54 protein-coding genes (2 of these 54 running past the window's edge) are annotated in these 57671 nt (G+C 62.3%); 48 read left to right on the forward strand and 6 right to left on the reverse strand.

The window, feature by feature from the left end; translation table 11 throughout:
• Positions 1-1152, forward strand: the 3' portion of a protein-coding gene (locus tag BM235_RS15925) for an endonuclease MutS2 (protein ID WP_090114976.1). The gene continues 849 nt to the left of window position 1, outside the view; 1152 of the gene's 2001 nt are visible here — the last part of the coding sequence; its start codon lies beyond the left edge, outside the window; the stop codon is at positions 1150-1152.
• Positions 1153-1508: 356 nt separating this feature from the next.
• On the opposite strand, the gene BM235_RS15930 is transcribed toward BM235_RS15925, so the two are convergent.
• Positions 1509-2570 carry a DUF6786 family protein gene (locus BM235_RS15930; RefSeq protein ID WP_090114979.1) on the reverse strand — a complete coding sequence of 354 codons (1062 nt, stop codon included), beginning with the start codon at positions 2568-2570 and terminating at the stop codon, positions 1509-1511.
• A 12-nt stretch (positions 2571-2582) separates the two neighbouring features.
• Positions 2583-3254 carry a GntR family transcriptional regulator gene (locus BM235_RS15935; protein ID WP_158543937.1) on the reverse strand — a complete coding sequence of 224 codons (672 nt, stop codon included), beginning with the start codon at positions 3252-3254 and terminating at the stop codon, positions 2583-2585.
• Positions 3255-3437: 183 nt separating this feature from the next.
• On the opposite strand from BM235_RS15935, the gene BM235_RS15940 reads away from it, so the two are divergent.
• From BM235_RS15940 to BM235_RS15980, 9 genes are all read left to right on the forward strand, one after another.
• Entirely contained in the window at positions 3438-4145 is a 708-nt protein-coding gene (locus BM235_RS15940; RefSeq protein ID WP_090114983.1) for a PIG-L deacetylase family protein, read from the forward strand.
• A gap of 40 nt (positions 4146-4185) precedes the next feature.
• Entirely contained in the window at positions 4186-4959 is a 774-nt protein-coding gene (locus tag BM235_RS15945) for an SDR family NAD(P)-dependent oxidoreductase (RefSeq protein WP_090114985.1), read from the forward strand.
• 15 nt (positions 4960-4974) lie between these two features.
• Positions 4975-5289 (forward strand): cupin domain-containing protein, encoded by a 315-nt coding sequence (locus BM235_RS15950; protein WP_090114987.1) that lies wholly within the window; start codon positions 4975-4977, stop codon positions 5287-5289.
• 22 nt (positions 5290-5311) lie between these two features.
• On the forward strand, positions 5312-6433 hold the full coding sequence (locus BM235_RS15955) for a mandelate racemase/muconate lactonizing enzyme family protein (protein WP_090114989.1): 1122 nt from the start codon (positions 5312-5314) through the stop codon (positions 6431-6433).
• A 13-nt stretch (positions 6434-6446) separates the two neighbouring features.
• Entirely contained in the window at positions 6447-7457 is a 1011-nt protein-coding gene (locus tag BM235_RS15960) for a zinc-dependent alcohol dehydrogenase (protein ID WP_255374410.1), read from the forward strand.
• A 23-nt stretch (positions 7458-7480) separates the two neighbouring features.
• Positions 7481-8389 carry a fumarylacetoacetate hydrolase family protein gene (locus BM235_RS15965; RefSeq protein WP_090114992.1) on the forward strand — a complete coding sequence of 303 codons (909 nt, stop codon included), beginning with the start codon at positions 7481-7483 and terminating at the stop codon, positions 8387-8389.
• Positions 8390-8576: 187 nt separating this feature from the next.
• Positions 8577-10391: a translation elongation factor 4 gene (gene lepA, locus BM235_RS15970; protein ID WP_090114994.1), complete on the forward strand. Its 1815-nt coding sequence runs from the start codon at positions 8577-8579 to the stop codon at positions 10389-10391.
• 194 nt (positions 10392-10585) lie between these two features.
• Positions 10586-11764 carry a radical SAM family heme chaperone HemW gene (hemW, locus tag BM235_RS15975; protein WP_090114997.1) on the forward strand — a complete coding sequence of 393 codons (1179 nt, stop codon included), beginning with the start codon at positions 10586-10588 and terminating at the stop codon, positions 11762-11764.
• 104 nt (positions 11765-11868) lie between these two features.
• The gene (locus BM235_RS15980) at positions 11869-12123 is read left to right on the forward strand and encodes a YkgJ family cysteine cluster protein (protein WP_199408955.1); all 255 of its coding nucleotides are present in this window, start codon (positions 11869-11871) and stop codon (positions 12121-12123) included.
• A 62-nt stretch (positions 12124-12185) separates the two neighbouring features.
• On the opposite strand, the gene BM235_RS32355 is transcribed toward BM235_RS15980, so the two are convergent.
• The 3 genes from BM235_RS32355 to BM235_RS15995 all read right to left on the reverse strand — a co-directional run bounded on the left by BM235_RS32355 (position 12186) and on the right by BM235_RS15995 (position 15384).
• Entirely contained in the window at positions 12186-13205 is a 1020-nt protein-coding gene (locus tag BM235_RS32355) for an HD-GYP domain-containing protein (protein ID WP_090115001.1), read from the reverse strand.
• Between the two features lie 156 nt (positions 13206-13361).
• On the reverse strand, positions 13362-14573 hold the full coding sequence (locus BM235_RS15990) for an MFS transporter (protein ID WP_090115003.1): 1212 nt from the start codon (positions 14571-14573) through the stop codon (positions 13362-13364).
• A 25-nt stretch (positions 14574-14598) separates the two neighbouring features.
• Entirely contained in the window at positions 14599-15384 is a 786-nt protein-coding gene (locus tag BM235_RS15995) for a TrmB family transcriptional regulator (RefSeq protein ID WP_090115005.1), read from the reverse strand.
• Between the two features lie 219 nt (positions 15385-15603).
• Between BM235_RS15995 and BM235_RS16000 the strand changes: the two genes are divergently transcribed.
• The 13 genes from BM235_RS16000 (at position 15604) to deoC (ending at position 28547) form a co-directional block, all read left to right on the forward strand.
• A complete protein-coding gene (locus BM235_RS16000) occupies positions 15604-16071 on the forward strand; it encodes an N-acetyltransferase (RefSeq protein WP_090115007.1) in 468 nt (155 codons plus the stop codon).
• A gap of 147 nt (positions 16072-16218) precedes the next feature.
• The gene (gene hrcA, locus BM235_RS16005; protein WP_090115011.1) at positions 16219-17244 is read left to right on the forward strand and encodes a heat-inducible transcriptional repressor HrcA; all 1026 of its coding nucleotides are present in this window, start codon (positions 16219-16221) and stop codon (positions 17242-17244) included.
• A gap of 45 nt (positions 17245-17289) precedes the next feature.
• Complete coding sequence (gene grpE / locus BM235_RS16010; RefSeq protein ID WP_090115013.1) at positions 17290-17850, forward strand: nucleotide exchange factor GrpE; 561 nt, start codon at positions 17290-17292, stop codon at positions 17848-17850.
• A gap of 71 nt (positions 17851-17921) precedes the next feature.
• The gene (dnaK, locus tag BM235_RS16015) at positions 17922-19772 is read left to right on the forward strand and encodes a molecular chaperone DnaK (RefSeq protein ID WP_090115015.1); all 1851 of its coding nucleotides are present in this window, start codon (positions 17922-17924) and stop codon (positions 19770-19772) included.
• A gap of 117 nt (positions 19773-19889) precedes the next feature.
• On the forward strand, positions 19890-21008 hold the full coding sequence (dnaJ, locus tag BM235_RS16020; protein WP_090115017.1) for a molecular chaperone DnaJ: 1119 nt from the start codon (positions 19890-19892) through the stop codon (positions 21006-21008).
• A gap of 176 nt (positions 21009-21184) precedes the next feature.
• Positions 21185-21337, forward strand: a complete 153-nt coding sequence (locus BM235_RS16025) for a YfhD family protein (RefSeq protein WP_090115019.1) — start codon at positions 21185-21187, stop codon at positions 21335-21337.
• 5 nt (positions 21338-21342) lie between these two features.
• The gene (locus BM235_RS16030) at positions 21343-21693 is read left to right on the forward strand and encodes a hypothetical protein (RefSeq protein WP_143106687.1); all 351 of its coding nucleotides are present in this window, start codon (positions 21343-21345) and stop codon (positions 21691-21693) included.
• 341 nt (positions 21694-22034) lie between these two features.
• On the forward strand, positions 22035-23300 hold the full coding sequence (gene tyrS / locus BM235_RS16035; protein ID WP_090115449.1) for a tyrosine--tRNA ligase: 1266 nt from the start codon (positions 22035-22037) through the stop codon (positions 23298-23300).
• Positions 23301-23387: 87 nt separating this feature from the next.
• Positions 23388-24383: a 50S ribosomal protein L11 methyltransferase gene (gene prmA, locus BM235_RS16040; protein WP_090115023.1), complete on the forward strand. Its 996-nt coding sequence runs from the start codon at positions 23388-23390 to the stop codon at positions 24381-24383.
• Positions 24380-25063, forward strand: coding sequence for a site-2 protease family protein (locus tag BM235_RS16045; protein WP_090115025.1), 684 nt, complete (start codon positions 24380-24382; stop codon positions 25061-25063). The genes prmA and BM235_RS16045 overlap by 4 nt, the downstream gene beginning before the upstream one ends.
• Positions 25064-25252: 189 nt before the next feature.
• Positions 25253-26044 (forward strand): RsmE family RNA methyltransferase, encoded by a 792-nt coding sequence (locus BM235_RS16050; RefSeq protein ID WP_090115027.1) that lies wholly within the window; start codon positions 25253-25255, stop codon positions 26042-26044.
• On the forward strand, positions 26037-27386 hold the full coding sequence (mtaB, locus tag BM235_RS16055) for a tRNA (N(6)-L-threonylcarbamoyladenosine(37)-C(2))-methylthiotransferase MtaB (RefSeq protein WP_090115029.1): 1350 nt from the start codon (positions 26037-26039) through the stop codon (positions 27384-27386). Before BM235_RS16050 ends, mtaB begins: the two co-directional genes overlap by 8 nt.
• A gap of 18 nt (positions 27387-27404) precedes the next feature.
• Positions 27405-28547 (forward strand): deoxyribose-phosphate aldolase, encoded by a 1143-nt coding sequence (gene deoC, locus BM235_RS32985; protein ID WP_090115030.1) that lies wholly within the window; start codon positions 27405-27407, stop codon positions 28545-28547.
• A gap of 45 nt (positions 28548-28592) precedes the next feature.
• Here the strand turns inward: deoC and BM235_RS16065 are convergent, their stop codons facing one another.
• Positions 28593-29576, reverse strand: a complete 984-nt coding sequence (locus BM235_RS16065; protein WP_090115042.1) for a Na/Pi symporter — start codon at positions 29574-29576, stop codon at positions 28593-28595.
• A 122-nt stretch (positions 29577-29698) separates the two neighbouring features.
• On the opposite strand from BM235_RS16065, the gene BM235_RS16070 reads away from it, so the two are divergent.
• From BM235_RS16070 to glyS, 25 genes are all read left to right on the forward strand, one after another.
• Complete coding sequence (locus BM235_RS16070; RefSeq protein ID WP_090115044.1) at positions 29699-31117, forward strand: class I SAM-dependent rRNA methyltransferase; 1419 nt, start codon at positions 29699-29701, stop codon at positions 31115-31117.
• 179 nt (positions 31118-31296) lie between these two features.
• A complete protein-coding gene (gene addB, locus BM235_RS16075) occupies positions 31297-34896 on the forward strand; it encodes a helicase-exonuclease AddAB subunit AddB (RefSeq protein WP_090115046.1) in 3600 nt (1199 codons plus the stop codon).
• Positions 34893-39218, forward strand: coding sequence for a UvrD-helicase domain-containing protein (locus tag BM235_RS16080; RefSeq protein ID WP_369803518.1), 4326 nt, complete (start codon positions 34893-34895; stop codon positions 39216-39218). The genes addB and BM235_RS16080 overlap by 4 nt, the downstream gene beginning before the upstream one ends.
• 74 nt (positions 39219-39292) lie before the next feature.
• The gene (locus BM235_RS16085) at positions 39293-39889 is read left to right on the forward strand and encodes a hypothetical protein (RefSeq protein ID WP_090115048.1); all 597 of its coding nucleotides are present in this window, start codon (positions 39293-39295) and stop codon (positions 39887-39889) included.
• A gap of 93 nt (positions 39890-39982) precedes the next feature.
• Positions 39983-40339, forward strand: coding sequence for a histidine triad nucleotide-binding protein (locus BM235_RS16090; protein WP_090115050.1), 357 nt, complete (start codon positions 39983-39985; stop codon positions 40337-40339).
• Positions 40340-40446: 107 nt separating this feature from the next.
• The gene (rpsU, locus tag BM235_RS16095; protein ID WP_080840534.1) at positions 40447-40620 is read left to right on the forward strand and encodes a 30S ribosomal protein S21; all 174 of its coding nucleotides are present in this window, start codon (positions 40447-40449) and stop codon (positions 40618-40620) included.
• A gap of 15 nt (positions 40621-40635) precedes the next feature.
• Positions 40636-41079, forward strand: coding sequence for a GatB/YqeY domain-containing protein (locus BM235_RS16100; RefSeq protein WP_090115052.1), 444 nt, complete (start codon positions 40636-40638; stop codon positions 41077-41079).
• A 275-nt stretch (positions 41080-41354) separates the two neighbouring features.
• Positions 41355-42689 carry an NfeD family protein gene (locus BM235_RS16105; protein WP_090115451.1) on the forward strand — a complete coding sequence of 445 codons (1335 nt, stop codon included), beginning with the start codon at positions 41355-41357 and terminating at the stop codon, positions 42687-42689.
• 31 nt (positions 42690-42720) lie between these two features.
• Positions 42721-43710, forward strand: coding sequence for a flotillin-like protein FloA (gene floA, locus BM235_RS16110; protein WP_090115067.1), 990 nt, complete (start codon positions 42721-42723; stop codon positions 43708-43710).
• Positions 43711-43715: 5 nt separating this feature from the next.
• On the forward strand, positions 43716-44351 hold the full coding sequence (locus BM235_RS16115) for a hypothetical protein (protein WP_090115069.1): 636 nt from the start codon (positions 43716-43718) through the stop codon (positions 44349-44351).
• Between the two features lie 158 nt (positions 44352-44509).
• On the forward strand, positions 44510-45334 hold the full coding sequence (locus BM235_RS16120) for a sugar phosphate isomerase/epimerase family protein (protein WP_090115071.1): 825 nt from the start codon (positions 44510-44512) through the stop codon (positions 45332-45334).
• A 213-nt stretch (positions 45335-45547) separates the two neighbouring features.
• Positions 45548-45832, forward strand: coding sequence for a sporulation protein YqfC (yqfC, locus tag BM235_RS16125; protein ID WP_090115073.1), 285 nt, complete (start codon positions 45548-45550; stop codon positions 45830-45832).
• A 144-nt stretch (positions 45833-45976) separates the two neighbouring features.
• Complete coding sequence (gene yqfD / locus BM235_RS16130) at positions 45977-47179, forward strand: sporulation protein YqfD (protein ID WP_090115075.1); 1203 nt, start codon at positions 45977-45979, stop codon at positions 47177-47179.
• 6 nt (positions 47180-47185) lie between these two features.
• Positions 47186-48157, forward strand: a complete 972-nt coding sequence (locus BM235_RS16135) for a PhoH family protein (protein ID WP_090115077.1) — start codon at positions 47186-47188, stop codon at positions 48155-48157.
• 15 nt (positions 48158-48172) lie between these two features.
• Positions 48173-50437, forward strand: a complete 2265-nt coding sequence (locus tag BM235_RS16140; RefSeq protein WP_090115079.1) for an HD family phosphohydrolase — start codon at positions 48173-48175, stop codon at positions 50435-50437.
• Positions 50434-51003 carry an rRNA maturation RNase YbeY gene (gene ybeY, locus BM235_RS16145; protein WP_090115081.1) on the forward strand — a complete coding sequence of 190 codons (570 nt, stop codon included), beginning with the start codon at positions 50434-50436 and terminating at the stop codon, positions 51001-51003. The genes BM235_RS16140 and ybeY overlap by 4 nt, the downstream gene beginning before the upstream one ends.
• Entirely contained in the window at positions 51000-51371 is a 372-nt protein-coding gene (locus BM235_RS16150) for a diacylglycerol kinase family protein (protein WP_090115083.1), read from the forward strand. The genes ybeY and BM235_RS16150 overlap by 4 nt, the downstream gene beginning before the upstream one ends.
• A 40-nt stretch (positions 51372-51411) precedes the next feature.
• Complete coding sequence (gene cdd, locus BM235_RS16155) at positions 51412-51861, forward strand: cytidine deaminase (protein ID WP_090115085.1); 450 nt, start codon at positions 51412-51414, stop codon at positions 51859-51861.
• Entirely contained in the window at positions 51858-52763 is a 906-nt protein-coding gene (gene era / locus BM235_RS16160; RefSeq protein ID WP_090115087.1) for a GTPase Era, read from the forward strand. The genes cdd and era overlap by 4 nt, the downstream gene beginning before the upstream one ends.
• A 136-nt stretch (positions 52764-52899) precedes the next feature.
• Positions 52900-53052 (forward strand): YqzL family protein, encoded by a 153-nt coding sequence (locus BM235_RS16165; RefSeq protein WP_090115089.1) that lies wholly within the window; start codon positions 52900-52902, stop codon positions 53050-53052.
• A 94-nt stretch (positions 53053-53146) separates the two neighbouring features.
• Positions 53147-53911 carry a DNA repair protein RecO gene (gene recO, locus BM235_RS16170; RefSeq protein WP_090115452.1) on the forward strand — a complete coding sequence of 255 codons (765 nt, stop codon included), beginning with the start codon at positions 53147-53149 and terminating at the stop codon, positions 53909-53911.
• Between the two features lie 138 nt (positions 53912-54049).
• Positions 54050-54970 carry a prenyltransferase gene (locus BM235_RS16175; protein WP_090115091.1) on the forward strand — a complete coding sequence of 307 codons (921 nt, stop codon included), beginning with the start codon at positions 54050-54052 and terminating at the stop codon, positions 54968-54970.
• Between the two features lie 23 nt (positions 54971-54993).
• Entirely contained in the window at positions 54994-55722 is a 729-nt protein-coding gene (locus tag BM235_RS16180) for a DUF6081 family protein (protein WP_090115093.1), read from the forward strand.
• 386 nt (positions 55723-56108) lie between these two features.
• Positions 56109-56996 (forward strand): glycine--tRNA ligase subunit alpha, encoded by an 888-nt coding sequence (glyQ, locus tag BM235_RS16185; protein WP_090115095.1) that lies wholly within the window; start codon positions 56109-56111, stop codon positions 56994-56996.
• Positions 56989-57671, forward strand: partial view of a glycine--tRNA ligase subunit beta gene (gene glyS, locus BM235_RS16190; protein WP_090115096.1) — the start only. Its footprint extends 1405 nt past the window's final position; the window shows 683 of its 2088 coding nt (coding positions 1-683); the start codon lies at positions 56989-56991; its stop codon lies off the right edge, out of view. Before glyQ ends, glyS begins: the two co-directional genes overlap by 8 nt.

Consider the following 57671-nt stretch of genomic DNA (forward strand, 5'->3'; position numbering starts at 1 on the left):
GGCGCGCTCCCGCCGTCGCTTACGGACGACGGCACGTTCGAGCTGCGGGGCGCCAGGCATCCTTTTCTAAGCGCCAAGCCGGTGCCGCTCGACATCGCCATGGACGGCAGCTACCGGTCGCTGCTCATCACCGGGCCGAACACGGGCGGCAAGACCGTCGCGCTCAAGACCGTCGGCCTGCTCACCCTGATGGCCCAGACCGGCCTGCTGATCCCGGCCGCCGCGGGCAGCCGCGTAGGCGTGTTCCGCGCGATCGAAGCGGATATCGGCGACGGACAGAGCTTGGACCGTTCGCTCAGCACCTTCTCCTCGCATATCCGCAACGTCACCGACATCTTGGCCTTCTCGGACGGCGCGACGCTCGTGCTGCTCGACGAGCTGGCGACGGGGACCGATCCCGGCGAAGGCGTGGGCCTGTCGATCGCCGTGCTCGAGGAGCTGTACCGGCGCGGGGCCGCGGTGCTTGCGACGACGCACTTCAACGAGATCAAGGAATACGCGCGGGTCGCGCCCGGATTCCGTAACGCCCGCATGGCGTTCGACGAAGAGACGCTGCAGCCGCTTTACCGGCTGGACATGGGCGAGGCGGGCGACAGTTACGCGTTCGTCATCGCGCGCAAGTTCGGCATCGGCGAGGGCATCATCGCCCGGGCCAAGGAGATCGCCCAGGGGCTGAAGGGCGGAGGCGGACAGCGCGGCCGGCAGGACGGCGACGCGCTGCGGGAAGGCGTGCAGGGGATACTGCCGCCGGCAGCGATGGTCGCAGGGTTCGCGGAGGCGGGCGCGAGACCCGCTACGCATGCGGGGAAGGCGGCCGGCGCAGGCGAGGCCAAGGGCGAACCCCCGGAGACCGCGGCTGCGCAGCCGCCGAAGCTCGGCGTCGGCGACGTCGTCTGGATCCCGTCGATCGGCCAGCGGGGCGTCGTCTACCGGCTCGCCGACGAGCGGGGGAACCTCATCGTTCAGGTTCGCGGCGTCAAGCAACTCATCAACCGCAAGCGGGTGCAGCTTCAGATCGAGAGCAAGCATCTGTACCCGGACGATTACGATATGGATATCGTCTTCGACTCGGTCGAGAACCGCAAAAAACGGAGTCAGATGGCCAAGCGGCACGTGGAAGGGCTGAAGATCGAGCGGGAGGAGCTTGAATAAAATAAAGGCAGCCGCATCTGAGAGAGCGGCTGCGCCTATATGCCATGATTTCGTAAACCGCATCTCTAAGGGATGCGGTTTTTTTTTAAAGCGCTGGGTTATCGCATCTCCTAGAGAAGGCGATAGCCCGGGCGCGCGTCAAAAACCGCCCATCGCCTCCCCTAGAGAAGGCGATAGCCCGGGCGCGCGTCAAAAACCGCCCATCGCCTCCCCTAGAGAAGGCGATAGCCCGAGTGCGCGTCAAAAACCGCCTATCGCCTCTCCAAGAGGAAGCGATAGCCCAGGTGCGCGGCACTAACTGTTGTGCGCCGTCGAAAAGCGGTAGGCCGGCGGTTCGCGCCGCGTTGGCCTGCTAACTAAAGCTCAGCCGTCGACAAGTCGTCCATCCCAAGAAGGAGCGCGGCAATTTCCCTGATCTTGTCCGTCGGTCCGGTAAAATGGAACACTTGCGATTCATCCGTCGCCCGCCCGTGCATGTCGATCGACAGGGCGGGCGATTGATATTCGAGTTCGGCGAATCCGCCGAGATGGCCGCCGTCATTGTAAATCTGCATGCAGGACCCGAGATAATCGCGCCGGTCCGGCGGATAGTCGGGATAGACGCCGGCGGGATTGACGTTGAATTGCCGGACCACGAGGCTGCTCTCGGAGGCGCCCAGCCGGCGGATATAGCCGTAGCGGCCGGTCGAGGCGACGGCGTCGAACGACAGCTTGTAGCTGTAGCTGCCTCCGCATGGGATGCGGACGCCGCCGGCCGTCCCCTCGATGTCCGTCGGCTCTCGCTGGGCGAACATCGTAAGCGGCGGCACGCGTCCGCGCGTCGGCACCAGCGCGATGCCGCCGGCCGGTAACTGCATGATGCTCCATAGGCTGCAGTAGCCCGACGGAGAGGCCGCCGCGCCGTCGTCCGGCGCGACGGGCTCCAATTCAAGCGTCGTGCGAACTTCGTACCCGACATAGCGAACGCCGGCCAAGTCGCGCGCAGCCAAGGAGGTATTCATGAGGAGCGGATTCGGCAGCGTCGCGAACCTTTTTTCCAGGTTCAATCGGAGCTGCGCGTCCGAGGCGCGATGGCGCAGTTCGCAGGTCATCCGCAGCGTGGCTTCCCTCCCGGTGGACGAGTCGAGCGTCCAGCGCCCGGGATCGAGCTGCTGCGGAATCCCGTAGTTGCCCGAGCCGTCCGTGAAGAATTCGATCTCGGGGCTGACCCAGGTGCGGTCCCCGCCCGTATTCCAGCCGCCGGTTTCCAGCGCAGCCGGGTTCGTCCATAAGGACGTGCCCGCTTGACCTCCAGGGACGGTCATATCGTGCAGCCGTCCGCCCCGCACGAGCACGAGCAGCGTTCCGCCGTCTTCACCGATCAATTTGACGTAGGGCGCGCCCATTTGCTTCAGATGCGCTTCCGGTGTCTCGGACATCCATATCTCTCCTCAATCCATCGTCTCGTCGAAGCAGAGCAGGCAGTCTTCATCCCGGATATGCCGGGTCCACAGTTCCACGATCCGCTCGTCGTTCTCATTCCGCAGCGCCGACAACAGCGCGGCATGCTCCGCAGGCACGCGTCCGAGGTCGCCGAACGCGCCGGTATTTTTGATAAAGTGCAGGCGAAGCCGATTCACGATGCCGAGCCAGATCTGCTGCGTATGGGCCGAATCGTCGAGCGACAGCACCTGCTCGTGAAAGCGAATATCGGCCTCCACCAGCGCGAACAAGTCGTTCTCGGAAGCGGCGCGTTTCATATCCTCCACGATCTCCTCAAGCTTCGCAAAGAACGCTTCGTCCCGTTTGCCCCGGCTTTGCTCCAGCACGAACAGCTCCAGCTGCAGCCGTACCGGAATCAGCAGCCCGACGACCTCTTCCTTGCGCACGTCGGCGACCGCGGTCTCCCGATAGGGGGAGCTCACGACGAGGCCGAGCGCCTCGAGATCCCGCAGCGCCTCGCGAAGCGGACCGCGGCTGACGTTCATCTGCTTGGAAATGTCGAGCTCCCGAAGCTTGTCGCCCGGTTTCAAATGGCCGCGCACGATCGCGTCGCGGATGTCCGCGAAAACGCGCTGACGCAGCGACAGGTTTTCCTGGCTTTTAAACTGATAGGGTTTCATATCTAAAACTCCCAGCGTGATTAAGGTTCGAACGTTCGGCAAGCGAATGCCCCCAGTATAGATCACTATCCGCTTTAATTCAACGGTCGTTTGAAGATAATCGATTGTTGACAATCTACCAAAATCGCCATTATGATGGGCTGAGAAGCCAAAGTTCAGCGATAACGAGGAGGAGGAACAAAGATGAACGTATTGGCCATTTGCGCGCATCCGGACGACGCCGAGATTTTATGCGGCGGTACGCTGGCGAAGTATGCGGCGCGCGGGGACAAGATCACGATCGCGATCTCGACCAACGGCGAAGTCGGATCGCCGACGCTATCCAAGCCCGAGATCGCGGAGATTCGCCGGCAGGAAGCGGAAGCTGCGGCGGATCTGATCGGGGCGGACCTCATCTGGATGGGATACCCGGACGAATTTTTGTTCGATACCGAGGGGACGCGCCTGGCGTTCATCGAGGCGATGCGCGCGAGCGGGGCCGAGGTCGTGCTGACGCACTGGCCGGACGATCTATACAATCCGGACCATACGCTCACCGGCCAGATTGCCAACGATGTGGCCATCATGACGACCGTGCCGAACATCGTGACCGCGAGTGCCGTGCTGAAAAAAATTCCGATCGTCTATTTTGTCGACAGCATGGCCGGCATCGGCTTCCAGCCCGACGAATACGTAGACATCACGGACTTTATCGATACGAAAAAACGAATGTTGGCCGCGCACGAGAGCCAGGTCGGCGATTGGCTGCAGGATCAGTATGGTTCCAATGCGATGGAGATGGTCGAGGTGACCTCACGCTATCGGGGCATACAGTGCGGGGTCCGGTACGCGGAAGGATTCATCCGTGCCAAGGCTTATCCGCGCAATATCGCAGGCACGCTGCTGCCTTGATCTTGGCGCGAACGCGGAGCTGACGAGAGGAGAGGTGAAAATGAGTCGATTCGAAGGGAAGACGGCGATCGTCACCGGAGGTGCGACCGGCATCGGGCTCGCGACGGCCAAGCTGCTGGCTTCCGAAGGGGCGGACGTCGTCATCGCGGGCCGGGACGAGGGACGCGGGGCGGCAGCCCTGGCGGAGCTCGCGGCAATCGGCGGGAAGCCGCTGTTCGTGCGGACCGACATCAGCGGCGAAGACGCCGTTCGGCATTTGATCGGTCGCACGAAGGCGCATACGGGACGCATCGACGTGTTGATCAACAACGCGGCGATGTTTTACGAAAGCGATTTCCTCCAAGAGACGACGGATCGCTGGCGCGCGGTGTTCGACACGATCGTGAACGGCACGTACTGGTGCACGCGCGAAGCCGCGCTCGCGATGAAGGAACAAGGCGGCGGCGTCATCGTCAACGTCTCTTCGATCAACGGAATCCGCGCCTTGAACCGGTCCAGCCATTACAATTCGGCCAAAGGCGCGCTCGACCAGTTGACGCGATGCACGGCGGCCGAGCTGTCGCCCTACGGCATTCGCGTAAACGGCGTGGCGCCGGGCTTTATCGATACGGGCTTGTCCGTCGTCGGCGGCGAGAACGAATTGGAGACCGAGTGGTTCAAGCGTTATTACGTAGGGGAGCGCAAGATTCCGCTGGCGCGCCCCGGCCAGTCCGAGGAAGTGGCGGCGGTCATCGCCTTCCTTGCCTCGGAGGCGGCCTCGTACGTACAGGGCGCGATCGTGCCCGTGGACGGGGGATTATCGATTACGTTTTAGAAAGGTAGGGTCAGGATGCCGATCGACGAGTGGCAGCAGATCAATCCGCTGATTCGCCGCAAAGTATTTCCCCCGGGAGAGCGGCTGATGAGCATGGCGATCGAATTCAAAAAAGGCGGCATCGGCCCGGAGCACGCGCATCCGCACGAGCAGCTGGGTTACGTCGTGTCAGGGAAAATCCGGATGGTGCTGGACGGCGCCGAGATCGTCGCTTCGGCTGGAGAGCAGGTCGTCGTTCCAGGCGGCGTCTCTCATTCGGTCGAGGCGTTGGAAGATTCGCTGGTGCTGGAAGCGTTCACCCCTCTCCGCGAGGATCTGCTGGGAAGCTAACGATAGAAGAGGAGCTGGCCTTATGAAAATTACCGAAGTCGAAGCGATTTATTTGAGCATACCCGACCTGGATGCCGAGCAGTGCGACGGCACGCAGGATACGCTCGTCATCCGCATTCATACGGACGAAGGCATCGTGGGCGTCGGCGAGGTCGATTCTTCGCCGCTGGTCGCCAAGGCCGTCGTGGAAGCGCCTGCCTCGCATTCGATCGCGACGGGCCTTCGCACCTTGCTGATCGGGGAAAATCCGATCGAGATCGAGCGGCTGTGGGACAAGATGTACCGCGGCACGATCTACTTCGGCCGCACCGGTCCCGCGCTGCACGCGATCAGCGGCGTTGACATCGCGCTGTGGGACATCCTGGGCAAGACGATGAACCGTCCGGTGTGCGAGATGATGGGCGGCGTGTTCAACCGCAAGCTCAAGGCCTACGCCAGCGCCCTGATGCCCGAGACGATCGCCGAAGCGGCGGCCATGGCCGAACAGTACGCCAAACTGGGCTACAAGGCGATGAAGTTCGGCTGGGGGCCGATCGGCCGGGACGCCAAGTTCGACGAAGCGCAGATCAAGGCGATCCGCGAAGCCGTCGGGGACGACGTCGACGTCATGATCGACGCGGGGCTCGCCTGGGACCTGAAGGGCGCGCTGCGCATGGCGGAGGTGTACGAGCGGTACGGCGTCTACTGGCTGGAGGAGCCCGTGCACTCCAACGATATCGCCGGTTATCGCGCGCTCGCGGACCGCAGCCGCATCTCCATCGCGGGCGGGGAGCAGGAGAGCGGACGAATGGCCTTTCAGCGGCTGCTGGACGAAGGACATCTCGACATCATCCAGCCTGATCTTGCCCGCGTCGGCGGCCTGACCGAAGGCAAGCGCATTGCGTACCTGGCTTACGACCGGCACAAGAAGGTCGTGCCGCATGCCTTCAAGACGGGGATCCTCGTCGCGGCGAGCACGCACTTCGCGGCGGCCATTCCGAACGGTTTCATGATTGAATACACCGTATCCAACTCGCCGCTCGCGCGCGATCTGGTAAGCCGGGAGATCGAATTCAAGGACGGTTACGTCACCGTGCCGACGGATCGGCCGGGACTGGGCATCGAGATCGACGAGCAGGTGCTGAACCGCTACAGAGTCCGATAGGAGGAGAACGCGCATGACGCAGACGATGCGGGCGCTGGTCTACGAAGGACCGCGGCTGATGAACATAAGGATGCTCCCGGTGCCGGAGCCGGCGGCGGGAGAAGTGCTGGTCAAGATCGAGCGGGTCGGCATCTGCGGCTCCGAGCTGAGCGGCTACCTGGGACATAACTCGCTTCGCAAGCCGCCGCTCGTGATGGGGCATGAATTCGCGGGCACGGTCGCGGTGACGGGTGAGAGCGCGTCGCGCTTCAAGCCGGGCGACCGGGTGGCGGTCAATCCGCTGCAAACGTGCGGCCGGTGCAGAGATTGCCTGAGCGGCGAAGCGCAGCTGTGCCCGGACCGCAAGCTGCTCGGCGCGCACCTGCCCGGTGCGTTCGCCGAATACGCCGTCGTGGCGGAATCCAACGTGTATGGCATCCCCGACGATTTGTCCTTTGACCTGGCAGCCATGGCCGAGCCGCTGGCTTGCGCCGTTCATCTGTGCCGGCTGATCGCACTGCAGCCCGATGACCGGCTCTTAGTAATGGGCGCCGGACCGATCGGCTTGTTCGCGGTCGCGGCCGCGAGGCTGCTCGGCGCGCGCGAAGTCGTCGTCGCCGATCTGAACGCCGATCGGCTGCGGATCGCCGCGGAGCTAGGCGGCATCCCTGCCAATGGCGATGCCGAGATCGAGCGCCTGAAGCCGGCCGAAGGCTTCGAGGCGGCGGTCGACGCCGTCGGCCTTCAGGCGACGCGACTGCGCTGCATCGCCTCGGTACGCAGAGGCGCGCGGATCGGCCTTACCGGGCTGCACGAGGCGGACAGCACGCTGCCCGTCAACACGATCATCCGCGAGGAACTGAAGCTGCTGGGCGCCTTCGCTTACGATCCGCAGGACTTCGAGCAGGCGCTGCGCTGGATCGCGGAGGGCAAAGTGGATCTGCTGCCTTGGACGATACACCGGCCGCTCGAGCAAGGCGGCGAATGCTTCGAGACGCTGATCGGCGGTCCCGGTTCGATTGCGAAAATTTTGCTGCAGCCTTAATTTGAAGAAAGAAGGAATAGACTTTGAAGCTGGTAAACTATTGGGACGATGACGGAGCGTTGAAGCTTGGCGTAGTCGAAAAGGATCGCTTGCTGGATGTCGAGCGGTTGACGGCGCGATCGGAGGCGGCTTGGTCCGCCCGGTCGACCGACGATCTGATCGCGTTGGGCGACGCAGGACTTGCAACGCTCTCTAATCGAATCGAAGAAGCGCTTGGCGACGAGACGTTGGTTCAGGCATCCACGCTGGATCCAGAAGCAACGAGATGGGCGCCTTGCGTCGCAAAGCCGGGGAAAATCATCTGCGTCGGCTTGAACTACAGAAAGCACGCGGAAGAAACCGGGGCGCAGATCCCGGCCTACCCGATCCTTTTCAACAAATTTTCCAACGCTCTGGCCGCCCACGAAGCGCCTATCCGCGTCCCGGAAGTCACGTCCAAGATGGACTACGAAGCGGAACTGGGCATCGTCATCGGGAAAACCGCCTTTAACGTGAGCGAGGACGACGCGCTAGACTACGTATACGGATACTGCGCCGCTAATGACCTGTCTGCTCGGGATTTGCAGCTTCGTACTTCTCAATGGCTGCTCGGCAAAAGCCTCGACGGCTTTTGCCCGCTGGGACCCTGGCTCGTCACCGCGGACGAAGTCGGCGATCCGAACCGGCTGGAGATCCAGAGCTTCGTGAACGGGGAGCGGCGGCAGAATTCCAACACGAGCGACATGATCTTCGATTGTAAAACGATCGTAAGCTACATCAGCCGCCATATGACGCTGCAGCCTGGCGATGTCATTCTGACGGGAACGCCCGAAGGCGTAGTCATGGGGTATCCGGAGGAACGCAAAATTTACTTGAAGGCCGGCGACAAGGTGGAGATCCGGATCGAGAAGCTAGGTACGCTTAGCAACGTTCTGATCGGATCTGGAGATTAGATCCGCATCCAGTGGAAGAAGCTTTATGTTCGCGGCGCGTGTCGGCCTTAGTTGGCTAGGGGCATGCGCCGTTTTTTGTGCGTTCAATCATCGCCATACGCCGCGATTGCCGCTCCAAGGCGCTGCTGATATAATAGATGGGATAGCCGGACAACGGCATGTATCGGTGGAGGTAAGGACAAAGAAGATGGCAGACATCCAACACAAGCAAAGCCATATTCGCAATTTTTGCATCATTGCGCATATCGACCACGGCAAGTCTACGCTGGCCGACCGCATTTTGGAATATACGGGCACGCTGACCGCGCGCGAAATGCAGGATCAGGTGCTCGACTCGATGGACCTCGAGCGCGAGCGCGGCATCACGATCAAGCTGCAGGCCGTCCGTCTCAAGTACAAGGCCGACGACGGCGAGATCTATACGCTGCACCTGATCGATACGCCGGGACACGTCGACTTCACGTACGAGGTGTCGCGGAGCCTTGCCGCCTGCGAAGGCGCGCTGCTCATCGTCGACGCGGCGCAAGGGATCGAAGCCCAGACGCTGGCGAACGTGTATCTCGCGCTGGACAACAACCTTGAAATCTTGCCCGTCATCAACAAGATCGACCTGCCTAGCGCGGAGCCCGAGCGCGTCAAGCAGGAAGTCGAGGACGTCATCGGCCTCGACGCCAGCGAAGCGGTGCTCGCCTCCGCGAAGAACGGCATCGGCATCAAGGAGATTCTCGAGCAGGTCGTGCACAAGGTGCCGGCGCCGCAGGGCGATCCCGAAGCGCCGCTCAAGGCGCTCATTTTCGACTCCTATTACGATGCTTACAAGGGCGTCATCTGCTACATTCGCGTCATCGACGGCAAGCTTCGCGCGGGGACGCCGATCAAGTTCATGGCGACGGGCGCGACGTTCGACGTCGTCGAAGTCGGCACGTTCATGCCGCGCTCGACGATCGTGGACGAGCTCGGACCGGGCGACGTCGGCTTCGTGACGGCGTCGATCAAAAACGTGAAGGACACGCGCGTAGGCGACACGATCACGAATGCCAAGCGGCCGACGGCGGAAGCGCTCGCGGGCTACCGCGGCATCAATCCGATGGTGTTCTGCGGCCTGTACCCGATCGAATCGTCGGACTACAACGACCTGCGCGACGCGCTCGAGAAGCTCGAGTTGAACGACGCCTCGCTGCGCTTCGAGCCGGAGACGTCGCAGGCGCTCGGCTTCGGTTTTCGCTGCGGCTTCCTCGGCATGCTCCATATGGAGATCATCCAGGAGCGGATCGAACGCGAGTTCAACATTCCGCTCATTACGACGGCGCCGAGCGTCGTATACAAGGTCACGCTCACGAACGGCACGCAGCAGGACATCTCCAACCCTTCGGAGTACCCGGAGGCGGGCAAGCTCGACTTCGTCGAAGAGCCGTACGTCAAAGCTTCGATCATCGTGCCGAAGGATTACGTCGGCGCGATCATGGAGCTCTGCCAGGGCAAGCGCGGAGAGTTCATCGACATGCAGTATCTCGACGCGAACCGCGTTACGCTGAAGTACGATATTCCGCTCGCGGAGATCGTGTACGACTTTTTCGACCAACTGAAATCCAGCACCAAGGGGTACGCTTCGTTCGACTACGAGCTGACGGGCTACCGCCAGTCCAGCCTCGTGAAGATGGACATTCTGCTGAACGGCGAACAGGTCGACGCCCTCTCCTTCATCGTGCACAGGGATCGCGCCTATCAGCGCGGACGGGTCATTTGCGAGAAGCTGAAGGACCTGATCCCGCGTCAAATGTTCGAGGTGCCGATCCAGGCGGCCGTCGGACAGAAGATCGTCTCGCGCGAGACGATCAAGGCCATGCGCAAAAACGTCCTCGCCAAGTGTTACGGCGGCGACATCTCGCGGAAGCGCAAGCTGCTCGAGAAGCAAAAGGAAGGCAAGAAGCGCATGAAGCAGGTCGGCAACGTCGAGGTGCCGCAGGAAGCGTTCATGGCGGTATTGAAGCTGGACGACTAGCGTTAGAAACGGAGGCGCGGCGTTATGGCGATCGTGCGAACTATGCAGGGAACAATGCTGATCATCGACGCCCTCGACCGCGCCAAACAACACCTTACAGACTAACCATTGCGGCAAGCTCTCCGTAGGACAAGGTCCCGGGGAGCTTTTGCTTCCTTTGAGCACGTATCGCCGCATCCGAGAGGAGCTTGACTATGAACGCAACCGCGACGGTGCCGCCGCTTCACGCGTGGACGCCCCGGGCGCTCTATATACACATTCCGTTTTGCACGAACAAATGCTACTACTGCGACTTCAACTCTTATGTGGCCGCCGGCCAGCCGATCGACGCCTATCTGGACGCGTTGGAGCGGGAAATGGAAAATACGGTCCAGGCGCTTCCGCCCGAGACGATCGGCAAAGTATTCGTCGGCGGCGGCACGCCCACCGTGCTGAATCCCGGTCAGATGACGCGTTTTCTCGAATCGGTAAATCGCCATTTTCCGATCGCTGCGGGCGCCGAGTTCACGATGGAAGCGAACCCGGGCACGACCGATCCGGACAAGCTCGCGGCGATGCGCGCGAGCGGCGTCAACCGGATCAGCTTCGGCGCGCAGACGTTCGACAATACGCTGCTCGCCGCGATCGGCCGCATCCACGAGGCGGACGACGTCGTGAACAGCATCGCGAACGCCAAGGCGGCCGGCTTCACGAACCTGTCGATCGACCTTATGTTCGGACTGCCGCGCCAGACGCTGCAGCAGCTGGCCGACAGCGTGGAGCGGGCGCTCGAGCTGGATCTGCCGCATTACTCGCTGTACAGCCTGAAGGTGGAGGAAAACACGCTTTTCCATCGCTTGTACGAACGCGGCGAGCTGCCGCTGCCGGAGGAGGACGTCGAGGTCGAGATGTTCGCGCATTTGCGCCGCCGGCTGACCGAGGCCGGTTACGGACATTACGAGATCAGCAACTTCGCCCGGCCAGGCTTCGAGAGCCGGCATAACTCCGCCTATTGGCACAACGAGCCTTATTACGGGCTCGGAGCAGGCGCTCATGGATATGCGCTGGGCGAGCGGCATCTCAATATTAAAGGCGTGCAGCCGTACATTGATGCGGCGCTGTCGGGACTGCCTCGCCTTGAGCGCAATGCCGTCCCTGCGAAGGAAGCGATGGAAGACTTCATGATGGTCGGGCTGCGGCTGCGGGCTGGCGTGCGGGATGCCGACTTCGCGCTTCAATTCGGCGGAGCTCGATTGACCGACGTGTTCGGTCCCGTGCTGGACAAGCTGTTGGCGCAGGGGCTGCTCGAACGGACGCCCGAGGATGACGGATACCGTCTGAGCGAAGCTGGCGTGCCGCTGGGCAACGAGGTATTCGGCGCGTTCCTGGCATAGGTGAAGGCGGGCACGCAGTGAAAGGACGAGTTAGCAAGAAAAACCGTTTAACTCGGTGTGAACGGTGGCGCGGGGAACGAATGATTACGGAGGAGGGGATCGATGTGGACTGCAGACCGGGATGCGGCGCGTGCTGTATCGTCGTCTCCATTTCTTCTCCGATTCCGGGGATGCCGGACGGCAAGCCTGCGGGCGTACGCTGCGTGCAGCTCGCGCCGGACAATCGCTGCTCGCTCTTCGGCCGACCTGAGCGGCCGGCGATCTGCGGGCAGCTTCGACCGTCTGCCGAGATGTGCGGCGCCCGCAACGAAGACGCATTCGCATATTTAGCGGAGCTGGAACGGATCACCGCTCCATAAATGCTAAACGAAACATCCCTGGCATACGTAGTATGCAGGGATGTTTTTTTGCAGACCGTGGGCTAGGACGACACTTTTAGGTCCGAGTTTGCAGCTTTCTCTTCATTCGAAGGTTGTCCGACGGATGGCTTGGCGGCGTGCTTGGACAATATTTGAGGTCCTTCGCGCTGCCAGATGTTCAGAAAGGCTTTGACGACGTCGGGATCGAATTGCGTTCCTGCATGTTTCCGAATTTCCTCTATCGCAAACGAAATGTCCAGTTCTCCTCTATACACTCTCCTGGAGGTCATCGCATCGAAAGTATCGGCCACGGCCATAATTCTAGCTGCAATCGGAATGTTAGAATGCCCGATCCGGCTCGGATAGCCGCGTCCGTCAAATCTCTCATGATGATGAAGAATCATATCCAAAATGCCGGAGCGTTTAAGATGGGAGATGTGGTTTAACATTGCATAGCCTGTAAGGGGATGCTGCTTAATGATTTCAAACTCCTCGTCGGTTAGTCTGGATGGTTTGAGCAAAATATGCTCGGGCACGCCAATCTTCCCGATGTCATGAAGAATTCCTCCAATATAAATGCGCTCGCACGCCAGCTTGGACATATTCATTTCTTCAGCGATTTTCTTCGAATAATAAGCCACGCTATCCGAGTGATCAGCCGTATAATGATCTCTTGAATCCAGGGCCTTAGCTAATGTAAATGTGAGCTGAAGCATATTTTGCTTCTGCCTATTGTAATACAAGATCATAAACGAAATAGAAGAAGAGGTTAAGAAATACGTAACGACTAGGGTGAAGACTCTCAAGATGAATTCATCCTGTTTGAATAGAACCGGCTCTTGCTCCAAATAAACGCGAAAGAAAACAATGAGAACGACGAGAATGCTGCGAATCCAGGTTTCCTTCCAAAAAGACAGACCTAACAATAAGCTGAGTATTAAATAAGCAAATTGGAACAGGATGTAATTTTCAAAATAGATGTCGATCGCAACAACGGCAAGAAATGCGATTCCGAATAAGAAGCGGCCTGTATACTTATTGAGAATAAAGGTTTCCGCATAATGGGCAATGTAGTTTTTCATAGGATCGCGTACCTCGCTGATAGGTTGACGCTGTAAGTTTACTCGATATTGTCAAAATCGACCAGCCTAAGTTGAAATGCGGACCCGAATGTACGGTGGTGCGAGAGGAGGAGGCTAGCCGCCTCCTCCTACTCCGCTTCTATCATTGCCTGCGGCTCACCTTCCCCTCAGCTCCGCGTCCTTCGGCAGCAACAGCGTGAATATCCCGAGCAGCGGCAGATAGGCACAAATATGCATGACCGTCGATATGCTGGTGTGGTCGGCGATCTCGCCGAGCAGGGCGGAGCCGAGTCCGCCGAGGCCGAACGCGAGACCGAAGAAGAGCCCGGATACGAGGCCGATCTTGCCCGGCAGCAGCTCCTGCGCGTATACGACGATGATCGAGAAGGCGGAGGAGAGCACGAACCCGGCGCAAACGCACAATACCGCGGACCAGAACGGGTCGGCATAAGGAAGCGCGATCGAGAATGGCGCGGTGCCGAGAATCGACAGCCAGATGATGTTGCGCCTGCCGAACCGGTCGGCAAGCGGGCCGCCGATGAAGGTGCCTGCCGCGGATGCGACGAGGAACGCGAACAGATACCACTGCGCGGCTTGCTTGCCTACGCCGAAGTCGTCGATCAAGTATAACGAGTAGAAGCTAGTGAAGCTAGACAGGTACACGTGCTTGGAGAAAACGAGCAGGACCAGAATGCCGACCGACATGCGCACTTTGCCGACGGTGAGCTTGCTGGCGGATTGTACGGACTGCGCCGTCTTTTTCGGCTTGGGCGCCGCGCCGACGGCGGCGTACCAGCGTGCGACCAGCGTCTGCAGCACGATCCCAGCTACGGCCGCGACGATGAATAAAAGGACCCCTTTTTGCCCGAGCGGGATGAAGATGGTGGCGGTCATGACGGGACCGAGCGCGCTGCCGATGTTGCCGCCGACCTGGAAGATCGACTGCGCCAATCCGCGGTTGTTGCCCGCGGCGAGGTAGGCGACGCGCGAAGATTCGGGGTGAAACGCGGCCGAGCCGATCCCGATGGCGGTGACGGACAACAGGACGGTCGCGAAGTTCGGCGCGAGCGCGAGCATGACGACGCCGAGCAGCGTGAAGCAGACGCCGAGCGGCAAGATGAAGGGACGCGGCTTCTTGTCCGCGAACCAGCCGACGAGCGGCTGCAAAAACGAGGCGGTAATGTTCATCATAAAAGCGATGAGGCCGATTTGTCCGTAACTCAGGTGCTGCGACTCGCGCAGCACCGGGAACAGCGCGGTGACGGTCGATTGCATCGAATCGTTGAGCAGGTGAACCGTGCTGATCATGTACAGGATCGGAAACACGGTGGCGCTGACGGGCAGCGCGCGGGCGACTGCGGTTTTCATGTGCGAGGTTCTCTCCCTTTGATCTTCATTCGAGTCCGTATTCGTCGCGATAGCGTTCGAGCAGCTTCTCGTAGTCGCCGCCGTACGCGCGTTCGAGCTCGGGGCCGAAGTCCCGCTCGATGTCCATCATCATGACGTCGTGCTGGAACGCCTGCTTGAGGACATGCGCCACGGCCGGGTGGTTCGTCTCGAGCGCGGTCGATTTGCCGGCGGCGCCGAAGCTGCCGATGAATCCTTCTTTCCAGTCGCACAGCACGTAATAGTCTCGCGCGTCCCGGGGCAGCCACATCTCCATCCGTTTGTGCGTACGCACGCGCTTAAGCTTCGACCTGACCTGGCCCAGCGTGATCGCCACGACGACGACGCCTCTCGCTTCGGCATCCAGCAGCAACGGCTCGAACTCCGCGAAGTCCTCGCTCCAGATGTCGACGACGATCGAGCGTTCCGCGCTTGCGATTATTCGCCGAAGAGAGGATCGGATGTTGGTTTCGCCTGACCAGTTATAGAAGGAAGCCGCCGCCGGTTGCGGCTTAAGCTCCTTGACGAGCACATCGGCGATCTCGTCGAATTCCGAGCGGAGCATACGGATGACCTGGCCGATCGGCACGGCGCCGTACATAACCGGATCACCTTCCGCGGCTCTGCATACGCCTTTGTCCACGAGAGACCGCAGCGCAGCGTAGACGTTCGTTCGCGATACCGAAACGCGCTTGGCGACCTCGTAGCCCGAGAGGGCCGCTTCCTCGTGAAGCGTCAGATAGCAGCGAGCTTCCAACTCGGACAATCCGAGCCGTTTTAGTCTTTCGATCAAGGGACGACCGCCTTCCTTGTTAGTCGTATTTTAAAATACTACTTCGTGATCGCTATTATGATGGGGTAAATAATATATTGTCAATCCCTAATTGCAATTCAGGCGACAGGCGCGGATAAGGCTATAAAAATGGTATTGAGAATTCATTCGTATTCATGTATATTTATTCACATCATCTTATTAGGGGCGCCATCGGCGCGGACGGAAAGTAGGGAGACCATGAACATAACGATCGTGAGCCGCAAGGCGAGGCCGGAAGACGTAGAGGCGCTGTTCGAATTGATTCAGGGATATGCGGAAAAAGGAATTATGCTGCCGCGATCGAGAGAAGCCCTGCTGCGCCATATCGATTCCTTCGTCGTAGTCGAGGATGCCGGCAAGCTGATCGGCTGCGGTTCGTTGTTCCGTCTTGGCTCCGATCTGGTCGAGATCCGTTCGCTCGGGATGTGCGAGGGATATAAGGGCATGGGCATCGGCTCGCGCATCGTCGACGCTTTGATCGAAGAAGCGCGCCGCATGAATATACCGAAGGTCATGGCGCTTACGTATGAAGTGAAGTTCTTTTTGAAAAACGGCTTCACCGTCGTCGAAAAAGAGATTTTTCCGGAAAAAGTATGGACGGACTGCGTGCACTGCAGCAAGCGCAACAACTGCGACGAGATCGCTGTCGTACGCATATTGGAATAGCAGGCAGATCGCCATCGGGCGATCGCCCTAATCTATGCCAAACCGCATCGGTCGTCTTGACACGGCAGGCGCGGTTTGGTATTTTTGTAATAGTGATTAGCACTCATGATCGTTGAGTGCTAACGACGGCGAGGAGGGGAACGATTCATGCTCAGCGAGCGTCAACGTATGATTTTAAGCGCCATTGTAGACGACTACATCCGCTCGGCGGAGCCCGTCGGCTCGCGCAGCATCTCCAAGCGCAGCGATGTCTCGTTCAGCCCCGCCACCATCCGCAACGATATGGCCGATCTGGAGGAGCTCGGGCTGCTCGAGCAGCCGCATACGTCGGCCGGCCGCATTCCTTCCATTAAGGGTTATCGTTATTACGTGGATCATTTGATCCGGCTCGGCGGCGTGAAGGAGCAGGACGTCAAGCGTCTGCGCGGCCTGGTCGCGGAGAAGATGAACCACTGGGAGGGCGCCGTCAGTCATGCCGCGACGATCGTGTCGCAGCTGACCAATTATACGTCGATCGTGCTCGGACCGGACTCGTTCCATACGAGCCTCAAGCACTTCCAGCTGCTGCCGCTGACCGAGACGACGGCGGTCGCCATCGTCGTCGCCAATACGGGGCACGTGGAGCACCGGACCATCACGCTGCCCGAGGGCGTAAGCATGGACGATATGCGCCGAATCGCGAGCCTGCTCAACGACAAGCTGACCGGCGTTCCCTTTTACAAGGTGAAGACGGTGCTGTATACCGAGGTGGCCAACGAGCTTAGCAGTTACATCGACCATTGCGAGCATATTTTGACCTTGCTCGAGGATACGCTGAAGGAAGAGACCGAGCCCAAAGTGTACCTGAGCGGCGCGACCAACATCTTGACGCAGCCGGAGTTCAAGGACGTCGACAAGGTCAAAGGCATCCTGGACGTGCTCGAGGAGACGCCGCGCCTGATGCAGTTGTTTCAGTCGTTGTCCGAGGGGATACAGGTACGCATAGGGACGGAAAACGGCGTAGAGGCGATCAACCAATGCAGTCTCGTGACGGCGACGATCACGGCGGACGGCCATTTGCTCGGCACGATCGGCATATTGGGACCGACGCGCATGGAGTACGGCAAGGTCATCGGCCTGCTGGATTATTTGTCCGGGGATTTGACCCGTCTTTACAACCGATTGTACAAATAACGCGCGAACGCGCAAAATGAATTCGATGAGGAAGGAGCCGAAGCAATGGATCAGGATTTGAAGCAGGAGCCGCACCTTGACGCGTCGGAGCAAGCCGCGCCCGAGGCGGAAGAAACGGTAGAGGCGCAAGCCGAACAAGCGTCGGCAGCGCCGGAGGACGATCGTTTCGAGGAGTTGAAGCGCCAAGCCGAGGAGGCGTACCAGCGCCAGCTTCGCGTGCAGGCCGACTTCGACAACTATCGGCGCCGCACGCTCAAGGAGACGGCCGACCTGCAGAAGTATGCTTCGCTCAAGCTCTTGACGAACCTGCTCCCCGTGCTCGACAACTTCGGGCGCGCGCTGCAGACCTCGTCCGAAGGATCCGAGAGCGATTCTTTCGTCAAGGGCATCGATATGATCAACCGCCAGCTTTGGCAAGTGCTTGAGGCCGAAGGGCTGAAGGCGATGGAGCCGGTCGGCCAGCCGTTCGATCCCGAGCTGCACCAGGCGATCATGCAGGTGGAGTCCGAGGAATACGAAGAAGGCACCGTCGTCGAGGTCGTCCAACCGGGCTACTGGCTGAGCGACAAGGTCATCCGTCCCGCCATGGTCAAAGTTAGCGGGTAATTTCTACTTAACCGAATTTCAAATTAACCGAATTTCAAATTCACGCATTTTAAGACTGGAGGACTTGAATCATGAGCAAAGTTATCGGCATCGACCTGGGTACTACCAACTCTTGCGTAGCGGTCATGGAGGGCGGCGAAGCCGTCGTTATCCCGAATCCGGAAGGCAACCGCACCACCCCGTCCGTCGTAGGCTTCAAGAAGGACGGAGAGCGCATCGTCGGCGATACGGCGAAGCGCCAGGCGATCACGAACCCCGACCGTACCGTCATCTCGATCAAGCGTCACATGGGCACGAACCACAAGGAATCGATCGACGGCAAGGACTATTCGCCGCAAGAGATTTCCGCGATCATTTTGCAAAAGCTGAAAGCCGACGCCGAAGCTTATCTCGGTCAGACGGTATCGCAAGCCGTTATCACCGTTCCCGCATACTTTAACGACAGCCAGCGTCAAGCCACGAAGGACGCAGGCGCCATCGCAGGTCTCGAAGTGCTGCGTATCGTCAACGAACCGACGGCTGCGGCGCTTGCGTACGGCCTCGAAAAAGCCGAAGATCAAACGATCCTCGTGTTCGACCTCGGCGGCGGTACGTTCGACGTCAGTATCCTCGAGCTCGGCTCCGGCTTCTTCGAAGTCAAAGCGACGAGCGGGGACAACCACCTGGGCGGCGACGACTTCGACCAAGCGGTCATGGAATGGCTGTCCGCCGAGTTCAAGAAGGAGCAGGGCATCGATCTCCTGAAGGACAAATCGGCCGTTCAACGTCTGAAGGACGCAGCCGAAAAGGCGAAGAAGGAACTGTCCGGCGTTCTGCAAACGACGATCTCCCTGCCGTTCATCACGGTCGTCGACGGCGTGCCTCAGCACTTGGAGATGAACCTGACCCGCGCCAAGTTCGACGAGATCACGTCCTCGCTCGTCGAGCGTACGATGGGCCCGACGCGTCAAGCGATGTCCGATGCGGGACTGTCCGCTTCGCAAATCGACAAGATCGTGCTGGTCGGCGGTTCCACGCGGATTCCGGCCGTCCAAGAAGCGATCAAGCGCCTGACCGGCAAAGAGCCGCACAAGGGCGTTAACCCGGACGAAGTCGTCGCGCTCGGCGCCGCGGTTCAAGCGGGCGTCCTGACGGGCGACGTCAAGGACGTCGTACTGCTCGACGTCACCCCGCTGTCGCTCGGCATCGAGACCGCCGGCGGCGTTCTGACGAAGATGATCGACCGCAACACGACGATTCCGACGAGCAAGTCCCAAGTGTTCTCCACCTTCGCGGACAACCAGACGCAGGTCGAGATTCACGTGCTCCAAGGCGAGCGCGCCATGGCGAAGGACAACAAGACCCTCGGCCGCTTCAACCTGACCGACATCCCGCTGGCGCCGCGCGGCGTGCCGCAGATCGAAGTCACGTTCGATATCGACGCCAACGGCATCGTCAACGTCTCCGCGCTCGACAAGGGCACGGGCAAGAGCCAGAAGATCACGATCACGTCTTCGGGCGGTCTATCCAAGGAAGAGATCGAGCGCATGCAGAAGGAAGCCGAGCTGCACGCCGAAGAAGACAGCAAGCGCCGCGAGCTGATCGAAGCGAAGAACAGCGCCGACCAACTGGTCTATGCGGCCGACAAAGCCGTCAAGGATCTGGGCGACAAGGTCGACGCTTCCGAGACCGCGAACGTCGAAGCGGCGAAGGAAAAGGTCAAGAAGGCGCTCGAGACCGACAACCTCGACGAGATCAAAGCCGCTTCCGACGAGCTGTCCGGCATCGTGCAGCAGCTGTCCGTCAAGGTCTACGAGCAGGCGGCCCAAGATGCCCAAGCCGCGCAAGGCGAAGCCGGCGGCGCTGATGCAGGTTCCTCCTCCGCGAAGAAGGACAATGTCGTCGACGCCGATTACGAAGTCGTGGACGAAGACAAGAAATAAAGCATAGATACCGGCTGCCGGCGGCAGCGAGTAGTCAAAGCCGGTTCCGCTTGGCGTTGCCTCTACGGCGCGCGGCGGAACCCGCTTTGACTTTGTCATGGAGATGGAGGTTGAATAGTGGCGGACAAAAAGGATTTTTATGAGGTGCTCGGCGTCGGCAAGGGCGCATCCGCGGACGAGATCAAAAAGGCTTACCGCGGCCTCGCGCGCAAGTATCACCCCGACGTGAACAAGGCGGCCGACGCGGAGGCCAAGTTCAAGGAAGTCAAGGAAGCGTACGATACGCTGAGCGACGATCAGAAGCGCGCCCGGTACGACCAGTTCGGCCATGAGGACCCGATGGCGGGAATGGGCGGCGGACAGGGCGACTTCGGCGGCGGCTTCGGCGATATTTTCGATATGTTCTTCGGCGGCGGCGGCGGCCGGCGCGACCCTAACGCGCCGCAGCGCGGCAACGACCTGCAATATACGATGACGATCGAGTTCAAGGAGGCCGTCTTCGGCAAGGAGCTCGACATTACCATTCCGCGCACCGAGAGCTGCGACCACTGTCACGGCAGCGGGGCCGAACCCGGCTCCAAGGTCGATAACTGTCCGACCTGCCGCGGCACCGGCCAGCAGGAAGTCGCGCAGAATACGCCGTTCGGGCGCATCGTCAACCGCAGAACCTGCTCGACCTGCGGCGGGCGCGGCAAGATCATCAAGGATCGCTGCAAAGTGTGCTCCGGCAGCGGCCAGGTGAAGAAGCAGCGCAAAATCCACGTCAAGATTCCGGCGGGCGTAGACGACGGCTCGCAGCTTCGCGTTAGCGGCGAGGGCGAAGGCGGCACGCGCGGCGGACCTGCGGGCGACCTGTACGTCGTTCTGCGCGTCAAAGCGCACGACTTTTTCGAGCGCGACGGCGACGACATCTACTGCGAGGTGCCGCTCACGTTCGCGCAGGCGGCGCTCGGCGACGAGATCGAGATCCCGACGCTGACCGAGAAGGTCAAGCTCAAGATTCCGGCGGGCACGCAGACGGGCACGTTCTTCCGCCTCAAAGGCAAAGGCGTGCCGAAGCTGCGCGGCTACGGCCAGGGCGACCAGCACGTCAAAGTGACGGTGGTCACGCCGACGAATCTGAACGACGCGCAGCGGGAGCTGCTTCGCGAATTCGGATCCACGACGGGCGAGTCGACCCACGAGCAGCACCAATCGATTTTCGAGCGCATGAAAAAAGCGATTTTGGGCGATTAGTCCGATGAAAAGAAGCCGATTCTCCCTCTATGTGCGCGACATGGGGAGTCGGCTTCTTTTGCGCGTTCGCGGATCCGCGCGTAATCTCGCCTGCCCGTGCATAAGCCGCCGCCGATCGCGCATCCTATACGGCGACTGCATGCATTTTATTCGCCATTACGGGAGGATCGACACTGATGGGCAAGCGGAACAAGCGTAACGAACAGTTACCGGTGGCGAGAGTCGAGGACGTCGAGTTCGCGGCGGATCGCGCGGACGCGGACGATCTGGAAGCGCTGCAGCGCTCGGAGGAAGCCGACCGCCGGGCGCAGCAATACGAAGGGACGTGAGCGACGTGGACAAGACGACGCTTGAAGCGAGCTTCGACTCGCAGGAGGAAGCTGAAGCCGCCGTTCGCAAGCTGACGGCGCTTCGCGGGGACCGCTTCCGCATGGAGAGCGCGGCTGCGGGCGCGGACTTCGGGTCCAAAGCAAGCCGCAAGGACGCGATCGCGAGCGGCGTAGCGAGCGCGATGCTATACGGCGGAGCGGAGCTCGAGGCGGCGGAGGAGCTCGGCGGGAACGCGGCGGAATACAGCCCGGCGGCGTCCAAGGCGGCCGCGATCCACCTGACCGCCGACATTCCCGGCGAATCCGTCGAGCAGGCGCGCAGAGTCATACAAGACACGGGCGGCACGCTCGCTTAGCGATTGAGGTTGACAGCGCCCGTTAATATCAATAAACTGTCTGTAACTCATATGCATTTACGTTGAAGGAATCAGTAGCTGCCTCGTCCCTGTCTCAGAAAGCCGGGGGTCGATGAGACCCGGTACATACGCTGGCCAGCGAATTACGTTCTGGAGTAACCCGGGTAATGCCGGGCGGAGTGGCGATCGATATCTCGCCGAGAGCGGCATCCATGGCGCGCGTACGCGCGGCGTCCATCGGTGCAATTTGGGTGGTAACACGGTGGTCCAATCGTCCCTATGTCTATTTAGACTAGGGGCGATTTTTTATTTTCAGCCAAGGGGAGCGGGTACCAATGAGCATGAACATTATCGACGAACTCGAATGGCGCGACGCGATCAATCAACAGACCGATGCGGAAGGCCTTCGCGAATTGACGTCCCAGAAGGCGGTCTCGCTGTACTGCGGCGTGGATCCGACGGGCGACAGCATGCATATCGGGCATTTGATCCCGTTCATGGTGCTGAAGCGGTTCCAGCTGGCCGGCCACCGTCCGGTCATCCTGATCGGCGGGGCGACCGGCACGATCGGCGATCCGAGCGGACGCACGACCGAGCGCTCGCTGCAGACGCTGGAGCAGATCCAGGCGAACGTAGAGGCGCTCGCGGCGCAGCTCACCAAGCTGTTCCTCACGGAAGACGCCAGCCAAGCGCCGATGCGCATCGTCAACAACTATGACTGGACGCACAAGATCAACGTCATCGATTTTTTGCGCGACTTCGGCAAAAACTTCAGCATCAATTCGATGCTGGCCAAGGACGTCGTGGCGAGCCGGCTCGACAGCGGCATTTCCTTTACCGAATTCTCGTACCAGATCCTTCAGTCGCTCGACTACCTCCACCTGTACCGCGAAGAGGACGTCCAGCTGCAGATCGGCGGCTCCGATCAGTGGGGCAACATTACGAGCGGTCTCGATTTGATTCGCAAAAAGGAAGGCGCGGAGGCGAAGGCATTCGGCCTGACGATCCCGCTTATGCTGAAGGCGGACGGCACGAAGTTCGGCAAAACCGCGGGCGGCGCCGTGTGGCTGGATCCGAACAAGACGACGCCGTACGAGTTTTACCAGTTCTGGGCCAACACCGACGACCGAGACGTCGTCAAGTACCTCAAGTACTTCACGTTCCTGTCCAAGGAGCGGATCGACGAGCTGGCGGAGAAGGTACAGACCGAACCGCATAAGCGCGAAGCGCAAAAAACGCTGGCCGAGGAAATGACGCGGTTCGTGCACGGAGAAGATCTTCTCGAGCAAGCCAAGCGCATCACGGACGCATTGTTCAGCGGAGATATCAAGGCGCTGACCGCCGACGAGATCGAGCAGGGCTTCAAGGAAATGCCGACCTTCGAAGCGACGCAGGAAGCGAAAAACATCGTCGACTGGCTGGTAGATCTGAAGATCGAGCCTTCCAAGCGCCAAGCGCGCGAGGATATCACCAAAGGCGCGATCTACTTGAACGGCGAACGCGTCAACGATCTGGAGCTGGAGGTGTCGGCGAGCCACGCGATCGGCGGCCGGTTCGTCATTATCCGCAAGGGCAAGAAAAACTACAGTTTGGTGAAAATCGTCTAGCAAGTCGTTCGGCTCGCGCTTTTGCTTCCCGTTCCGAGCTAGATGTATAATGGGGGCTAACGACGAGTCGTCTAGGGGGAAATCGGATTGCGTTGGTTTGAAATTACGATCGTGGCAAACGAGCAAGCACAGGAAATGGTCGCTCACTATATGCATGAATTGGGCGCAGGCGGCGTATCCATAGAGGAATCGTGGTCGCCCGACAAGCCGAGGGACACGTCGCTCGGGCAATGGTACGACAAGCCGCTGAACGACATTCCGGCAGGCCTTGCCGTTATCGCGGGCTATTTTCCGGAAGACATCTACGGCGAGACGCTTGTCGCCGAGCTGTCGGAGCTGCTGCGCGGCCTGCCCGAGTTCGACTACGACGCCGGGGCGTTCACCGTGCAGACCCGCGAGGTGAACGAGGACGACTGGGCGCATGCTTGGAAAAAGTACTTCAAGCCGCTGCCGGTATCCGAGCGGCTCACGATCAAGCCGACCTGGGAGGACTATACGCCGCGCGAGGACGAACTCATCATCGAGCTGGATCCGGGCATGGCGTTCGGTACGGGGACGCATCCGACGACGGCGCTCTGCCTGCGCACGCTCGAAGGCGCGATCAAAGCGGGCGACACCGTCATCGACGTCGGCACCGGCTCCGGTATCCTCGCGATCGGCGCGATGAAGCTGGGCGCCTCGCGCGTGCTCGCGCTCGACCTGGACCCGGTGGCGGTGTCCAGCGCGACCGAGAACGTAAGGCTGAACGATCTGCAGGACGATATCGAGGTTCGGCTCAGCGACCTGCTCGGCGTGCTGCGCGACGGCGAGACCGCGGGCGGCGATGCTGTCGCTTCAAGGGTCGTGCCGCCCGTCGATCTCGTCGTCGCCAACATTCTCGCGGAGATCATTCTGCTCTTTATCGCGGATGTATTCGACGTGTTGAAGCCCGGCGGCATCTATATCGCCAGCGGCATTTATAAGAACAAGGAAGAGGACGTCGAGGCGGGGCTTCTCGCGGCCGGCTTCGAGATCGTCGATCGCGTGCGGCAGGACGATTGGATCGCCTTCGTCTGCGGCAAGCCGAAGGGAGAGGACGAATGAGCTTTTTTTGGTTTCCGCTGAACGAGCTGCCGTTCGTCCTGCTGACGATGCTCGTCGCGTTCACCGTGCACGAGTTCGCGCACGCATGGACGGCTTATAAGCTCGGCGATCCGACCGCCTACGAGCAGGGGCGCGTCACGCTGAACCCGATGGCGCACCTGGATCTGTTCGGCATCCTGTTCCTGCTCGTGGCCGGCTTCGGTTGGGCGAAGCCGGTGCCGGTCCGGCGCAGCCGGTTCAAGCGTCCGCGCCTGATGAGCATCGCGGTCACGGCGGCGGGTCCGATCAGCAACCTGGTTTTGGCTTTTCTCGGCTTATTCATTTATTTGCTGCTCGTAAAGGTCGGCGCGCTGGATCAATTCGCGACGCGGGAGACCGTATGGACGTTTTTTAGCTATTTCGTGCCGATCAACGTGATGCTTTTCCTGTTTAACCTGATCCCGCTGCCGCCGCTCGACGGCTACCGGATCGTCGAAGAATTCGCGCCGCTGCGGCTGCGGCTGAAGATGATGCAGTTCGAGCAGTGGGGCATGTTTTTGTTCCTGTTGTTCGTGTTCCTGCCGCCGCTCAAGGCGGTGACGCTGACGCCGCTGTTTTCGCTCGGCCGTCCGATCATCGACGGGATGACGGACGCCTTCGTCAGTTTACTCCAGATTACATCCCCTTTTTTACCGGTCTAATTCATCGTCTCAGGAATGAGAACTTCCGATTTCGCGCTTCGCGCGGGACGGAGGTTCTTGTTCGTTTGTCTCCTATATACCGCCGCGCTGCTTCCCGATTCGCGCGAGGGAGCCGGAAGCTAGCGCCTGAACGCGTTTCGAGGTATGATGGACGGTGGAACTTGAATCGATCGTGGAGGCTTCAAGCGAATGCAGCGTTACTTTATCGATCCCGGTCAGATCGACGGCGAGGCCGTCGTGCTGCTTGGGGAAGATGCCAGGCATCTGTCAACCGTCATGCGGGCGAAGGCCGGCGACGAGTTCATCGCCTGCGACGGGTCCGGTCGGGAGAGCCTGGCCGAGATCGTGAACATAGAAGGCGGACGCGTCGAAGGGCGCATCATGCGCGCGCGCGAATCCGAAGCGGAGATGGCCTGGCGCGTGACGGTCGCCCAGAGCCTGCCCAAGGGCGACAAGCTCGAGACGGTCATCCAAAAGGGGACCGAGGCGGGAGCGAGCGCGTTTTTGCCTTTCGTTTCGAAGCGCACCGTCGTTCAGTACGACGCGCGCAAGGAGGCCAAACGGCTAGAACGCTGGCGCAAGATCGCCAAGGAAGCCGCCGAGCAGGCGCATCGCGGCATCATGCCCGAGGTCGGGGAGGTCGCTTCCTGGAAGGAGCTGCTGGCTCGCTTCGGCGGCTTCGACCGCGTGCTGCTCTGTTATGAGGAAGAAGGGCGCAAGGGCGCCGGGCTGAGGCCCGAGCTCGAAGCGTTCGCAAGCCGGCTGCAAGGGGACGCCGAAGGCGCGCCTCGGCCGAAGCTGCTCGTCGTCGTCGGCCCGGAAGGCGGCTTCGACGAGGACGAAGCCAGGCAGGCGGAGGCTGCGGGAGCGGTCTGCGTCGGGTTGGGCAGGCGCATTTTGCGCACGGAGACGGCGGCGCTCGTCGCGCTGGCCGCGATCGGATACGAATCCGGAGAGATGGGGGAAGCTCGCCATGTCTAAGGTGGCATTTTATACGCTAGGCTGCAAGGTCAACTTCTACGATACGGAAGCGATGTGGCAGCTTTTTAAAAAAGAAGGCTACGAACAGGTCGACTTCGAGTCGCGCGCGGCCGACGTGTACGTCATCAATACGTGCACGGTGACCAATACCGGCGACAAAAAGAGCCGGCAGATCATCCGGCGCGCCGTGCGCCGCAACCCGGACGCTGTCATCGCGGTGACGGGCTGCTACGCGCAGACGTCGCCCGCCGAGATTCTCGCGATCGAGGGCGTCGACCTCGTCGTCGGCACGCAGGACCGGGACAAGCTGATGACGTACGTCGCGGACATCCAAGCCGAACGCAGGCCGGTCAACGCGGTGCGCAACATTATGAAGACGCGCGAGTTCGAAGAGCTCGACGTGCCCCATTTCGCCGATCATACACGCGCCTTCCTCAAGATTCAGGAGGGCTGCAACAATTTTTGCACCTTCTGCATCATCCCTTGGTCGCGCGGCTTGTCGCGCAGCCGGAATCCCGAGAGCGTCCTCGCCCAAGCGCGGCAGCTCGTCGCTTCGGGCTACAAGGAGATCGTGCTGACGGGCATCCATACGGGCGGCTACGGCGACGATCTGGAAAATTACCGGCTCGCCGACCTGCTTCGCGACTTGGACCGGGTAGAAGGGCTTGAGCGGATCCGTATCAGCTCGATCGAGGCCAGCCAGATCGACGACGCGATGATCGAGGTGCTGAACGGCTCGAAAAAAATGTGCAGGCATCTCCACATTCCGCTGCAGGCGGGCGACGACGAGGTGCTGAAGCGCATGCGGCGCAAGTACACGACGGCCGAGTTCGCGGACAAAATCCGGCGGATCAAGGCGGCGATGCCCGGCGTGGCGATCACGACCGACGTGATCGTCGGGTTTCCGGGCGAGACCGAGGCGCATTACGAGCGGGGCTACCGCTTTATGGAGGAGATCGGTTTCGCGGAGATGCACGTGTTCCCTTATTCCAAGCGGACGGGCACGCCTGCCGCGCGCATGGAGGACCAGGTCGCCGAAGAGGCGAAGCGCGAGCGCGTCCAGCAGCTGATCGAGCTATCCGAGCGAATGCAGGCCGAATACGCGGCTGGATGGGTAGGCGAAGTGCTCGAGATCATCCCGGAGCGCGGGGAAAAAGGTCCTGCGGGCAGCGGTCTGATGAGCGGCCATGCGGATAACTATTTGAACATCGTATTCAAGGGCGATCCGTCCCTCGTCGGCCGGCTGTGCCGGGTGAGGATCGTCGAAGGTGGCGCGAACGAATGCCGGGGCGAACTGATCGAGGCGCCGGCGGCAGGTCTAATGCCTGCCTTGCAGGCTTAATTTAGGAGGATAACGGAAATGTTGGAGATATCGGCAGGCGGCGTCGTATACCGCCAGAACGGCGGCAAGATCGAGATTCAGATGATCGAGGACCGCTTCGGCAAGACGACGCTGGCCAAAGGCAAGATGGAGCCCGGCGAAACCATCCAAGAGACGGCGCTGCGGGAGATTATGGAGGAGACGGGCATCCGCGGAGACATTCGCTCTCCGCTGTCCGTCATTCGCTATCAGTATGAAGCGGCGGACAGGGCGACCGTTCAAAAAGAGGTTCATTATTATCTCGTCGAGGCCGGAGAAGGCACGCTGCAGGCGCAAATCGAAGAGATCAAAGGCGTCGCCTGGTATTCTCCCGAGGAGAGCTGGCGGCTTCAGCGCAGCGGCGGTTACGACAACAACGACGAGGTGCTGCGCGAAGCGCTCCGGCAGCTCGGCTTCGAGCCCCAGGACGGCCATGTCGTCGCGGCGGGCCGCTTCCCGATCTGGACGCCGGGCCAATCGGTCGCTTCCTTTATCGACCATACGCTGCTCAAGGCGGAGGCCAGGACGGCGGACATCGAGCAGCTGTGCCAGGAAGCGCTCGCTTATCAGTTTTACAGCGTCTGCGTAAACGGCAGATGGGTGCGGCTCAGCCGCGAACGGCTTGGCGGCACGAACGTCAAAGTATGCGCCGTCGTCGGTTTCCCGCTCGGCGCTGCCGCGACGCGCGCCAAAGCGTTCGAGGCGGCAGCCGCCGTCGAGGATGGCGCCTCCGAGATCGACATGGTCCTGTCGATCGGCAAGCTGCTCGACCGGGACTTCGATTCGGTCCAGCGCGACATTTCCTCCGTCGTGCGGGCCGTTCAGGGCGGCGCGCTCGTCAAGGTGATTCTGGAGACGGGCGCGCTTACGGACGAGCTGAAGCGCGAAGCCTGCCGCCTGTCCGAAGCGGCCGGAGCCGATTACGTCAAGACGTCCACGGGCTTCGGCCCCGGCAAGGCGACGGAGGCGGACATCCGTCTCATGCGGTCGTCCGTGTCCGGGCATGTCGGCGTGAAGGCGTCGGGCGGCGTTCGCGACGCCGCGACGGCCGAAGCGATGCTGCTGGCCGGCGCGAGCCGCATCGGCACGAGCTCGGGCATCGCGATCGTCGGCGGCGACCCGGCGGCTGCCGGCGCGTACTGACGGGGCGCGACGCTGCCCGAGACGCCGAGGCGCCTGCGGTAACGATTAAGCGGCTGCGGGCAATGCCGGCTTGGCCGGCGGCTTGAACAAATAGGCGAGCGGCAGCGCCAGCAGCGAGCAAGCGACGTTGAAGATCGTCTGCGCGTGCGCGATCTGGGCAGCGGCATTGCCCGGAGCGACGTAAGCGGCGGCCGCGAGCAGCTCGTGCCGCAGCGGATAGAACAGCAGCACGCCGCCGATGTTCAGCGCGACCTGCGACAACGCGACGAGCTTGCCGCCGCGGCTGCCGCCAAGCGAGACGAGGAGCCCGGTCGCGCAGGTGCCGACATTGGCGCCGAGCACGATCGCGACGGCCGTGTCAGGGCTCATGGCGCCCGCGGACACGAAGCCCATCGACATGCCGATGACCGCGGCGCCGGAGTGAATGAGCGCGGTGAGCGCGGCGCCGCCGAGCACGCCAAGCGCGGGCTGCTGCGAGGCCATATCCATCATATGCGCGAACGTGCCCTGCTTCTGCAGCAGCGGTCCCATCGTGCGCAGCAGCGCAAAACCGGCGAGGAGCAGAGCGAAGCCCGCGAGCACCGCCCCGCCGAAGCGGCAGGAGTCGTGAACGCGGCGGGGGAGCGGCGGCAGCGCCCGCCATTCGCCGGACATCAGCGACAGGATCCACAGGCCTGTCCCCGCGCCGAGCAGGGGCAAACCATAGCGGTGGAGCTCGAGGCTCATGAGCTCCGTCGTCAGGCAGGTGCCGACGTTGGTGCCGAGCAGGATGCCGAAGCAGCGCGCGAACGGCAGGATGCCGCTGTTGACGAGGCCGATCGTGAGCAGCGTGACGGCGGTGCCGCTTTGCAGCAGGGCGCTCGATGCCGTGCCGAGGGCGAACCCGCGGAGCGGCGTCGACGTCGAGCGCGCGACGGCGAGCGCCATGCGGTCCCCGGCCCAGCTTGCGAGCGCGGCCTCCATCACCTTCATGCCGGAGAGCAGCAGCGCCAGGCCGACGACCGACAGCGAGATCAGATATAGCGTCATGGGATCGTTTCTCCTTTTGGGGTACATAGCCGTGAACGGCAGGGAAGACAGGACCGACCTGTCCCGTCTGGACCATCCTATGCGACAATCGTTTTAGACATGATAGAGAAAGGACTGAGCGCATGCCGACCGACAACAAGCCTTTTGCCGTGCTGAACCGCTCGCGCCGCCCGAGACTGGAGCTCGGCCACCCTTGGATATTCACCAACGAGATCGAGCGCACCGAAGGCGAGCCGGAAGCGGGCGGCCTGCTGGAGGTTCGCGACCACCGGGGACAATTCCTGGCGACCGGCTATTGGAACCCGGCTTCGCAGATCTCGATCCGGATCGTGGCTTACGGGCCGCTGGACGCGATGGACGAAGCCTTCTTCGAAGCGCGCTTCCGCGCCTGTCAGGACTACCGGGCGCGGTTCGCGCCCGGCGACGATTCGTGCAGGCTCGTATTCGGGGAAGCCGACTTCTTGCCGGGGCTCGTCGTCGACCGGTTCGCCGGCGTGCTCGTCGTCCAGGTGCTGACGCTCGGCATGGACAAGGCCCGGGGTGCGTGGCTTCCCGCTTTAGTGCGCGTGTTCTCGCCTAAGGGCGTTTATGAACGCAGCGACGTCGGCGTCCGCACGCTCGAAGGGCTCGAGGAGCGCACGGGCGTCCTGTACGGCGATTGTCCGCGCTACTTGCAGATCGTGGAGAACGGTCTGTCCGTCCAGGTCGATATCGAAGGCGGCCAGAAGACCGGCTACTTCTTTGACCAGCGGGAAAACCGCGCGGCGATCGAGCCGCTGATGAAGGGCTGGGGCAAACGGAGCGGCATCGCCGTCGAGGAACGCGCCACGGAAGAAGGCGTCAGGCCCGTGCCCGTCAACGCCAACGGCAGCGTCGTGACGTTCCCGTACTGGGACGGCGCTACCGTGCTGGAGTGTTTCGCGCATACGGGCAGCTTCACGCTCCATGCTTGCAAGTACGGCGCCAAGCGCGTCACCTGTCTCGACATCTCGGAGCACGGCATCGATACCGCCAGGACCAACGCGGCGAGCAACGGCTTCGAGGATCGCGTCGAATTCGTCGTCGCGGACGCGTTCGAATATTTGCGCGAACAGGTCAAGGGGCGAGAGGAACGCGCGGCGAGAGCCGGCGCAGGAGCGGAGGGCGCTGCCAAGAGCGCTAAGCCTGCGGCTAAAGTCGACACCTCCAAACCGCTGAGCAAGCAGGGGCGCACTTGGGACGTCATCATACTCGATCCGCCGGCGTTCGCCAAGACGAAGCGCGCGGTGCCCGGCGCGATTCGCGGCTACAAGGACATCAACCTGCAGGCCATGAAGCTGATCAACGAGGGCGGCTACCTGGTCACGGCGAGCTGCTCGTACCATGTCCGGCCGGAGCTGTTCATGGAGACGCTGCTCGAAGCCGCGCGCGACGCGGGCAAGGTGCTGCGTCGCATCGTCTGGACCGGCGCCGGGCGCGATCATCCGCAGCTGGTCGGCGTCGAAGAAGGGCATTACCTGAAATTCGGCATTTTCGAAGTCAGGAGCCGCAGAGAACTGTAATCGCATGAGCGCCGTCCGTCCGTTCCGCCTAACCGCGGGGCGGGCGGTCCGTTTATTTTGCGGTGCGAACGTCTGTGCGGGTGTGGTACAATGATCGCTAGAATCGGTTGAACGAACGGATTAGAATCGGTTGAATCGACGGATGGGAATTAATCTGTACGGAAAAGGGGGCGTGGGCCGTGAAGCTGAGATTGATCGCGGGCCGCTCGGGCAGCGGCAAATCGCATCTGATCAAGGCGGAGATCGCCGAGCGGATCGCGCAGGATCCCGCAGGGCCGCCGCTTCTGTTGATCGTGCCCGAGCAGGCGACCTTCCAGACCGAATACGCGCTGGCTTCCGCCCCAGGCTCGCAAGGTTTCATGCGCCTGCAGGTGCTGAGCTTCAGGCGTCTCGCGTTCCGGGTCATGCAGGAGGCCGGAGGCTCGGCCGTCGTGCCGATCGCGGACGACGGGAAGACGATGTTGATCCACAAAGCGCTCGTCCGCCGACAGGCGGAGCTTAAGCTGTACCGCAGCGGTGCGGGAGGAGCGAGCTTGGCCGAGCGGATCGGCGAGCTGCTCACGGAATGGAAGCGGTACGGCACGGACCCGGCCGCGATAAGCTCGGTGCCGCTGGCCGGCCGCGGCGGGGGGCATGCCGCCGGCTCGGACCGTGACGGGCCGGCCGGCGCCGCGGAGCAAGCGGCCGCTGCCGCCGAAGGCTTGCTGTCGGACAAGCTGCACGATCTGTCCCTGCTGTACGGGGACGTCGAGCGCGAGTTGGCGGGCCACTACCTCGACGGGGAGGATTCGCTCGACTTTCTGATCCGCGGAGCGCCGGCGTCGACGCTGCTTCAGGACGCGGAGATTTGGCTCGACGGCTTCCACGGCTTCACGCCCAAGGAATACGGCGTCATCGAAGCGCTGCTGCGCCGCTGCGCGCGCGTGTCCGCCGCGCTATGCGTGGACCGTCCGTACGGGGCCGGCGAGCGCCCGGACGAGCTTGACCTCTTCTATCAGACCGCGGACACGTCCGCGCGCCTGTGCGCGACGGCCGAGGCTGCCGGCGCGACGCTGGAGCCTCCTGTCGTGCTGCGCCCCGGCATACCGCCGCGCTTCGCGGACTGTCCGATGCTGGCGCATCTGGAGCGGGCGATGGACGGCAGGCACCGCTGGGACGGCGGAGAGGCGCAGCTGCAGCCGGAGCACCCGCGCTGCGGCTTGTCGATTCGGGAGGCCGCCAGCCGGAGAGCCGAAGCCGAGGCGGCGGCGAGGGATATGCTGCGACGCGTCCGCGAGGACGGCATGCGGTGGCGCGAGATGAGCGTGTTCGCCCGCAATCTCGAGGATTACGGCGAGCTGCTGGCTTCCGTTTTCGAGGATTACGGCATCCCGTATTTCCTGGACGGCAAAGCGAGCGGGGCGCAGCATCCGCTCGTGGAGTTCGTTCGTTCGGCGCTGGAATGCGTGATCGGCGGCTGGCGTTACGAGGCGTTTTTTCGCTGCGCGAAGACGGATCTGCTTCATCCGCAGGGGAGCAGCGTCGCGCGGGCGTCGGTCGACGCGCTAGAGAACTATGTCCTTGCTGCCGGCATCGACGGCTGGCGCTGGCATGACGACCGCAGCTGGTACTCGCTGTCGGGCCGCGATCTGGAAGACGAGGAGGACGAAGGAGACGGCGCCGCGCGCGGCGGCCCTTCCATGCAGGCGATCCGGGCGACCCGGGACGCGCTGCTGGCGCCGCTCCGGACATTGGAGTCGCGCTTCAAGCGGTCCAAGACGCTGGCCGACCTCAGCCGGGCGCTCTTTTTGCTTCTGGAGGAGACTGCTGCGCCGGACCGTCTGGAGCTGTGGAGCAGGCACGACGAGCTGGCCGGCGATCCGCAGCGCGCCCGCATGCACCGTCAGCTATGGGACGGCGCGATCGGGCTGCTCGATCAGCTCGTAGAGCTGATGGGAGAAGAGCCTGCGGATCCGGCCTTGTTCGCGGGCATGCTCGACGCGGGGCTCGAGTCGATCCGCCTCGGGGTCGTGCCGCCTTCGCTCGATCGCGTCCTGATCGGGACGCCCGAGCGCACGCGCACAGATCGCATATCGGTACTGTATCTGCTTGGCGTGAATGAAGGCATTATGCCGAGAGCGATCAAGGACGACGGCCTTTTGACCGAGGAGGAACGGGTCAAGCTGGCCGAATCGGGCGTCGCCATGGCGCCGGGCGCCCGCCGGCGGCTGCTGGACGAGGAGTTTCTCGCCTATCTGGCGCTGACGACGCCTTCGCGCCATCTGTGGGTCAGCTACGCGCTCGCGGACGAGGAGGGCCAGAGCCTGATCAAGTCCAGCCTAATCGGCCGGATCCGGTCCTGGTTCCCCGGCGTGCCGGTCCGGTCCGAGTCGGCAGAGCCGCATCCGGGAGCCTCGGACGAAGCGCAGCTGTCTTTCGCCGTCCGGCCCGGCCGCGCGCTGACGCATACGGTCGCCATGCTGCGCAGGCATAGGCAGGGCGACGCGTTATCGCCGGGCTGGCGCTCGGCGTATCGCTGGCTCGTCGAGCGCGAGCCGTGGCGGTCGCGCCTGTCCGTCCTGCTTTCTTCGCTGCGCTTCAGCAACGAAGAGCGACCGCTGACGCCGCAGACGAGCCTCCTGCTGTACGGCGACCGGCTGCTCGCCAGCGTGTCGCGGATGGAACGGTTCGTCGCTTGTCCGTTCAGGCATTACGCCGCGCACGGGCTTCGGCTCAAGGAGCGGCGCATGTACCGCGTGGACGCGCCGGATATCGGCCAGCTGTTCCATGCCGCGCTGCGGCAGACGACGGAAAAGCTGTTGATGGGCGATCCGTCGGCGGGAGACGCGGGACTTTGGCATAGCGAGGCCGCGGCCGCGGTCGAGCGGCTGCTGCCGAAGGTGCAGTCGCAAATTTTGCTGTCCTCGAACCGGCACCGCACGATGGCGCGCAAGCTCAGCCGGATCGTCTCGCAGACGTCCGCGATGCTCGGTGAGCATGCCGCGCTGTCCGCTTTTCGCCCGGTCGGCCTTGAAGTGGACTTCGGGCCGCAAGGCATCATGCCGCCGCTCAGCCTCTATCTGGGAAACGGCAGATGGATGGACGTCGCCGGCCGGATCGACCGGGTCGACGCGGCGGAGTCGCAGGATGGCACGCTGCTGCGCATCCTCGACTACAAATCGAGCGCGGTCAAACTGAGGCTCGACGAGGTGGCGCACGGCCTTTCGCTGCAAATGCTGACCTATCTGGACGTCGTCGTCACGCACGCGCCGCATTGGCTCGGGCGTCAGGCCAAGCCGGCGGGCGTGCTGTATTTGCACGTTCACAACCCGCTGCTTCATACGGCGAACGGGCTCGACGAGACCGGCGCGGAGGAAGCGATCCGCAAGGAATACCGCATGGAAGGGCTCGTGCTTGCCGACGGCGAAGCCGTCCAGCTAATGGACGAGTCGCTCGAGAGCAGCGCCAAGTCGTCGGTCGTTCCCGTCGAATATAAAAAGGACGGCAGCTTCTCCGCCCGCTCGCAGGTGGCCGACGGCGCGCAGTGGGAGACGCTGCGCAAGGCGGTCCGGCGGAACATCTCCAAGATCGGCAAGCGCATCGTCGAAGGCGACGTCGATATCGCGCCGTACCGGCTGGGCAAGAGAAGCCCATGCACGGTGTGCGAATTCCGTCCGGTGTGCCAGTTCGACGGGCAGCTCGAGGGCAACCGCCATCACGCGCTGCGCCGCCCGGCGAACAAGGACGAAGTATGGGAATGGCTCGGCGAAGACGAAGGGGAAGGAGGAGACGAATCTTGAGCGAATCGCGGGGAAACGGGAACGACGAACAGTTGGCTTTCGATTGGGGCGGTCTGTTCGATGACGTCGGACGGCGCGACGAGGCGGATGATCGGACCGCATCGGGAGACGGAGCGGCCGAAGACGGAATGGCCGAAGCCGCGAACGTGGGCGGCTTGGCAAGCTTCGCCGGCGGAGACGGGCTGGCGGCTACCTATGCCAGACCCGAGGGTAGCCGCTGGACGGCGGAGCAATGGGCGGCGATCGCTGCCGGCGGCCGCCATCTGCTCGTCGCCGCGGCAGCGGGTTCGGGGAAGACCGCCGTGCTCGTCGAGCGGATCATTTCCCGCATCGCGGACGAGCGCGACCCGCTCGACGTGGACGCGCTCCTCGTCGCCACCTTCACGAAGGCCGCCGCCGCCGAGATGAAGGAAAGGATCCGGACTGCGCTGGAGCTGAAGCTCGAGCAGTCGCCCGGATCCGCGCACCTTCGCCGGCAGCTTGCCTTGCTGCCGCGGGCTTCGATCACGACGCTTCACTCGTTTTGCATGGAAGCGGTGCAGCGTTATGCGCCGCTGATCGGGCTCGATCCGGGTTTTCGGATCGCGAACGAGACCGAGGCGGAGCTGCTGCGCATGGACACGCTCGACGAGCTGTTCGAGACGCGTTACGAAGAGGAGCTGGCGCTCGGAGAAGACGGAACGCTGGCGACGCTCGCGGACATGTACGGCGGCCAGCGCAGCGACGAGCCGCTGCATCGCCTCGTCCTGGAGCTGTTCGACTTTTCCCGCAGCCATCCGTGGCCGGATGCGTGGCTGCGCGCTACCGCGGCGAGCTTCGATATCCGAGGCGAAGCGGAGCTTGCCTCGTCGCCATGGGTGCAGAGCATGCGGGCGGACGTGCTCTTGGCGCTGTCCGGGGCCGCGGGACTTCTCCGCGGCGCATGGGAGCTCGCTTCGGCGCCGGGCGGCCCTGAGCCTTACGCGTCTACGCTCGCCGAGGATGCGGCGCTCGTGGCGGCGTTGACCGAGACGGTGGCCGATCGGCCCTGGACGGCATGGCGGGAGCCGTTCGCGTCGGCTTCGTTCGGACGGCTCAAGGCCTGCCGCGGCGACGGCTACGACCCGGAGCTGCAGGAACGGGTGAAGCGAATGCGGGACGAGGCCAAAAAGACGGTGACCCGATTGGCGGAAGAATGGTTCGTCCGCTCGCCGGCGCAGTATGCGGAGGAGCTCGCCGCGCTGGCGCCTAGAATGCGCGAGATCGCGGAGCTGGTCATCGCGTTCGGCGACAAGTACGAAGCGGCCAAGCGGGAGAAGGGGCTGCTCGACTTCGGCGATCTGGAGCATTACGCGCTGCGGATTTTGCGCGCGACCGACAGCTCGCCGCATGCGGTGCGGCCATCGGATGCCGCGCTTGCCTACCGGGAGCGCTTCAGGGAGATCCTGCTCGACGAGTATCAGGATACGAACGAGGTGCAGGAGGCGATCGTATCCCTGATAGCGAGGACGGATCCCGGCAACGTGTTCATGGTCGGCGACGTGAAGCAGAGCATTTACGGCTTCCGGCTGGCGGAGCCCGGGCTGTTCCTGGCCAAATACAAGACCTACGATGTATGGACGCCGCAAGGACCGGAGTCTGCGGGAGGCGGCGCTGCCGCTAACGGCGAAGGCGCAAGCGGCGGGGGTGACGGTCTCAGAATCGACCTGGCGCGCAACTTCCGCAGCCGCAGCCGCGTACTGGACGCGGTCAATCACGTGTTCAGGCTGATCATGCGCGAGCCCGTCGGCGAGATGGACTACGACCGCCGGGCCGAATTGATCTACGGCGAGGGTTATCCGGCCGAAGAGGCGGGAGCGGAAGTGCTCGGCAAAGAAGAGATGCCGTCCTATGCGGTGGAGATGCTGCTCATCGATACGGGCGCGGGGAGCGGCGGAGCTCGCAGAGTCGAGGTCGCCGCCGCGGATCCGGGCGCCGATAGCGCCGGAGCCGCCGGCGGCAGCGAAGAAGGCGCGGACGCCGACGAAGAGGAGCTCGAGAGCGCCCAGCTCGAAGCCCGCTGCATCGCGGCGGGGATCGCCAAGTTGACCGGCACGGACGGCTCGGGGCGTCCGCCGTTCGCCGTCTACGACGGGCGCAGCGGTTTGCACCGCCCCCTGGCTTACCGCGACATCATCATCCTGCTTCGTGCCGCGACCTCGCTCGCTCCCGTCGTGCTCGAGGAGCTGCGGTCGGCCGGGATTCCGGCTTACGCGGATCTGGCGACCGGCTATTTCGCCGCCGTCGAGGTCGACGTGATGCTGTCCTTGCTGCACATCATCGACAATCCCGATCAAGACATCCCGCTGGCAGGCGTGCTACGCTCCCCGATCGTCGGCCTCAGCGCGGACGAGCTCGCCGCCGTTCGGATCGCGGACCGTGCCGGCTCCTTCTGGTCGGCCGTGCGGACCGCCGCCGTCGACGCGGAGGACGAGTCGCTGCGGGAAAGGATAGCCGCCTTCGTTCAGTCGCTCGAGGGCTGGAGGACGTTCGCGCGCAGAGAGCCGCTCGGCGAGCTGCTGCACGCATTGTACCGGGATACGGGGTACTTCGACTTCGTCGGCGGGCTTCCCGGCGGAGGTCAGCGGCAAGCGAACCTCCGTGCGCTTATCGACCGCGCCAGGCAGTACGAACGCAACTCGAGCTACCGCGGTTTGTTCCGTTTTTTGCGGTTTTTGGGACGGATGCGCGACACGGGCGGCGATCTTGGCGCGGCAAGAGCGGTCGGCGAGCAGGAGGACGTCGTGCGCGTCGTCTCCATTCACAAGAGCAAAGGGCTCGAGTTTCCCGTCGTTTTCGTGGCCGGCCTCGGGCGCCGGTTCAACCGGCAGGATTTGAGCGGGATGTTCCTGCGGCACAAGAAGCTGGGCTTCGGTCCGCGAATGGTGGAGCGGGTGACGCGCGTCTCCTACCCGACGCTTCCGCAGCTTGCGATACGCCGGCGCATGAAAGCGGAGTTGCTCGCGGAGGAGATGCGCGTGCTGTATGTCGCCTTGACCCGTCCCAAGGAAAAGCTGATCCTGGTCGGCACGACCAAGGACGCGCTGAGCGACCTGGATCACTGGCGCCGCACGGCCGCGGACGCGACCGACCGGCTGCAGGATCATGCCGTCGCGGCTGCCGGACGTTATCTGGATTGGCTCGGACCGGCCTCGATCCTGACGGGAGCGGACTGGCTGGCCGGCGGGTCGTCCGGAGCGGCAGGGCCGAACGAAGCCGCCGCTCAAGCTGCCGCGGGTGGCGAAGCCGCGGCGTTTCGAACGTCGCGTTCGCCAGCGCCGGCAGCCTGGACATGCCGCGTCTTGCCGTCCCGCGCGCTTTTGTCGCCCAAGGCGCAGGAGCTGACGGCCATGGAAGGAGAGCCGCTATGGAACCTCGCGACGCGGTTAGAGCCGTTGCCCGGTCCGGTATCTCCCGCAGGGGAGGCCGCTTATGCCGCGCTTTCCTGGCAGGATCCGCACGCGGCCGCCTCGCGGGCGGCGGCCAAAACGTCGATCACGGCGATGAAGTCCGCGCGCGACTTCGATGGCGCCGGTCGTCCCGCGGCCGGATCGGCGGCAGGCGAACGGACGCCGACGCTCGAAGCCGTGCAGGAATTCGCCGCGCTGCAAAACGGCAGTGACGCCGAGGGCTTCATGGAACCGCAGGATTCGGCGCAAATGCCGGATCTGGAGGAAATGCGCCACCCGGCCTGGAATCCCGAGGAAGTGCCGGATTCCGGCTATTGGACGTACCGTCTGCGCCGGCCGAAGTTCATGGCCGCCAGAAGGATGAGCGCGGCGGAACGGGGCACGGCCGTGCATCTGGTCATGCAGCATTTGCCGATCGGCCTTTCGCCTAATCGCGCGGAAGCCGAAGTGGCGGCGCTGCTCGAGCGCCTGATCGCGCAGCTGATTCTGACGCAGGAGCAGCGCGAGGCGGCGGAGCGCGTCGATATCGCCTCCTTTTTCCGAACGGAGCTGTACGCGCGAATGGGCCGGGCCGCCCGTCTCTGGCGGGAATGGCCGTTTAGCGCGGGCATTCCCGCGGCTGAAGCGCATCCCTCGGCCGACGCCGACGATCTGAAAGGGGAGACGGTTCTCATTCAAGGCGTGCTCGATTGTCTGTTCGACGACGGCGAGCGGCTCGTGCTGGTCGATTACAAGACCGATGCCGTCCCGGACCGCGACTGGCAGGCGGCTGCGGAAAAGCATCGCTTCCAGATGGAAATGTACGCGCGCGCCGTCGAAGGCATCATGGGGAGAAAGGTCGACGAGGGCCATATCTACTTCGTTGAAGGCGGCGTAGGCGTGCAGCTCTATTAAATTCCGCATATCCGCAACGGTCCGGATGCCTTGGCCGTATTAACTCCTGAAATTCGATCGAGAGGACTGGGGTCATGTCAGGCAAAAAGAAATACACCGTACCGATCATGCTGGCGATCATCACGATGTTGACGTTCCTGATCGTCGTGCTGTTCTCGCGGGTGCTTTTGGACGGGCAATCGCTCAAGACCGAACGGGGCCAGCGGCTTGCGTCGAGCTACAACTATTGCATTTTGTACGCGACTGCGCTGAAGGATGGCTCCGTCGGGCTGCTCGAAGCGGACAACGAGGAAGCCCGCATGCAGGCAGCAAAGATGTTGGGCAAGCTTGACATCTCCGCCGGAGAATGCGGCACCGGCGTGCTGTTTCAATCCGGCACGCGCACGGGCCTGAGCAAGGAAGATGCCATGTTGGCCGCCTCCGAGCCGATACAGAAAATCAGCGTCGCGCTAGCGCCTATCGGCGCTAGCGGCGAAGCGCTCACACAGGAAGAGCGGGCTACCCTGACCGCGGCGGCGGCATCCGCGGACAAGCTGTCCGGCATACTTGGCGCTTATACGGCGCCTACGGGGGCCGACCGTTTCAGGCAAATGCAGGCCGGCGTCGATTGGGTGCCCGTCGCGCAGGACTTCGTCAAAGCGCTGAAGGAAGCGGCCGCCGCGATCGGTTGACGGTTTTCCCGAGAGCGCGGGTCGCGATTGGACGAGCCCTGCGGGCGTAGAGTATGATATTCATATACGAAGCACAAGCTGGAGGCTGAGCCTATGGATACGCTGTTTACCAAGATCATCAACCGCGAGATTCCGGCCGATATCGTGTACGAGGACGAGGACGTGCTGGCCTTCAAGGACATCCGCCCGCAAGCGCCCGTGCATGTGCTGGTCATTCCTAAAAAGCCGATCCCGACGATGGACGCCGCCGGGCCGGAGGACGCGCTGCTGCTGGGCAAGCTCATGCTCGCCGCGCAGCTGGTCGCTAGGGACGCGGGCATCGCCGAGAGCGGCTATCGTCTGATCAACAACTGCAATCCCGACAGCGGGCAGGAAGTGTACCACGTACATATCCACGTGCTGGGCGGGGAAAAACTGGGACCGCTGAACGCCCGTCCGGCGCAAGCATAATTCCTTTCAAAATCGGCCTCGGGAAAGTTGACACTGCCTTTCCCGATCGCCTATAATGAAGTTTGATAACCGTGTGTTGTGGTCTGTTCCGGAGGGAGGGAAAACAGGTGTCCGAAACGAAAGTTCGCAAAAATGAAACACTCGACGCTGCACTCCGCCGCTTCAAGCGTTCGATCGCTAAAGACGGCGTTCTCGCGGAACTGAAAAAACGCAAGCACTACGAGAAACCGAGCGTTAAGCGGAAGAAGAAGTCCGAGGCTGCTCGTAAACGCAAGTTCTAGGAGGAATAACGCATTATGAACCTCGCGGACCGTTTGAACGAAGACATGAAGCAGGCGATGAGGGCCCAGGATAAGTTTCGCCTGACCACGATTCGCATGGTTCGTGCGGCGGTCAAGAATCAAGAGATTGAGCTGCGCCGCCCGCTCGAGGATAACGAAGTTATCGAGATCCTGAGCCGCGAAGTCAAACAACGCAAGGATTCCCTCCAGGAATTCGGCAAAGCGGGCCGCGACGATCTGGCCACGGCCGCAGCGTCGGAGATCGACATCATCAGCGAATACCTGCCCACACAGCTAGGCGAAGAAGAAATCAAGACTCTCGTTAAACAGACCATTCAAGAGACCGGTGCTTCTTCCAAAGCCGATATGGGCAAGTTAATGGGCGCTTTGATGCCCAAGGTGAAGGGACGCGCGGACGGTAAGCTCGTCAACCAGATCGTCCAACAACTACTGCAATGATCATCTCGAGAACGACAGGCACTCTCCGTCAGGAGAGTGCTTTTTGCGTTTTCGCGGCAACTTAAGGGTGCGATGCTGGGCAGTCCGAGGCGCAATAATGAAACGTAAAGCCCTTACATCACGTACAGAAAGGCATACGGAATGCGGTATGTCGCAAAATCGCCGCAATCCGAGTTTCCCGAGGGAGGGGGAGAAGCTTTTTGACCCGTCATGGAGGAACGAAAAGAAAGGCAGGGCGGACCTTCGCTCGGCTGATTGGGCCGCTGGCGTCACTGATGCTGATCGTTGTCGCGTTAATGGCGGGCACGGTCTCGGCCAACGCGGAGTCGAAAGCGCAACCCGCCGCCGCGGAAGGCTATTCGGTATACGTCATTCCGGTTAAAATGACGGTAGAACGCGGACTCGCCTCTTTTTTGGATCGGGCATTGAAGGAGGCGGAGGAAGCCGGCGCCGCGCTCGCCGTGCTGGAGATCGATACGCCGGGAGGCAGCCTGGCGAGCGCGGAAGCGATCGGAGAGCGCATCCGTTCGGCCAAGATTCCGACGATGGCGTTCGTCAAAGGCAAAGCCGCGTCGGCTGGCGCGTACATCGCGTTGAACGCGGATCGCCTCTACATGTCGCCCGGCTCCACGATAGGCGCCGCGATGGTGGTGAATGCCGCCGGAGAGGCCGTCGAGAGCCCGAAGATCGTTTCCTTTTGGAGCAAGCAGATGAGCTCGGCAGCCGAGATGAACGGCCGGGACGGACAGATCGCCGTCGGCATGGTGGATCCGAACGCGGTCGTCGAGGTCAAAGGCCTGAACTGGACCAAGCCGAAGGGCGAGATCATCTCCCTGAGTGCCGATGAGGCGCTGAAGGTAGGGTATGCGGAAGGGCAGGCGGAGACGGCGGAGCAGGCGATCGCGGCCGAAGGGCTTGCAGAGCTCATGGTCATTCACGAAAATCCGACCCTTGCCGAACGTGTCTCGCAGACGTTGACGAGTCCGGGGATATCGACGCTTCTGCTCATCGTCGGCATTGCCGGCGTGCTGATCGAGCTGATCGTACCAGGCTTCGGCGTACCGGGCATTTTGGGGCTGCTCTCGTTCGGCCTGTACTTTTTCGGGCAGCAAGTGGCCGGCTTCGCAGGACGGGAATCGATCGTGCTGTTCGTGGCGGGCGTCGTCTTTATCGTCTTGGAAATGTTCGTCCCGAGCTTCGGCATTCTCGGTTTGTTGGGCGGGGCGGGCATCGTCAGCGGCGTCGTTACGGCCGCCTTCGATACGGGCAACGCGTTCGGGTCCCTGGGCTACGCCTTGCTAATCGCGCTGGCGTTGGTTGCAGTCACCGCATATGTCTTCCGCAGGCGGGGGATTTGGAACCGGTTCATCCTGCAAGAGCGTCTGACGACGGAGCAGGGCTTCGTCCCGAGCGGGGACGATCGCGAGTTGCTCGTAGGGAGCGAGGGCGTGACGCTGTCGCCGCTTCGTCCATCGGGCGTCGCGGAGATCGGAGGCAGGCGCGTCGACGTCATCTCGAGCGGACAATTTCTGAACGCCGGGCAGCGGATCGAGGTCGTGTCCGTCGACGGCACGCGAATCTTGGTCAAGGCCGTGCAACAGGCCGAATAACATTAATTATTTCGATGCGGAGGGATTGCATTTGGATCCGAATGTACAGCTTTTGATTATCGGCGCTCTGATTATTATCGCGCTTGCCGTGTTTTTCAGCTTTTTCCCGTTTATGCTCTGGATATCCGCCCTCGCCTCGGGCGTGCGGATCAGCATCATCACGCTCGTCGCCATGCGGCTTCGCCGCGTCGTGCCGAGCCGGATCGTCAACCCGATGATCAAGGCGACCAAGGCCGGGCTAGGCCTTAACATCAATCAGCTGGAAAGCCACTTCCTTGCCGGGGGCAACGTCGACCGCGTCGTCAACGCGCTGATCGCGGCGCAACGGGCCAATATTCCGCTTCCGTTCGAGCGGGCGGCCGCGATCGATCTGGCGGGGCGCGACGTGCTCCAGGCCGTGCAGATGAGCGTCAACCCGCGCGTCATCGAGACGCCGGTCGTGTCGGCCGTAGCTAAAGACGGCATCGAGGTGAAGGTCAAGGCAAGGGTCACGGTACGCGCAAATATCGACCGGCTCGTCGGCGGCGCCGGCGAAGAGACGATCATCGCCCGCGTCGGCGAAGGCATCGTCAGCACGAACGGCTCGGCCAATTCGCACAAGGACGTACTTGAAAATCCCGATCTCATCTCGCGGACGGTGCTAGCTAAAGGGCTCGACGCAGGGACCGCCTTCGAGATTCTGTCCATCGATATTATGGACGTCGACATCGGCAAAAACATCGGCGCGCATCTTCAAACGGAGCAAGCGGAGGCCGACAAGCGCATCGCGCAGGCCAAGGCGGAGGAACGCCGCGCGATGGCCGTCGCGCAGGAGCAGGAGATGAAGGCGCGCGTCGTCGAGATGCGGGCGAAGGTCGTCGAGTCCGAATCCGACGTGCCGCTTGCGATGGCCGAAGCGCTGCGAGGCGGCAAGATGGGCGTCATGGATTATATGAATCTGAAAAACCTCGAGGCGGATACGCAAATGCGCGGTTCGATCGGCAAGGGCGAGGCGGGTTCTAACAACGGCGAGGAGCGCTGATCGCCATGGAGCAGTTGATCCGCTTTTTGCTCGGGAACATTCATTTTGTCATCGTGGTGCTGGGCATCCTGTTCGTCCTGCTGCGCAAATCGCCGCTTGAGAAGCCCCCCGGCGACAAGCCGGGCAGTCGTCCTTCCGGACGCATGCCGGACTTCGGCGGTGGCGGACTGCCTCGGCCGATGCGGCCGGCCTCCGATCCGAAGCCGGCCCCGAGGCCGACGACCGCGCAGCAGCCCATCGAGCGGCGGGAAGGACCGGCAATGCACGAACGGAGGCAGCCGCCGATCGTGACGCTGCCGGCGCGTCCGCAAAGCTCAAACACGGCGGAGGAAGGGCGCGGCGCTGCCGCCGGAGACAAGCAGATCGTCTACCGCAGCCCGGGCAGTCCGCCGCCGGCGCCCGTGCCGTGGGCGGGGGAAGGCGAATCGGGCGGCGAAGGCGCGCCCTCGGCGTCCGCGGCACAAGCCGCGCGCGAGGACGCAGCCTATCACGCGGCCGCGAAAGCATCGCCGCTGTACGCATCCGCGCAGTCGCAGGGCGCTGGAGCGCCGGCTAGGCCGAGGCACAGCGAGCTGGCCCGCGCAGTGTTGTGGGCCGAGATTCTAGGGCCGCCCCGCTCGCGCAAGCCTTTTCGAAGATAGCGAACGCTGCTTAACGCATGAGCATTTGAGCCGCTTTGCTCGGAGATCGTCCCGGCAAGGCGGCTTTTTGCGATGCGGCAGGCAGGTTGAAACGCCGCTAGGCTGCGATTTTCTCCTTTTGAACAAAGCCCTTATCGTATAAAATGCTTGTATAATGTTTGAACTTCCTAGGCGGCAGCTTCCGCCCAAGGGCCGAAAGGATTGATCTTATCTTATCCACCGGCATCGTATCCGTAACCTTTCGCAAGCTGTCCCCAGATGAGATCGTATCGCTCGCCGCGCAAGCCGACCTTGACGCGATCGAATGGGGCGGGGACGTCCACGTGCCGCCAGGCGAACTTCAGCTTGCCAGGCAAGTCCGCGACATGACAAAGGCCGCGGGGCTTCGGGTGTCCTCCTATGGTTCGTATTATCGGGTCGGCGGCGACGCGAATTTTTCGCTTGTATTGGATACGGCAGAAGCGCTGGGCGCCCCGTCCATCCGAATCTGGGCGGGATCCGTCGGCTCGGCCGAAGCGGACGATGACTTGCGCCGCCGGATCGTAGAAGAAATGAGGCGCATCGCCGAGCTGTCAAAGCAGCGGGGCATCGGACTCTCCTTGGAATTCCACGACGGCACGCTGGCAGACACGGCAGCTTCGTCCGTTTCTCTTATCCACTCGATTGCCAGCGACAACGTAACCTTGTATTGGCAGCCCCAGATTGCGGTTTCCGCACCGAATAATTTGACGACGCTGACGGCTTTCTTGCCATGGCTCTCCAACGTGCACGTATTCCACTATGACGAGTTGCGCCGGCAGCAGCCGCTCGAAGCCGGCGAAGCGGCATGGCGAGCATACATGGACGTTCTGCGGAGCATGGACAACCCGCGTTATCTCCTGTTGGAATTCGTGAAGGACGGAGAGATCGGTCAGTTTTTAAAAGATGCTTCTACACTGAAAAACTTAGTTCGGCTCGGCCGCGAAGGCAGGGCGGATCGCTAAAGGGCAGCGAGCATACGCGCCATGCCGTCACAGCGTACAAGTCTATCGGGGCGTCCCGTGACCCGAATATCGCATCTTCAAGCGCCGCCAGCCTGCCCGAGCAGGCTTGGCGGCTTTTTTTCATGCCTTGCTCGCCGCCGGCGCCGCTGCCGCCGTTCTCATATTCCCAACGCGCCCCGCATATAGATGGAACGTATGGGAGGGGGACGCGTCATGCCGCGTGTCGGACGCAAGCTGCGCAAATGGACGGCCCGCGTCCTCGATTTGCCGCAGGACGTCGTATTGGACGTGCCGCGGATCACGATGATCGCGGGACTCCAGCTGACGGTGGAAAATCACCGCGGCGTGCTTCACTTTTCGCAGGATCGGCTGCGGCTCGCGATGGACCGCGGCGAGCTGGAAATCGTCGGGAGCGATCTCGTCATCCGGCTCATCGGCGGCGAGGAAGTGTTCGTCGAAGGAAAAATCACCGGCGTGCTGCTGCATCCGGGCGATTGAGAGCGGCGGCCGGGAGCGCCTGTGCGCTGTGGCCGGTCCCGGCTCGGGACCGGCAGCCGGTCGCATAGACGGACGTGCGGGGCGCCGCAGCGGCGGTCGCCGGCGTTCAAGCGGCAGGACAAGCCTGTAGAGGGGGAGAAGCCGTTGAAGGGTCAATGGTTAAGCTTCATGCGCGGCAGCGTGCGCGTCAGACTCGTCGGCGGGGACAGCCGGATCTTTTTGAACGCCGCCGGCTCGAATCGGATAGAACTTTGGGGGATCGCATACGACCGGGAAGGGCGCTTGTCGTTCTGGGTGTCCGTGCCGGACTTTTTCTCGCTGCGTCCGCTGCTTCGCATGGCGGGGAGCCGCCCGCGCGTGCTGGAGCGTCGCGGCCTGCCTTTCAAGCTGGGCCGCCTATCGCGGCGCAAGACGTTCGCGGGCGGCTTGCTGTTTTTCGTCGCGGCGCTGTTCGCGCTGTCGACGCTCGTCTGGGACGTGCAGGTTCATACGGACGAGACGGTGCCCGAGGCGGAGATCCGCAAGGCCGCGGCCGCGGAAGGCATTCGGCCGCTGCAATGGTCACCCCGCCTGCCGGATGCCACGGAGCTGGCGCACCGGCTCGCTCGCAGGCTGCCCGACGCGGCGTGGGTGGGCGTGGAGAAAAGCGGGACGCGATACGTCATTAACGTCGTTCGGTCGAACAAGCCCGAAGTGAATAAAGAAAGCGGACCGAGCGACCTGATCGCGAAGGCGGACGCCGTCGTGACGCGGATCGTCGCGGAGAGCGGCAAGCCGCAGGTCGCGCGCAACGCGCGCGTGCGGAAGGGAGAGACGCTGATCTCCGGACAGCTCGGCGAGGCCGAACGGGTCAAGCTGGTCGCTTCGGAAGGCGAAGTGCGCGGGCTCGTCTGGTACGAATACGGCATCGTGTCGCCGCTTGCGCGGAGCACGAACTATTATACGGGCGATTCGGCGGACCGGACCTATCTCGTCATCGGCAACCGGGCGCTGCAGACGAGCGGCTACGGCCAAGAGCCGTATACGGCGTCGAATACGTTCGCGGATTGGCGGACGTTCAAGTGGGGGAGCTGGACGCTGCCCTTCGCGATCTTGAAGGAAAAGGAAATGGCGGTCGAAAAACGGAGCGAACGCCTGACGCCCGATGCGGCGAGAGAAGCGGGGCTGGCGCAAGCGCGGGCGGAAGCTTTGTCCGCGGCGGGCGAGGACGCCGTCATCAAGGCGGAAAAAATTTTGCATGAACAAACGGAGAATGGTAAAGTGATGATACGCGTACTGTTTGAAATCGAACAATCGATTGCCGTACGGCGCCCGATCGCGACCGATCCCAAGACGCAGGGGGAATGAGGCTTTTTGACAGACAGCAGGCAGTTTATTACGATTCCTCTCCGCAACGCCGCGGAGGGACTGGCTTTGTTCGGTCCGCAGGACAAGTATCTACGTATGATCCAACAGGAGACGGCAGCCGTTATCCATTCCCGCGACGCGGAGATTACCGTCGAGGGCGCGGAGAGCGACCTGCGGTCTCTTCAACAATTTTTCGACACGGTCCTCCAGCTGATCCGCAGCGGCCTTACCGTCGGGGAGCGCGACGTGCGCTACGCCTTCGAGCTGGCCCGCGAAATGAAGGCCGACCAGCTGCTCGCGCTGTTCCAGGGCGAGATCACGACGACGTTCAGAGGCAAGCCGATCGTTCCCAAGACGCTCGGGCAGCGCCATTACATTACGATGATCCGCAAAAAGGACATCGTGTTCGGCATCGGCCCGGCAGGCACCGGCAAAACCTATCTCGCCGTCGTATCGGCCGTGGCCGCGCTCAAGGAAGGACGCGTCAAGCGCATTCTGCTGACCCGCCCCGCCGTGGAGGCAGGGGAGAATCTGGGCTTCCTGCCGGGCGATATGCAGGAGAAGGTCGACCCGTATCTGCGCCCGCTCTATGACGCGCTGAACGACGTGCTCGGTCCCGAAGGCGTCGCCAAAGCGCTCGAGCGGGGCATGATCGAGATCGCGCCGCTCGCTTATATGCGCGGACGCACGCTCGACGACTCGTTCGTCATCCTCGACGAGGCGCAAAATACGACCGGCGAGCAGATGAAAATGTTTTTGACGCGGCTCGGCTTCGGCTCCCGGATGGTCATCACCGGCGACGTGACGCAGATCGACCTGCCCAAAGGCAAGAAATCCGGCCTGAACGAAGCGCAGCGCATTCTGAAGGATATTCCCGAGATCGGCCTCGTGTACTTCTCCGAGCAGGACGTCGTCCGTCATGCGCTCGTGCAGAAGATCATCGTGGCTTATCAGAAGGACGACGAGACAATTACGTAAAGGAGCGAGCGCCGGATGAATCGGACACGAAGCGGCCCGGCGGGTATTTTATCATCCTTTGCTGCTGCAGGATGGAAGCAGAGCGCGGCGGTCAAAGGGCTGCTGCTGCTCGCGTTCGTCCTGCTGTTTTATTTTAGCCTGGCGACGCGGCTCGTGCCGGAGACTTACGATATCACCCTGGGCGCGAAGAGCGAGCACGACATCAAGGCGCCGCACCAGGCGACCGACGAGAAGGCGACGCTCAAGGCCCAGGAAGAAGCGGCCGAAAAGATCGGCGCCATTTATCCGTACGTGGCGCTGCACAGCGAAAATCTGATTGACAGCATCCTCGTCCGCATCGACCAGCTCAACCAGGACGACCAGGTGACGCTGGAGCAGAAAATCGAGATCTACCGCACGGAGCTGCCGGATCGGGTGGATCAGTTTATCGATACGTTCATCAGCGCGAATTCGGGCTCGGGCGTCTATTCGGCGAGCCTGTTCGAGGAAATGAAAAAGGCCGTCCAGGCGCAGGCCTACCGGATACCCGAAGAGACGTTTTACAAGCTGCCTAAGCTGACGACCGAGCAGATCGCGGAGATGCGTACCGTCGGCCGCGACGTCGTCCGCAGGCTGATGGCGGATCCGATCACGGACGCCGAAGCCGCGCGCGCGAAGGTGGCGGAGCTGGTCAACGGAAGCTCGCTGGCCCTCAAGACCCAGCGGGAGATCGTGCAGGAGCTGTCGCGATTCGTCCTGACGCCGAACAAGTTCTACGACAAGGAAGCGACCGAGGAAGCGAAGGTCCAGGCCAAGCAGAATACGCCGCTCGTCGTCATCAAGCAGGGCGACGTCATCGTCAAGGCCGGACAAGTCATCGACCAGGAAACCTACGAGCGGCTCGACGCCTTCGGCCTGCTGCAGGAGCAGCGGACGTATTGGCCGCAGCTCGGCGCGCTCATGCTTGCGGTGCTGTTCATGCTCGCGCTCTACAGCTACGCGGAGCTGACGGCTTCCGCGGCCAAGCCGGCGATGAAGCGGACGAACGTCGATTGGCTCATGCTTTTATTCATTTTCGCCATCAATATACTGGTCATGCACCTGGTCGCGCTGGCGCACAGCGAGGCGTGGCCGTATATCATCTATATCGCCCCGCTCGCGCTCGGCAGCATGCTCATGACGCTGCTCATCGACGTGCAGACCGCGATGGTGGGCTCGCTGCTTTTCACGATTCACGCGAGCATCGTCATGAACGTCGAGCAGACGAGCCTGTTCGATTTCCGTTTCGGCTTCGTCGCCGCGGTCGTGCTGTTCACGTCGGTGCTTGCGATCCACCGGGCGAGCCAACGGTCGGCCATCCTGAAGGCGGGGATCATGGTCAGCCTGTTCGGCTCGTTCGCGGTGACCGCGCTGACGCTGGTCGGCCCGGACCCGGATCGGGCGCAGCTCGTCCAGTCGGTCGGCTTCATGCTCGCGAGCGGGCTTCTGACCGCCGTCCTCGTCATCGGCATCATGCCGTTTTTCGAGATGACGTTCGGAATCCTGTCCGCGCTTAAGCTGGTGGAGCTGTCCAACCCGAATCACCCGCTGCTTCGCAAGCTGCTGACGGAGACGCCGGGAACCTACCATCACAGCCTGATGGTCGGCAACCTGTCCGAGGCGGCGGCCGAGTCGGTCGGCGCGAACGGACTGCTCTGCCGGGTCGGCTCCTTCTACCACGACGTCGGCAAGACGAAGCGGCCGCTCTACTTTATCGAAAATCAGAACGGCGGAGACAATCCGCACGACAAGCTAGACCCGAAGGTCAGCGCGTCGATCATCATCGCCCACGCCCGCGACGGCGCGGAAATGCTGAAGGCCCACAAGCTGCCCAAGCAGATCCGGGACATCGCGGAGCAGCACCACGGCACGACGTTCCTTAAGTTTTTCTATTACAAGGCGGTTAAGCAGGCGGAACAAGCCGGCGTGGAGAATGAATGGACGGAGGACGACTTCCGCTATCCGGGTCCCAAGGCGCAGTCCAAGGAAGCGGCCATCGTCGGCATCGCGGACAGCGTCGAAGCCGCGGTCCGGTCGCTCGGAGCGCCGACCGTGGAGCAGGTCGAGTCGATCATCGCCAAGATCATCAAGGAACGGCTCGACGACGGGCAGTTGAGCGAATGCGACCTGACGGTGCGGGAGCTGAACCAGATCCAAGAGACGCTGAAGACGACCGTCATCGGGATGTTCCACTCGCGGATCAAATATCCGGAAGAAAGCGCCGTAAAAAACGATAACGATAAAAAGGAGCGGGAAGCATGAGCCTGAAGCTGGAATGGGTGGACGAGCGCGAGGAAGCTTCCGCGGGCGAAGAGGGCTGGCCGTCGCTGTTGACGCGTCTGTTGAACGATGCGGGAGAAGCCGAGGGCGTCGCAGACGGGATCGTCACGTTGACGCTGACGGACAACGAAGGCATCCGCGAGCTGAACCGGACGTACAGAGGCCTGGACAAGGCGACGGACGTTCTGTCGTTCCCGATGCGGGAGCAAGGCGCGGAGGAATTCGAGATTTTGTACGAGGACGATTACGAGACGACGACGGTCGATATCGTGAACGGCGAATCGGGCGACGACGAGACGCAAGCCGACGACGAGCCTCAGACGGGCGCCGGCCGCATCGAGGAGCTGCTCGGCGATATCGTAGTCTCGGTGCCGCGGATGCATGAGCAAGCCGTCGAATACGGCCATAGCGCAGAGCGCGAGCTGGGCTTCCTTTTCGTGCACGGCTTCCTTCACCTGATGGGCTACGACCACGGCACGGAGGAAGAGGAGCGGGCGATGTTCGCCAAGCAGGAAGCGATACTCGCAAAGGCGGGCCTGACGCGGTGAGCCGCAACCAGTCCGAGCTGGCGTCGTTCAGGCAGGCGCTCCTCGGGATCGCGCACGCGCTGCGTACGGAGCCGCATATGCGGTTCCATCTCGCGGCGAGCGCCGTCGTGTTGATCGCCGCCGCCTGGCTCGGGCTGCCGCGCGGAGATTGGATGTGGCTGCTCGCGGCATGCACGGCCGTGCTCTGCGCGGAGTTGGTCAACACGGCCGTGGAGCGCGCGGTCGATCATGCATCGCTGCAGCGGAGCGAGCTGGCCAAAGCGGCGAAGGATACGGCGGCGGGCGCGGTGCTGGTCGCTTCGGTTTTCGCGGCGTCCGTGGGCTTGATCGTGCTTCTGCCGCCCCTATGGGAGCGGATCTCGGGTTAATTGACTTCGGCCTCGCGAGGACCGATTCGGAGGATGACAGATGGGGGACATCAATATAGAGGCGCTCGGCTGGACGCCGCAGCAACTGCTGGCCGAGGCGGCCAAGGCGATGGAAAAGGCGTACGTGCCTTATTCGGGCTTCAAGGTGGGCGCCGCGCTGGTCGATCGCGCGGGCGCGATCCATTACGGCTGCAACGTCGAAAACGCGGCCTACAGTCCCGGCAACTGCGCGGAGCGCACGGCGCTGTTCCGCGCGATCGCGGACGGCCACGCGCCCGGCAGCTTCCGGGCGATCGCCGTCACGGGCCGGACGGATGCGCCGATCACGCCTTGCGGCGTCTGCCGGCAGGTGCTCGTCGAGCTGGGCGGACCGGATTTGCCGGTCATTATGGGCAATGCTAAGGGAGATATCTCGATCATGACGGTCGCCGAGCTGCTGCCCGGCGCATTCACGCCTGCGAAGCTGGCGGAGGGAAGGATAGTAGAATGAGCGAACCAAAAGGAAAATTCAAGTCGGGCTTCGTCGCCATCGTCGGCAGGCCGAACGTCGGCAAGTCGACGCTGATGAACCAGGTAATCGGACAGAAGATCGCCATCATGAGCGACAAGCCGCAGACGACCCGCAACAAGATTCACGGCGTGTACACGACGGAGGACAAGCAGATCGTGTTCCTCGATACGCCCGGCATTCATAAGTCGAACTCCAAGCTCGGCGACTTCATGGTGAAGTCGGCGCTCGGCGCGCTCGAGGAGGTCGAAGCGATCCTGTTCCTCGCCGACGTATCGGAGGAGCTGGGCGGCGGCGACCGGTTTATTATCGAACAGCTCAAAAAGGTGAACACGCCCGTCTTCCTCGTGCTGAACAAGATCGACAAGGTTCAGCCCGAAGCGCTGCTGCCGATCATCGGCAAATACAGCAAGCTCCATAGCTTCACCGAGGTCGTGCCCGTATCGGCCCGCGACGGCAACAACGTGAATACGCTCCTCGAGCAGATCGGCCGATACCTGCCCGACGGGCCGATGTATTATCCCGCCGACCAGATCACGGATCATCCCGAGCAGTTCATCTGCGCGGAGCTCATCCGCGAAAAGATCCTGCAGACGACCCGGGAGGAGATCCCGCACTCCATCGCCGTCGAGATCGAGAGCATGGGGACCGGGGACAACGGCGTCGTCAACATCGGCGCGGTCATTTACGTGGAGCGGCCTTCGCAGAAGGGCATCATCATCGGCAAAAACGGCGCGGCGCTCAAGGAAGTCGGCAAGCGTGCACGGCATGACATGGAGCGGCTGCTCGGTTCCAAGATTTTTCTCGAGCTTTGGGTCAAGGTCAAGGAAGACTGGCGCAACCGGGAGTCGGTGCTGAAGTCGCTTGGCTTTAGGCACGATTAATCGCGCTCGGCGTTCTCGGTCTTGCGGCGTCCGGAGGCTCCGGACAAATGTTGTCAGGCATACCCGCGCGGCGGCGGTGGCATTCTAACGGTGGCGATTTGGGAAGATTTCATTTCCACCGGGGAGGATGAGCGCTTTGCGGGATTTCACGTGGCACGTGTTTACGCAGACCGGCGATATCGAAGCCTACCTGCTTTACAAGGAAATGATTCAGCCCGGAGCCGCCGGCCTGGCGTCGGAAGAACCGGTTCCAGAGGGCGAAGGGGAAGAGAACGGAGCGGGAGCCTAAAGTCACCATGACCGGCTTCGGCCCGCGCTCGTCGCGCACCGTTTTGCGGCGCGCGACCCGGCCCTATAGGGGCGACAGAAACGGGGAGAGGCCGTTGCTCTATCGGACGGAAGGCATCGTCATCCGCAGTATCGATTACGGGGAAGGCAACAAGATCATCACGATCATGACGCCGTCTCTAGGCAAACAGGGCATCGTCATCCGCGGCGCCCGCAAACCGAAAAGCCGCTACGCATCGCTCGCCCAGCTGTTTACGCTCGGCGATTTTTCCTTTTACAAGGGCGGCGGCCTCGGAAGCTTGAACAGCGGCGAGATCATCGATTCGTTTCGAGGGCTCAGGGAAGGTCTCGACCAAGCCGCCTATGCCTCCTACTTGGTCGAGCTATGCGACCGCGCCATCCAGGACGAGGATGCGGGCGCTTTTCTTTATCACCAGCTGCATGCCGGCTTGACGGCGATATCGGAAGGCAAGAATCCCCGGATCGTCGCCCGCTTATTCGAGATGAAGATCGCGGCGGCGGCGGGATACGCGCCGATGCTGGACGCCTGCGCAGGCTGCGGTCGGGAGGATGGGACTTTTTATTTCAGCGCCGCCGGGGGCGGGGCCTTATGCGCGTTATGCCGCCACCGCGATCCGAGGGCGATGGAGCTGGAGGACGGCGTATGGAAGCTGCTGCGCGTCTTCTCCGCGATGGATATGCGGAGGCTCGGCAACGTGGCCGTGAAGGAATCGACGGCGAAGCAGCTGGCGACGGTCATGCGCACGTGGTTCGACCACCATCTGGCGCTGAATTTGAAGTCCCGGCATTTTTTGGATCAGTGGGAACGAGGCGAAGATTTCTTTAAACCGGTACCCTAATTCGACAAAATGTGCTATACTATAGTAAGTAACATACGCGATGCAAGCCAAGATACGGGTTCGCTGGATTCGGGCAGGTCGGCGAGGCCGTTTTCTTATGCGCAATTTGCCCATTATAACTGGAAAGGATGCGGCACGATGGATTCATTCAAACGGTTCATGAAGGCTTCGCGCATGCGCGTCATCCCGGTCATGCTGATGCCCGTGGCGCTTGGGGCGCTGGGCGCTTACGTGTGGGACGGCGTCTTCGATTTTTGGCTGCTGCTGCTCACGCTCGTCGGCTCCGGCGCGGCCCATCTGTTTTCGAATATGATCAACGATCTCTGGGACTATAAGAACGGCACGGACGAAGCAGCGAAAAATACGGCGGACGCCATCGGCACCAATTCGGGCTATTTGACGAACGGCGTGTGGAGCATGCGCACGTTCGCGGCGGTTACTTGGGGCTTGTTCGCGCTTGCCGCCGTCAGCGGCGTCGCGCTGGCCTTTCTGAGCGGAATATGGGCGTTCGTCTTCGGCGCGCTCGGCGGACTCATCGCTTATTTCTACGTCGCGCCGCCGATCCGCTTCGGCTACAGGGGCAAAGGCTATAGTGAGATCGCGATCCTGCTCGCGTTCGGCGTGCTGCCGGTGCTGGGCTCCTACTACGTGCAGACGTCCACGTTCGATTACAGGGCGATCCTGCTGGCGCTGCCGATCGGCTTGCTCACGACGCTGATTTTGTTCAATCACCATTTCCTTCACTGGCAGGCGGACCGGGCGGCGGGCAAGCGGACGCTGGTCGTCGTGTGGGGCGAGCGCCGCGCTTTGCAATTTTCGCGCTTGCTGCTCGGCCTTGCGGCGCTGTCGCTGGTCGCGGCAGTGCTCGCCGGCGCGCTGCCGGTCTATGCGCTCGTCGGTCTGATCACCGCGATTCCGCTTTACCTGACCTACGGACGGCTGCAAGACCAGAACAGCTCGCTGGCGTATTTGCCGCTCATGGGCGCCTCCGTGCGGGCCGCCAACCGCTGCGGCTCCGTCCTTATCGTATGCCTGATTATCCAAGGCCTCATCCAATAAAATGACGGGAAGTGACCGCTTCGATGGAAAAGCAGCTGGTATTCGGTGATTTTCATCGCATCTTATCCGAAGGAGAGACGTGGAAAATCGGCGGCTTTCCGCTGCCCGACGGCACGTTCTGGGAATATCGCGAGCCCGATGCGGTCGTCATCGTCCGCAACGGCATCCTCTATGTCCGGGCGCCGCTCAGCCGCAGCCACGACCGCGTGCAGATACTGGACAACGCGAAGCATATGTACTATTCCGTCGAGGAGGTCGTCGTGCCGGAAAACGGCGAGGTCAGCTTCGAGCTCGACATTCGCGCCCGCAGCACGGGTACGGCGCCCGGCGATCTGTACGACGGCTATGTATCGCTGAACCTGCTCGACTTCACGACGGGCGCCGCGCTCGACTTTTTCGCGGGCAACGACAAGTATGCCTCCGTTTACGCCGTGCTGCCGTTCCCGGGCGTCGAAGTGCCGAAGTCGGACAAGACCCGGTTTTTCTGCGTATTCCAAGAAGACACGAACTTCAAGGCGCGCGAATTCAATACGTACAAGATCGTATACAACCGCGCGGAGGACGAGGTCGTCTTTTACCTGAACGGCGCCGAGGTGAGGCGCGAGCGCGAAGTGCCGGTGAAGATGAACCGCTTCACGATCGCGCTCGGCATCATGACGGAGAAGGACCTGTCGCCGGAGGGAAGCGTGTCGGTACACGGCCAGACGGTCATCGCCGAGTATTCGCCGGTGAAGGTCGCGATCCGGGAATAGCGCCGGCATTTGACACGACCGGCGTCCATCGGCTAGAATGTTGCATAACGATGGCATGCGTCTCGTTGAAGGAGAGAGTAGCCGGTTGCCTGTCGGCAGCTGCAGCGAGCCGGGGGCGGTGCGAGCCCGGCACGACGAATCGGCGAAGGGCGCTCCGGAGAGAACGGCCATATCAAAGAGCGGGCAAACGAAGGAGCGCGAGAGCGAGTCGCGGAAGGCGGACTAAGGTCTCGCGTCGAAATCTTCGGGCGTCAAGTAGGGTGGAACCGCGGGATCAAGCTCCCGTCCCTATGTCTGCGCGGCAGACGTGGGACGGGAGTTTTTTGTCGCGTTCCGGCGCCGCGGAAAAGGCGGATTCGATCCCAATTTAAGAAGGAGTGGCGGACTTGAATTTTCAGCAGATGACATTGACGCTGCAGCAATTCTGGGCGGAACAGGACTGCATCGTCGTTCAGCCGTACGACACCGAAAAGGGCGCGGGCACGATGAACCCGATGACGTTCCTTCGCACGATCGGACCGGAGCCGTGGAACGTCGCGTACGTAGAGCCTTCCCGCCGTCCGGCGGACGGACGCTACGGCGAAAATCCGAACCGGCTGTACCAGCATCATCAATTCCAGGTGATCATGAAGCCTTCGCCGGACAACATTCAGGAGCTGTACCTCGAGAGCCTGAAGCGGCTCGGCATCGACCCGCTGAAGCACGACATCCGGTTCGTCGAGGACAACTGGGAATCGCCGACGCTCGGTGCCTGGGGCCTAGGCTGGGAAGTGTGGCTGGACGGCATGGAGATTACCCAGTTCACGTACTTCCAGCAAGTAGGCGGCATCGACTGCCATCCGGTCGCCGTCGAGATCACGTACGGCATGGAGCGCCTTGCTTCCTACATCCAGGACAAGGAGAACGTTTTCGATCTCGAGTGGGTGAACGGCGTCTCTTACGGCGACGTATTCAAGCATCCGGAGTTCGAGCATTCCAAGTACACGTTCGAGGTGTCCGACGTTCCGATGCTGTTCAATCTGTTCTCGACGTACGAGGCCGAGGCGAAGCGCGCGATGGACGAAAACCTCGTGTTCCCGGCTTACGACTACGTGCTCAAATGCTCCCATACGTTCAACCTGCTCGACGCCCGCGGCGCGATCAGCGTCACCGAGCGTACGGGTTATATCGGCCGCGTGCGCAATCTGGCGCGCTCGGTCGCCGCGACGTTCCTGCAGGAGCGCGAGCGTCTCGGATTCCCGCTGCTGAAGAAGGAGGCGCCCCAAAATGCCTAAGGACCTGCTGCTCGAGATCGGCCTCGAGGAAGTGCCCGCGCGGTTCGTGCGCGGCGCGATGGAGCAACTCAAGGACAAGACCGAAAAATGGCTCGAAGCGAGCCGTCTCGCGCACGAAGGCGTGACCGCTTACGCGACGCCGCGCCGACTGGCCGTCATCGTTAAAGGCTTGGCCGACCGCCAGGAGGACGTCAGCGAGGAAGTCAAAGGACCGGCGCGCAAGATCGCGCTGGACGAGAGCGGCGCATGGACGAAGGCCGCGCTCGGCTTCGCCCGCAGCAATGCGGTGGAGCCCGAGGCGCTGTTCTTCAAGGAGCTCGGCGGCGTTGAGTACGTCTACGCCAACAAATCCAGCATCGGCGTCGAGACGGCCGGCCTGCTGCCTGAGGCGCTGCCCGCGATCGTTACGTCGATGACCTTCCCGAAGAACATGCGATGGGGCGACTACGATCTTCGCTTCGTGCGTCCGATCCGCTGGCTCGTCGCGCTGCACGGCGAAGCGGTCGTGCCGTTCGCGATCACGGACGTCGAGACCGGCCGCACGACTCGCGGCCATCGCTTCCTCGGCGCCGACGCGGAGATCGCCGACCCGTCCGAGTACGTGTCGAAGCTGCGCGGCCAGCATGTCATCGCCGACGTCGAAGCGCGCCGCGAGGCGATTCTGGCGCAGCTTCG

Source organism: Cohnella sp. OV330, from assembly GCF_900112065.1.
In the GTDB taxonomy this organism is placed as follows: domain Bacteria; phylum Bacillota; class Bacilli; order Paenibacillales; family Paenibacillaceae; genus Cohnella.

Bases quoted from the DNA above. Each gene is read 5' to 3' on its own strand.
- BM235_RS15930 (WP_090114979.1), bottom strand. From the start codon at position 2,570: ATGTCCGAGACACCGGAAGCGCATCTGAAGCAAATGGGCGCGCCCTAC.
- BM235_RS15935 (WP_158543937.1), bottom strand. From the start codon at position 3,254: ATGAAACCCTATCAGTTTAAAAGCCAGGAAAACCTGTCGCTGCGTCAG.
- BM235_RS15940 (WP_090114983.1), top strand. From the start codon at position 3,438: ATGAACGTATTGGCCATTTGCGCGCATCCGGACGACGCCGAGATTTTA.
- BM235_RS15945 (WP_090114985.1), top strand. From the start codon at position 4,186: ATGAGTCGATTCGAAGGGAAGACGGCGATCGTCACCGGAGGTGCGACC.
- BM235_RS15950 (WP_090114987.1), top strand. From the start codon at position 4,975: ATGCCGATCGACGAGTGGCAGCAGATCAATCCGCTGATTCGCCGCAAA.
- BM235_RS15955 (WP_090114989.1), top strand. From the start codon at position 5,312: ATGAAAATTACCGAAGTCGAAGCGATTTATTTGAGCATACCCGACCTG.
- BM235_RS15960 (WP_255374410.1), top strand. From the start codon at position 6,447: ATGACGCAGACGATGCGGGCGCTGGTCTACGAAGGACCGCGGCTGATG.
- lepA (WP_090114994.1), top strand. From the start codon at position 8,577: ATGGCAGACATCCAACACAAGCAAAGCCATATTCGCAATTTTTGCATC.
- hemW (WP_090114997.1), top strand. From the start codon at position 10,586: ATGAACGCAACCGCGACGGTGCCGCCGCTTCACGCGTGGACGCCCCGG.
- BM235_RS32355 (WP_090115001.1), bottom strand. From the start codon at position 13,205: ATGAAAAACTACATTGCCCATTATGCGGAAACCTTTATTCTCAATAAG.
- BM235_RS15990 (WP_090115003.1), bottom strand. From the start codon at position 14,573: ATGAAAACCGCAGTCGCCCGCGCGCTGCCCGTCAGCGCCACCGTGTTT.
- BM235_RS16000 (WP_090115007.1), top strand. From the start codon at position 15,604: ATGAACATAACGATCGTGAGCCGCAAGGCGAGGCCGGAAGACGTAGAG.
- hrcA (WP_090115011.1), top strand. From the start codon at position 16,219: ATGCTCAGCGAGCGTCAACGTATGATTTTAAGCGCCATTGTAGACGAC.
- grpE (WP_090115013.1), top strand. From the start codon at position 17,290: ATGGATCAGGATTTGAAGCAGGAGCCGCACCTTGACGCGTCGGAGCAA.
- dnaK (WP_090115015.1), top strand. From the start codon at position 17,922: ATGAGCAAAGTTATCGGCATCGACCTGGGTACTACCAACTCTTGCGTA.
- BM235_RS16025 (WP_090115019.1), top strand. From the start codon at position 21,185: ATGGGCAAGCGGAACAAGCGTAACGAACAGTTACCGGTGGCGAGAGTC.
- tyrS (WP_090115449.1), top strand. From the start codon at position 22,035: ATGAACATTATCGACGAACTCGAATGGCGCGACGCGATCAATCAACAG.
- BM235_RS16045 (WP_090115025.1), top strand. From the start codon at position 24,380: ATGAGCTTTTTTTGGTTTCCGCTGAACGAGCTGCCGTTCGTCCTGCTG.
- BM235_RS16050 (WP_090115027.1), top strand. From the start codon at position 25,253: ATGCAGCGTTACTTTATCGATCCCGGTCAGATCGACGGCGAGGCCGTC.
- mtaB (WP_090115029.1), top strand. From the start codon at position 26,037: ATGTCTAAGGTGGCATTTTATACGCTAGGCTGCAAGGTCAACTTCTAC.
- deoC (WP_090115030.1), top strand. From the start codon at position 27,405: ATGTTGGAGATATCGGCAGGCGGCGTCGTATACCGCCAGAACGGCGGC.
- BM235_RS16065 (WP_090115042.1), bottom strand. From the start codon at position 29,576: ATGACGCTATATCTGATCTCGCTGTCGGTCGTCGGCCTGGCGCTGCTG.
- BM235_RS16070 (WP_090115044.1), top strand. From the start codon at position 29,699: ATGCCGACCGACAACAAGCCTTTTGCCGTGCTGAACCGCTCGCGCCGC.
- BM235_RS16085 (WP_090115048.1), top strand. From the start codon at position 39,293: ATGTCAGGCAAAAAGAAATACACCGTACCGATCATGCTGGCGATCATC.
- BM235_RS16090 (WP_090115050.1), top strand. From the start codon at position 39,983: ATGGATACGCTGTTTACCAAGATCATCAACCGCGAGATTCCGGCCGAT.
- BM235_RS16100 (WP_090115052.1), top strand. From the start codon at position 40,636: ATGAACCTCGCGGACCGTTTGAACGAAGACATGAAGCAGGCGATGAGG.
- BM235_RS16105 (WP_090115451.1), top strand. From the start codon at position 41,355: ATGCTGATCGTTGTCGCGTTAATGGCGGGCACGGTCTCGGCCAACGCG.
- BM235_RS16115 (WP_090115069.1), top strand. From the start codon at position 43,716: ATGGAGCAGTTGATCCGCTTTTTGCTCGGGAACATTCATTTTGTCATC.
- yqfC (WP_090115073.1), top strand. From the start codon at position 45,548: ATGCCGCGTGTCGGACGCAAGCTGCGCAAATGGACGGCCCGCGTCCTC.
- BM235_RS16140 (WP_090115079.1), top strand. From the start codon at position 48,173: ATGAATCGGACACGAAGCGGCCCGGCGGGTATTTTATCATCCTTTGCT.
- ybeY (WP_090115081.1), top strand. From the start codon at position 50,434: ATGAGCCTGAAGCTGGAATGGGTGGACGAGCGCGAGGAAGCTTCCGCG.
- cdd (WP_090115085.1), top strand. From the start codon at position 51,412: ATGGGGGACATCAATATAGAGGCGCTCGGCTGGACGCCGCAGCAACTG.
- era (WP_090115087.1), top strand. From the start codon at position 51,858: ATGAGCGAACCAAAAGGAAAATTCAAGTCGGGCTTCGTCGCCATCGTC.
- BM235_RS16175 (WP_090115091.1), top strand. From the start codon at position 54,050: ATGGATTCATTCAAACGGTTCATGAAGGCTTCGCGCATGCGCGTCATC.
- BM235_RS16180 (WP_090115093.1), top strand. From the start codon at position 54,994: ATGGAAAAGCAGCTGGTATTCGGTGATTTTCATCGCATCTTATCCGAA.